This window comes from Micromonospora sp. DH14 (assembly GCF_029809455.1).
Classification (GTDB): domain Bacteria; phylum Actinomycetota; class Actinomycetes; order Mycobacteriales; family Micromonosporaceae; genus Micromonospora; species Micromonospora parva.
Genome location: NZ_JARVKT010000028.1, coordinates 1 through 57,671, shown reverse-complemented (window position 1 = coordinate 57,671; position 57,671 = coordinate 1). Strand labels below are relative to the sequence as shown.

At 71.3% G+C, this 57,671-nt stretch carries 50 protein-coding genes (1 of these 50 running past the window's edge); 23 read left to right on the top strand and 27 right to left on the bottom strand.

What is annotated here, in order from left to right; translation table 11 throughout:
* From QCZ28_RS27105 to QCZ28_RS27080, 6 genes are all read right to left on the bottom strand, one after another.
* Positions 1-1,754: the 5' portion of a substrate-binding domain-containing protein gene (locus QCZ28_RS27105; protein WP_030333272.1), read on the bottom strand. The gene continues 1 nt to the left of window position 1, outside the view; only the first 1,754 of its 1,755 coding nucleotides appear in the window; it begins with the start codon at positions 1,752-1,754; only part of the stop codon is in view: it crosses the left edge, with 2 bases visible at positions 1-2.
* 157 nt (positions 1,755-1,911) lie between these two features.
* On the bottom strand, positions 1,912-2,949 hold the full coding sequence (locus tag QCZ28_RS27100) for a lactonase family protein (protein ID WP_279519283.1): 1,038 nt from the start codon (positions 2,947-2,949) through the stop codon (positions 1,912-1,914).
* A gap of 87 nt (positions 2,950-3,036) precedes the next feature.
* A complete protein-coding gene (locus QCZ28_RS27095) occupies positions 3,037-3,639 on the bottom strand; it encodes an ATP/GTP-binding protein (protein WP_030333268.1) in 603 nt (200 codons plus the stop codon).
* Positions 3,620-4,006 (bottom strand): DUF742 domain-containing protein, encoded by a 387-nt coding sequence (locus QCZ28_RS27090; protein ID WP_279519282.1) that lies wholly within the window; start codon positions 4,004-4,006, stop codon positions 3,620-3,622. Before QCZ28_RS27090 ends, QCZ28_RS27095 begins: the two co-directional genes overlap by 20 nt.
* The gene (locus QCZ28_RS27085) at positions 3,996-4,418 is read right to left on the bottom strand and encodes a roadblock/LC7 domain-containing protein (RefSeq protein WP_030333266.1); all 423 of its coding nucleotides are present in this window, start codon (positions 4,416-4,418) and stop codon (positions 3,996-3,998) included. The genes QCZ28_RS27090 and QCZ28_RS27085 overlap by 11 nt, the downstream gene beginning before the upstream one ends.
* Complete coding sequence (locus tag QCZ28_RS27080) at positions 4,418-6,802, bottom strand: nitrate- and nitrite sensing domain-containing protein (RefSeq protein ID WP_279519281.1); 2,385 nt, start codon at positions 6,800-6,802, stop codon at positions 4,418-4,420. Before QCZ28_RS27080 ends, QCZ28_RS27085 begins: the two co-directional genes overlap by 1 nt.
* 317 nt (positions 6,803-7,119) lie before the next feature.
* Between QCZ28_RS27080 and QCZ28_RS27075 the strand changes: the two genes are divergently transcribed.
* The 6 genes from QCZ28_RS27075 (at position 7,120) to QCZ28_RS27050 (ending at position 10,594) form a co-directional block, all read left to right on the top strand.
* Positions 7,120-7,713: a hypothetical protein gene (locus QCZ28_RS27075; protein WP_279519280.1), complete on the top strand. Its 594-nt coding sequence runs from the start codon at positions 7,120-7,122 to the stop codon at positions 7,711-7,713.
* Positions 7,714-7,724: 11 nt separating this feature from the next.
* A complete protein-coding gene (locus QCZ28_RS27070) occupies positions 7,725-8,789 on the top strand; it encodes a hypothetical protein (RefSeq protein WP_279519279.1) in 1,065 nt (354 codons plus the stop codon).
* A 196-nt stretch (positions 8,790-8,985) separates the two neighbouring features.
* Entirely contained in the window at positions 8,986-9,234 is a 249-nt protein-coding gene (locus QCZ28_RS27065) for a hypothetical protein (protein ID WP_279519278.1), read from the top strand.
* Positions 9,176-9,763: a hypothetical protein gene (locus QCZ28_RS27060; RefSeq protein ID WP_279519277.1), complete on the top strand. Its 588-nt coding sequence runs from the start codon at positions 9,176-9,178 to the stop codon at positions 9,761-9,763. The genes QCZ28_RS27065 and QCZ28_RS27060 overlap by 59 nt, the downstream gene beginning before the upstream one ends.
* A gap of 16 nt (positions 9,764-9,779) precedes the next feature.
* Positions 9,780-10,088, top strand: coding sequence for a hypothetical protein (locus tag QCZ28_RS27055; RefSeq protein ID WP_279519276.1), 309 nt, complete (start codon positions 9,780-9,782; stop codon positions 10,086-10,088).
* A gap of 119 nt (positions 10,089-10,207) precedes the next feature.
* Positions 10,208-10,594: a hypothetical protein gene (locus QCZ28_RS27050; protein ID WP_279519275.1), complete on the top strand. Its 387-nt coding sequence runs from the start codon at positions 10,208-10,210 to the stop codon at positions 10,592-10,594.
* 120 nt (positions 10,595-10,714) lie between these two features.
* Here the strand turns inward: QCZ28_RS27050 and QCZ28_RS27045 are convergent, their stop codons facing one another.
* Positions 10,715-12,478, bottom strand: a complete 1,764-nt coding sequence (locus tag QCZ28_RS27045; protein WP_279519274.1) for a glycoside hydrolase family 6 protein — start codon at positions 12,476-12,478, stop codon at positions 10,715-10,717.
* 591 nt (positions 12,479-13,069) lie between these two features.
* Here QCZ28_RS27045 and QCZ28_RS27040 point away from each other — a divergent pair.
* Together QCZ28_RS27040 and QCZ28_RS27035 are read left to right on the top strand one after the other, a co-directional pair.
* Complete coding sequence (locus QCZ28_RS27040; protein ID WP_279519273.1) at positions 13,070-14,203, top strand: hypothetical protein; 1,134 nt, start codon at positions 13,070-13,072, stop codon at positions 14,201-14,203.
* A 1-nt stretch (position 14,204) separates the two neighbouring features.
* On the top strand, positions 14,205-14,903 hold the full coding sequence (locus QCZ28_RS27035) for a class F sortase (RefSeq protein ID WP_279519272.1): 699 nt from the start codon (positions 14,205-14,207) through the stop codon (positions 14,901-14,903).
* Between the two features lie 74 nt (positions 14,904-14,977).
* Here QCZ28_RS27035 and QCZ28_RS27030 read toward each other — a convergent pair whose 3' ends face one another.
* The gene (locus QCZ28_RS27030) at positions 14,978-20,047 is read right to left on the bottom strand and encodes an NAD-glutamate dehydrogenase (protein WP_279519271.1); all 5,070 of its coding nucleotides are present in this window, start codon (positions 20,045-20,047) and stop codon (positions 14,978-14,980) included.
* Between the two features lie 289 nt (positions 20,048-20,336).
* Between QCZ28_RS27030 and QCZ28_RS27025 the strand changes: the two genes are divergently transcribed.
* The gene (locus QCZ28_RS27025) at positions 20,337-22,301 is read left to right on the top strand and encodes a penicillin-binding transpeptidase domain-containing protein (protein WP_279519270.1); all 1,965 of its coding nucleotides are present in this window, start codon (positions 20,337-20,339) and stop codon (positions 22,299-22,301) included.
* Positions 22,302-22,448: 147 nt separating this feature from the next.
* On the opposite strand, the gene QCZ28_RS27020 is transcribed toward QCZ28_RS27025, so the two are convergent.
* The 7 genes from QCZ28_RS27020 to QCZ28_RS26990 all read right to left on the bottom strand — a co-directional run bounded on the left by QCZ28_RS27020 (position 22,449) and on the right by QCZ28_RS26990 (position 30,408).
* Complete coding sequence (locus QCZ28_RS27020; RefSeq protein ID WP_279519269.1) at positions 22,449-23,963, bottom strand: arginase family protein; 1,515 nt, start codon at positions 23,961-23,963, stop codon at positions 22,449-22,451.
* 66 nt (positions 23,964-24,029) lie between these two features.
* Entirely contained in the window at positions 24,030-24,953 is a 924-nt protein-coding gene (locus QCZ28_RS27015) for a tetratricopeptide repeat protein (protein ID WP_279519268.1), read from the bottom strand.
* A gap of 183 nt (positions 24,954-25,136) precedes the next feature.
* A complete protein-coding gene (locus QCZ28_RS27010) occupies positions 25,137-26,825 on the bottom strand; it encodes a methylmalonyl-CoA mutase family protein (protein WP_279519267.1) in 1,689 nt (562 codons plus the stop codon).
* Between the two features lie 200 nt (positions 26,826-27,025).
* On the bottom strand, positions 27,026-27,439 hold the full coding sequence (locus QCZ28_RS27005) for an Asp23/Gls24 family envelope stress response protein (protein WP_279519266.1): 414 nt from the start codon (positions 27,437-27,439) through the stop codon (positions 27,026-27,028).
* A 159-nt stretch (positions 27,440-27,598) separates the two neighbouring features.
* Entirely contained in the window at positions 27,599-28,018 is a 420-nt protein-coding gene (locus QCZ28_RS27000) for an Asp23/Gls24 family envelope stress response protein (protein WP_279519265.1), read from the bottom strand.
* 148 nt (positions 28,019-28,166) lie between these two features.
* Positions 28,167-29,168 carry a methylmalonyl Co-A mutase-associated GTPase MeaB gene (gene meaB, locus QCZ28_RS26995; protein ID WP_279519264.1) on the bottom strand — a complete coding sequence of 334 codons (1,002 nt, stop codon included), beginning with the start codon at positions 29,166-29,168 and terminating at the stop codon, positions 28,167-28,169.
* 55 nt (positions 29,169-29,223) lie between these two features.
* A complete protein-coding gene (locus QCZ28_RS26990; protein WP_279519263.1) occupies positions 29,224-30,408 on the bottom strand; it encodes an acetyl-CoA C-acetyltransferase in 1,185 nt (394 codons plus the stop codon).
* Between the two features lie 62 nt (positions 30,409-30,470).
* Here QCZ28_RS26990 and mce point away from each other — a divergent pair, with 62 nt between their 5' ends.
* From mce to QCZ28_RS26970, 4 genes are all read left to right on the top strand, one after another.
* Complete coding sequence (mce, locus tag QCZ28_RS26985; RefSeq protein ID WP_279519262.1) at positions 30,471-30,947, top strand: methylmalonyl-CoA epimerase; 477 nt, start codon at positions 30,471-30,473, stop codon at positions 30,945-30,947.
* 404 nt (positions 30,948-31,351) lie between these two features.
* Complete coding sequence (gene ccrA / locus QCZ28_RS26980; protein ID WP_030333233.1) at positions 31,352-32,707, top strand: crotonyl-CoA carboxylase/reductase; 1,356 nt, start codon at positions 31,352-31,354, stop codon at positions 32,705-32,707.
* A 277-nt stretch (positions 32,708-32,984) separates the two neighbouring features.
* Positions 32,985-34,247 (top strand): DivIVA domain-containing protein, encoded by a 1,263-nt coding sequence (locus QCZ28_RS26975; RefSeq protein ID WP_279519261.1) that lies wholly within the window; start codon positions 32,985-32,987, stop codon positions 34,245-34,247.
* A 177-nt stretch (positions 34,248-34,424) separates the two neighbouring features.
* The gene (locus QCZ28_RS26970; RefSeq protein WP_279519260.1) at positions 34,425-36,530 is read left to right on the top strand and encodes a hypothetical protein; all 2,106 of its coding nucleotides are present in this window, start codon (positions 34,425-34,427) and stop codon (positions 36,528-36,530) included.
* 68 nt (positions 36,531-36,598) lie between these two features.
* Here QCZ28_RS26970 and QCZ28_RS26965 read toward each other — a convergent pair whose 3' ends face one another.
* Positions 36,599-37,570 (bottom strand): hypothetical protein, encoded by a 972-nt coding sequence (locus tag QCZ28_RS26965; RefSeq protein ID WP_279519259.1) that lies wholly within the window; start codon positions 37,568-37,570, stop codon positions 36,599-36,601.
* 174 nt (positions 37,571-37,744) lie between these two features.
* Between QCZ28_RS26965 and QCZ28_RS26960 the strand changes: the two genes are divergently transcribed.
* From QCZ28_RS26960 to QCZ28_RS26955, 3 genes are all read left to right on the top strand, one after another.
* Positions 37,745-37,891 (top strand): hypothetical protein, encoded by a 147-nt coding sequence (locus tag QCZ28_RS26960; RefSeq protein ID WP_279519258.1) that lies wholly within the window; start codon positions 37,745-37,747, stop codon positions 37,889-37,891.
* The gene (locus tag QCZ28_RS34570; protein ID WP_347815135.1) at positions 37,882-37,965 is read left to right on the top strand and encodes a DUF397 domain-containing protein; all 84 of its coding nucleotides are present in this window, start codon (positions 37,882-37,884) and stop codon (positions 37,963-37,965) included. The genes QCZ28_RS26960 and QCZ28_RS34570 overlap by 10 nt, the downstream gene beginning before the upstream one ends.
* A 201-nt stretch (positions 37,966-38,166) precedes the next feature.
* Positions 38,167-39,246, top strand: coding sequence for an AI-2E family transporter (locus tag QCZ28_RS26955; RefSeq protein ID WP_279519298.1), 1,080 nt, complete (start codon positions 38,167-38,169; stop codon positions 39,244-39,246).
* A gap of 330 nt (positions 39,247-39,576) precedes the next feature.
* Here the strand turns inward: QCZ28_RS26955 and QCZ28_RS26950 are convergent, their stop codons facing one another.
* The 7 genes from QCZ28_RS26950 to QCZ28_RS26920 form a co-directional block, all read right to left on the bottom strand.
* Positions 39,577-40,386, bottom strand: a complete 810-nt coding sequence (locus QCZ28_RS26950) for an alpha/beta hydrolase (RefSeq protein WP_030333223.1) — start codon at positions 40,384-40,386, stop codon at positions 39,577-39,579.
* Positions 40,387-40,522: 136 nt separating this feature from the next.
* Positions 40,523-40,846 carry a hypothetical protein gene (locus QCZ28_RS26945; RefSeq protein ID WP_244236068.1) on the bottom strand — a complete coding sequence of 108 codons (324 nt, stop codon included), beginning with the start codon at positions 40,844-40,846 and terminating at the stop codon, positions 40,523-40,525.
* Positions 40,847-40,910: 64 nt separating this feature from the next.
* Positions 40,911-41,999, bottom strand: a complete 1,089-nt coding sequence (locus tag QCZ28_RS26940) for a hypothetical protein (protein ID WP_279519257.1) — start codon at positions 41,997-41,999, stop codon at positions 40,911-40,913.
* On the bottom strand, positions 41,996-42,490 hold the full coding sequence (locus QCZ28_RS26935; RefSeq protein WP_030333215.1) for a SigE family RNA polymerase sigma factor: 495 nt from the start codon (positions 42,488-42,490) through the stop codon (positions 41,996-41,998). Before QCZ28_RS26935 ends, QCZ28_RS26940 begins: the two co-directional genes overlap by 4 nt.
* A 40-nt stretch (positions 42,491-42,530) precedes the next feature.
* On the bottom strand, positions 42,531-44,321 hold the full coding sequence (locus QCZ28_RS26930; RefSeq protein ID WP_279519256.1) for a 3-hydroxybutyryl-CoA dehydrogenase: 1,791 nt from the start codon (positions 44,319-44,321) through the stop codon (positions 42,531-42,533).
* 150 nt (positions 44,322-44,471) lie between these two features.
* Positions 44,472-45,542, bottom strand: a complete 1,071-nt coding sequence (locus QCZ28_RS26925) for an alpha/beta hydrolase (RefSeq protein WP_279519255.1) — start codon at positions 45,540-45,542, stop codon at positions 44,472-44,474.
* An 80-nt stretch (positions 45,543-45,622) separates the two neighbouring features.
* Positions 45,623-46,039, bottom strand: a complete 417-nt coding sequence (locus QCZ28_RS26920; RefSeq protein WP_279519254.1) for an FHA domain-containing protein — start codon at positions 46,037-46,039, stop codon at positions 45,623-45,625.
* A gap of 257 nt (positions 46,040-46,296) precedes the next feature.
* Between QCZ28_RS26920 and QCZ28_RS26915 the strand changes: the two genes are divergently transcribed.
* Together QCZ28_RS26915 and QCZ28_RS26910 are read left to right on the top strand one after the other, a co-directional pair.
* On the top strand, positions 46,297-47,793 hold the full coding sequence (locus QCZ28_RS26915) for an aldehyde dehydrogenase family protein (RefSeq protein WP_279519253.1): 1,497 nt from the start codon (positions 46,297-46,299) through the stop codon (positions 47,791-47,793).
* A gap of 80 nt (positions 47,794-47,873) precedes the next feature.
* Positions 47,874-48,530 (top strand): class I SAM-dependent methyltransferase, encoded by a 657-nt coding sequence (locus tag QCZ28_RS26910; protein ID WP_279519252.1) that lies wholly within the window; start codon positions 47,874-47,876, stop codon positions 48,528-48,530.
* Between the two features lie 71 nt (positions 48,531-48,601).
* On the opposite strand, the gene nucS is transcribed toward QCZ28_RS26910, so the two are convergent.
* Complete coding sequence (gene nucS / locus QCZ28_RS26905) at positions 48,602-49,261, bottom strand: endonuclease NucS (RefSeq protein ID WP_112584054.1); 660 nt, start codon at positions 49,259-49,261, stop codon at positions 48,602-48,604.
* Between the two features lie 71 nt (positions 49,262-49,332).
* Here nucS and QCZ28_RS26900 point away from each other — a divergent pair, with 71 nt between their 5' ends.
* Both QCZ28_RS26900 and QCZ28_RS26895 read left to right on the top strand, forming a co-directional pair.
* Positions 49,333-49,950, top strand: a complete 618-nt coding sequence (locus QCZ28_RS26900) for a DUF4126 domain-containing protein (protein WP_279519251.1) — start codon at positions 49,333-49,335, stop codon at positions 49,948-49,950.
* A 170-nt stretch (positions 49,951-50,120) separates the two neighbouring features.
* Complete coding sequence (locus QCZ28_RS26895; protein WP_279519250.1) at positions 50,121-50,417, top strand: DUF1540 domain-containing protein; 297 nt, start codon at positions 50,121-50,123, stop codon at positions 50,415-50,417.
* Positions 50,418-50,479: 62 nt separating this feature from the next.
* On the opposite strand, the gene QCZ28_RS26890 is transcribed toward QCZ28_RS26895, so the two are convergent.
* Positions 50,480-52,486, bottom strand: coding sequence for a protein meaA (locus QCZ28_RS26890; protein WP_279519249.1), 2,007 nt, complete (start codon positions 52,484-52,486; stop codon positions 50,480-50,482).
* Positions 52,487-52,637: 151 nt separating this feature from the next.
* Here QCZ28_RS26890 and QCZ28_RS26885 point away from each other — a divergent pair, with 151 nt between their 5' ends.
* Positions 52,638-53,489, top strand: coding sequence for an ABC transporter ATP-binding protein (locus QCZ28_RS26885; protein ID WP_279519248.1), 852 nt, complete (start codon positions 52,638-52,640; stop codon positions 53,487-53,489).
* Entirely contained in the window at positions 53,486-54,331 is an 846-nt protein-coding gene (locus QCZ28_RS26880; protein WP_279519247.1) for an ABC transporter permease, read from the top strand. The genes QCZ28_RS26885 and QCZ28_RS26880 overlap by 4 nt, the downstream gene beginning before the upstream one ends.
* Positions 54,332-54,371: 40 nt before the next feature.
* Here the strand turns inward: QCZ28_RS26880 and QCZ28_RS26875 are convergent, their stop codons facing one another.
* Together QCZ28_RS26875 and murA are read right to left on the bottom strand one after the other, a co-directional pair.
* A complete protein-coding gene (locus QCZ28_RS26875) occupies positions 54,372-55,220 on the bottom strand; it encodes a 3-hydroxyacyl-CoA dehydrogenase family protein (RefSeq protein ID WP_279519246.1) in 849 nt (282 codons plus the stop codon).
* 90 nt (positions 55,221-55,310) lie between these two features.
* Complete coding sequence (gene murA, locus QCZ28_RS26870) at positions 55,311-56,753, bottom strand: UDP-N-acetylglucosamine 1-carboxyvinyltransferase (RefSeq protein WP_030333192.1); 1,443 nt, start codon at positions 56,751-56,753, stop codon at positions 55,311-55,313.
* On the opposite strand from murA, the gene QCZ28_RS26865 reads away from it, so the two are divergent.
* The gene (locus QCZ28_RS26865; RefSeq protein WP_279519245.1) at positions 56,752-57,324 is read left to right on the top strand and encodes a cob(I)yrinic acid a,c-diamide adenosyltransferase; all 573 of its coding nucleotides are present in this window, start codon (positions 56,752-56,754) and stop codon (positions 57,322-57,324) included. The genes murA and QCZ28_RS26865 overlap by 2 nt on opposite strands.
* The last annotated feature ends 347 nt before the right edge of the window (positions 57,325-57,671 follow it).

Here is a 57,671-nt window from a genome sequence, read left to right as displayed (position 1 = left end):
CAGCGCGGTGCTGGCGGACGCCGCGCGATGGCGCTGAGGAAGATGCTGCCGATCTCGCTCGGATCCTTGGTGACGAAGACGTCGCCACCGGTCACCTTGGTGATCGACTCCAGCTCCGCCTTGCTGACGCCCTCACCGATACCGATCATGATGACCTGGACCGGCCGCTCCGGGTCGGCGGCCTGCTTGAGCTTGCCGAGCAGCTGCTGCTGGTTGAGACCGTTGTCGTCCTCGTTCTTGCCGTCGGTGAACAGCACGATCGAGTTGACCCGGCCGGGCTGCCAGTTCTCCTGCACCGCCTGATACGCGGCAAACATCGTGTCGTAGAGGCCGGTGTCACCGCTGGAGGGCTTGATGGTCGCGAGCGCGCCCTCCAACTGGCCGCGCTGGCCGGAGAGCGGGCCGATCGGGACCAGCTCCCGGTAGTCCCGGTTGCCGACGAGCTGGGTGGAGAAGGTCCACAGACCGATCGACCAGGAGTCGTCGAAGAGGCTGAGGCCACGACGGGCCGCGTCGACAGTGACCTCCTCCCGGCTTCGGTTGTTGGCGGAGGGCACCGGCTCCTTCATCGAGCCGGAGACGTCGATGACGGCGAGCATCCGACCGGACTGGGTGGCGATCGACCAGCTGGAGACGACCCGCTGGATGGCGGCCGGGTCCAGGCCACCCGCCGCGGTGCCGCCGTTCGCCGGCGCGGTGGGCGCGCCGCCGGACGGGCTCGGCGCACCCTGCGGCGCCTTGAAACCCTCGCCCCAGTTGCCGTCCGGCGCACGCAGCGACTGCGCGGCGAGCCGGTTACGGAAGGTCGGGCTGGTGAGCAGTTCGAACAGCACCTTGGCCGCCGACGCCTTGCTCGGCTCGATGCCGGGCAGCACCGCGTACGGGTAGTCCAGCGGCATCGGCGCCGGCTCCATGTAGAGCGCGGCGAGCGGCACCGGCGGCTTCTTGCTGTTGTACGCGATCACGTCTTCTTCGGACAGGGCCGCCGCACCGAGACCACTGGCGATGGACGTGGAGTCGTTGGCAGTGGGGAAACGGGCCAGCAGGTCGTTGCGGAGCGAGGAGCGGCCGGTGGCCAGTGCGCGCAGCGCGCCGACGGTGTTGCGCTGGGCGTCGCCGCCGGCCGCGCTGGCGGCGGCGGTCAGCGAGAGCAGACCGGACAGGCCCGCCGCGTCACGGGTCGGCTCGACGATCCCGGTCCGCAGCGGCGTGCTGCTGTTGACCTGCTTGAGCAGGTCGGTCCAGTTGAACTTTTTGTCCGGCCAACCGAGCCGGGTGGCGATCGGCTCGGGCATCGCGACGACGATCGGGCTGCGCGCGATGGACGCGCCGTTGGTCGGAGCGAACGCCGTCGCGTCCTTCTTCAACCGCAGCAGCCAGGTCGAGGAGTCGGGCACCCAGACGTCCGGGCTGACGGCGGTGCCGCTGGCCTGCCCCACGCCGGCGAGCACCGCGCCGTGCTTGGCCGCCACCACGGCCGCCACGTCGACCGGGTCGGACGCGGAAACGTCGACTCGGATGCAGGTCGGGCCTACCGCCGCGCCGTCCTTCACCCACTGGGACGCCGCCGCGTCCACCGCTGGCGCGAGTTCGGAGGCGACCGCCACGGCGAGCCGGATCTCTCCCGAGCAGCTGGGCTGGATCAACTCCCGATAGCCGAACCACGCGCCCGTCGTGACGACGAGCACCCCGACCGTTGCGGCGGCGGCGGCTAGGTGGAGTTTCGAACGCATGCGATGGCGGCCTGCTGACACGGTGACCATCTTGCGTACTAGGTGCCGTCTCTGCCACATCCGTTCGGACTAAAGTTACGCAGGAGAAACAGTTGACCTCCGTTTTGCAACACAGAGTGACGTAGCAGCCTCGTGGCGTTGCCAAACGAGTGCGGCGCTCACGTCTCTAAACCATCGTTCAGGGCAAAACGCACGTCGGGCTCGGCACCGGAACGGGCTCGCCGACCGCCTCCGGGACGCCGGTGTCGGCGTCGCGCCGGAACACCCGCACCATGTCCGCCCGCTCGTCGGCGACGTAGAGGTGCTCCCCGATCAGGGCGAAGTGCCGGGGCCACTCGCCACCGGTGTCCACTTCGGCCACCAGCTCGGGCAACTCCCCGGCCAGGCTGAAGACCGCCACGGTCCCCACCCCACGGTTGGCGACGTGGAGGAAACGGCCGTCCGGGGTGACAGCGACCTCCGACGGCTGGACGTGACCGGCCCGCTCGCTCGCCTCGACCCGCCCGCGGTGGTGCAACGCGCCGTCGTCGGTCAGCTCATACGCGGTGACCGAGGCGTCCAGCTCACCGACGAGGTAGCAGCGCCGTCCGTCCGGGTGCCGGGCCAGGTGCCGGGGGCCGGTCCCGGGCGCGGTCCGCATCCGCGGCGCACGCGGCACCAGTCGTCCGGTCGCCGCGTCCAGGTCGTACCGGTAGACGGAGTCGGTGCCGAGATCCACGGCGAGGATCGGCCCCCGGCCCGGTCCCGGCGAGACCATGTGGGCGTGGGCGTGGTCCTGGCGCTCCGGGTCGGGGCCGTGCCCCTCGTGCACCACCAGGTCGGTGCGGTCGCCGGGCACGCCCCGCGGATCGAGCGGGAAGACCGCGATGCTGCCGCTGCCGTAGTTGGCCGCCAGCAGGTGACCGCCGCCCGGCAGCACCGCCAGGTGGCAGGGCTCGGCCCCGCCGGTCGACCGGCTGCCGAGCGGGTCCAGCGCGCCGTCCGCACCGACCTGCCAGGCGCTGACCTCCCCGTCGGTCAGCTCGTTGACCGCGTAGAGCACCGGCTGGGTGGGGTGCCGCGCCAGGAAGGACGGGGACGCGGTGACCGCCACCGTGCCGAGCGGGGTCAGCGCCCCGGTCGTGGGGTCGCGACGTGCGGCGACGATGCCGCTGCCCCGTCCACCGCTCTGCGCGGTGTAACAGCCGATGTGGACGACCTCACCCTGACCGCTCACGTACCACTCCTCCGCCGGCATCCTCCGTTGATCCAACCAGAGCCTGCCCGCGTTGCCCGCCCGTTAACCCGCTTTCCGGCCCGGTTCTCAGGCGGCCGGCACCGGCTCACCGCGCTGCCGGGCGACGTGCTCCACCAGAGAGATCAACACCATCTTCCCGGACTGCCGGTCCCGGGCGTCGCAGAGCACCATCGGCACCTCCGGGTCCAGGTCGAGCGCCCGGCGTACGGTCTCCAGGTTGAACCGGCGGGAGCCGTCGAAACAGTTCACGCCCACCACGAACGGGATGCCGCGCTGCTCGAAGTAGTCGATGGAGGGGAAGCAGTCGGCCAGTCGCCGGGTGTCGGCGAGCACCACCGCGCCGAGCGCGCCGAAGGCCAGCTCGTCCCAGAGGAACCAGAACCGGTCCTGACCCGGCGTGCCGAACAGGTAGACCTGCAGGTCGTCGTTGATGGTGATCCGGCCGAAGTCCATCGCCACCGTGGTGGTGGACTTGCCCTCCACGCCGGAGATGTCGTCGGTGCCGATCCCGGCCCCGGTCAGCACCTCCTCGGTCTGCAACGGACGGACCTCGCTCAGGGCGCTCACCAACGTCGTCTTGCCGGCCCCGAAGCCTCCCGCGATGAGGATCTTCAGTGCCAGCGGGATGGTGGTGCTGGTGCCCACCTGGTCACAGCGCACGGAGTCCACTGACCACCGCCTTGAGGATGTCGTCGTCGGGAAGGATGCCGGCTTTCGGCGGCTCGTGCACCGCGACCAGGCCCTCGGCGAGGAGATCACCGAGCAGTACCCGGACCACGCCGACAGCGAGGTCCAACTCGGCCGCCAGTTCGGCAACCGACACCGGCCGGCTGGCCAACGCGACGAGCCGTCGATGCTCGGGCAGCAGGTGCGCATGACCTGCCGGGTCGACGTCCGCCGCCACCACGAACGCGACCAGGTTGAAATTGTCGACGGCGGAGCGTACCCGGCCCCGGGTGAGCGTGTACGGGCGCATCACCGGGCCGGCGTCACCGTCCAGCCACTCGTGCTGCGGCCCGGGCGGCTCAGTCCGCATCTCCGGCGTCCGCTGCCGATCGGGCCGGTGCGGCGAGGCTCTCCCCCACCCGGATCACCAGCATCGCCATCTCGTACGCGACCAGCCCGATGTCCGCGTCGGCGTCGCTCACCACGGCCAGGCAGGCACCCTGCCCGGCGGTGGTGACGAAGAGGTACGCGGCCTCCATCTCCACCACTGTCTGTCGCACCGGACCGCCGTCCACGTGCCGGCTGGCGCCCCGGGCCAGGCTGGAGAAGCCGGCGGCGAGCGCACAGAGGTGCTCGGCGTCGGAGCGCTCCAACTCGGCCGAGCAGCCGAGCAGCAGGCCGTCGGCGGAGAGCACCACCGCCTCCCGGGCGGCCGGTACCCGTTGCACCAGTTCGTCGAGCAACCAGTCGAGGCCGGCGCTCTGCTTCGTCGAATGCCGCACTAGGCGTCCCTCTCAGTCGCGGTCGGTGGTTCGGGGCTGGTCGGCGGGTCGGTGGGTGCCGTCGGGATCGCGCTGCCGATCGGCGTCGCCGGGCCCGTTGACGGCGGCGGTGCCGTCGGGGTGACGGCGGTGGCACGGCCGCGCGCCGTGCCGGCCTGCAGCGCCGCCATCACCTGGCGGACCTCCTCGGGCGAGCGGGGTGACGGCGTGTCGCCGACTGTCGACCGGGGTTGGACGGCGGGGGTCCGACGGCGTACCCGGCGGGGCAGCCCGTCCAGCTCGTCGTCCGGCTCGTCGGAGGTCGCCGGCCCCTCGTCGGGCCCGCTGGCCGGCGCGGTGACCGGGGTCGGCGCGCCGGTGGGCGGGGCCGTGCTGCCGGGCGGGGCCGTCGGCGGGCGGGTACGGGGTCGGGTCACCGCGCCCCGGCGTGCCGTCCGCACCAGTCGCCGGCCCGGGTCGGCCGACGCGGCGGCGAGGGTGGCCGGGTCGGGGCCGGCCGGCGGTTCGGTGGTGACCAGGTCGCCGGGGAGCAGCACCACGGCGGTCACGCCACCCTCCCCCGACGGCCGCAACCGCACCCGTACGCCGTGCCGGGCCGCCAGCCGGGCCACCACGAACAGGCCGAGTCGGGCGCTCTGCGCCGGGTCGAACTCCGGCGAGCTGGCCAGCCGGGTGTTGGCGGTCTCCATCGCCGTTTCGGACATGCCCAGCCCCTGGTCGGTGATCTCCAGGGCGTACCCGTTGGCTACCTGCGCCCCGGTGACGGTGACCCGGGTGTCCGGCGGGGAGAAGGCGGTGGCGTTCTCGACCAGCTCGGCGAGGAGATGGATGACGTCGCCGACGGCCCGCCCCAGCACGCCGGCCGGCTGCACGTTGGTGATGTCGACCCGTTCGTACGCCTCGACCTCGGAGATCGCGCCACGGATCAGGTCGACCATCGCGACCGGGTTGCGCCAGCCGCGCCCGGGGGCGGAGCCAGCGAGGATGACCAGGTCCTCGGCGTGCCGGCGGAGCCGGGTGGCCAGGTGGTCGACCTGGAACAGCTCGGCCAGCTCGTCCGGGTCCTCGCTGCGCCGCTCCATCCGGTCCAGCAGGTGCAGCTGACGGTGCACCAGGCTCTGGCTGCGTCGGGCGATGTTGAGGAAGACCTCGTTGAGCCCGCGCCGCAGGGTGACCTCGTCAACGGCGGCCTGCACGGCGGTGCGCTGCACCTCGGTGAAGGCGCGCCCGACCTCGCCGATCTCGTCGTGGCCGTACTCCAGCGGCGGCGCCTCCCGGGCGACGTCGACCTGCTCGCCACGGCGCAGCCGGGTCACCACGTCGGGCAGCCGGTGCTCGGCCAGCTCCAGCGCGGCGGTGCGGACGCCGCTGAGCCGCCGGACCAGGGTGCGGCCGACCCGCAGCGCCACCAGCACCGAGACGACCACGGCGACGAGCCCGAGCACCCCGGCGGCGGCCAGCCGCACCAGGATGCGGACCGCCATCGGCACCGAACGGTCGGTGAGCGCGTCCGCCTCGGACAGCTCGAAGTCCCGCAGCTGCTGCTGCACCGCGTCCTGGCTGGCCTGCCAGGCCGCCGCGTCGACCGCCGGCCGGCCGGACCGGCTGGGTACGACCAGCGCGTCCTGCATGGCCCGCAGCCGGGTGAACGCCTCGCCCTCGGTCAGTCGTTGGTACGCGACCCGGCTGCTCTCGGGCAGGTCGGCGACGGCGCTCTCGGTGAGCCACCGCTGGTTGCCGATGGCCTGGACGAGCTGGGTGTGCTCCCCCTCGGCGAACCGTCCGGCGGTCAGCGCGCCGGCCAGCAGAGCGTCGCTCTGGCCGAGCAGTTCCCGGGAGCGACCCAGCGCGGTGAGCGCCAGGGCCTGCCGGTTGATTCCCGGGTCGGTCAGGGTCGCCATGCCGGCGAACGCCTGGAAGGCCGCGGAGACCATGCCGCTGTACAGGTTGAGCGCGCCGGCCCGGTCCACCTTGCGGTCGTCGATGAACGTCCGCCCGCTGGGTAACGCTGCCAGGGCGGTGATGAGCTTGTCGACCCGGGTTTCCAGCAGGTCGTCCGCCGCGTCGCGCAGGGGCTCGCCGTTCACCCGGCGGCGCAGCTCGGCGACCGCCCGGTCGGTGCGTCCGCGCTGCTCGGCGAGGGCGGGCAGTGCAGCGTCGCCGGCGAGCTGCACCACCGAGAGCCGGCGTTCCCGTTGCAGCTCGGTGACCACCGCCTCGCCGGGACGACCCAGGTCGTACAGGAGGGTGCGGGCGGAGAGCAGGTTCAGGGCGGGACCGAAGGTCAGGGAGGTCGCGAAGATCCACAACGCCAGGAGGGCGGTCACCGGCGCGACGACCAACGCGGTCAGCTTCGAGCGGATCGGCCAGTCGCGGGTTTTCATCAGACCTCGCCCGTACAGGGTGGCAGGAGGGGCGCCGGCACCGCCGGGCAACGCTCCGGCCGGCTGTGCGCCCGGCCGTTCGTCGGGCACCGGCGCGGGCGCCTTGGGCAGGATACGTAATCGAGGGCTGTTGCACTACCGCCTGTCGCGCCGACATCGACGCTCCGGGATGTGCGCAGACGTGGTCCGAATCCCACTTTTCTTGAACGAGTCAGATTCTGGCAGGTGGGGCAGCCGGGGCCTCGTCAGGAAAGTGTCCCGGATCGGGATTGGCGATCACTGCGCGGAGGGAATACCAGATGACGAAGGAGGAGCCCATGTCGTCCACGCAGATAGTCGTCATCGTGCTCGTCGTGCTGGTGATCGTCGCGGTGCTGGCCGTGGCCGCCCGCTCGCTCAACAACCGTCGCGCGCTCCGCAACCGGTTCGGCCCGGAGTACGACCGGGTGGTGGCGGAGCAGGACAGCCGGTCCGCCGCCGAGCGCGAACTGCGCGACCGGGAACGCCGGCATGCCGAGCTCACGCTCACCCCACTCACCCCGGAGTCCCGGGCCCGGTACGCCGCCGCCTGGGAGGAACTTCAGGTCCGTTTCATCGACTCCCCCGGCGAGACCGTGGGCGACGCGGACGAACTGGTCACCCGGCTCATCGAGGAGCAGGGCTACCCGACCGGTGACTTCTCCGACCAGATCGCCCACCTCTCCGTCGAGCACGCCCGCACCCTCACCAACTACCGGGACGCGCACGAGATCCACCTGCGCAACTCCCGGGGCGAGGCCAACACCGAGGAGCTGCGGCAGGCGGTCGTGCACTACCGCGCACTCTTCGCCGACCTGCTGGGCGAGGAGCCGGTCGGCCAGCAGACGCCCGAGCAGCGCCACCACCCGGACCACGACACCACGAGCCGCTGAGGAGGCCACCGATGCGCCAGGAAGAGCAGCAGGTGAGCAACGACCACCCGGAGGCCGTGCGGTCCGCGCCCGTGCCGGTACCCCCGGCCGGCGACCGGGCCGGCCGCTCCGACGTCCCTGAGGACGCCCTCGACGACCGGGGCACCTTCGAGGACCAGCGCACCGCCCACGACCGGACCAACGACACCGACCGGGCCGACGACACCGACCGGGACGGCGCGTACGACCCGGCCGACGACGAGCTGACCGACGACTCCGACCGCCGCCACCGACGCGACGACCGGTCCACCGACGAGGGCGGTTTCCACGAGCCGGGGCCGCTGCCGACCACGTTCGGCGCCACCACTGTCGCCGACGCGGTGGCCGCCTCCGCACTGGCCAGCCCGCGCCCGCAGGACCAGCCGGACCCCCGGGCCGAGCGGACCGCCCAGCCGGGCGACGGCGCCGAGGATGGCGAGCGGGAGGGTCTGCGCGCCGACCCGACCGCCGAGCTGCACCGCCGCGACTCGGACGTCGACGTCGACAGCACTGACGTCGACGACCGCAGCGACCTCGACGACCGGGCTGACGCGGACACGTCCGCGCGGACCGTCGTCCCGCCGGGGAGCACGAACGGCGACCCCGAGCGACGCGGCGATCTGACCGGCGACCGGGAGGCCGCCGCGGCGGGCGCGGCCGGCTACGGCAGCGCCACACCGGAGATGGTCGACCCCGACGCGGACGGCGAACCGGTCCCCGCCGACGACACCAGCCCCACGCTGGCGGCCGCCGGAACATCCCGACCCGCCGGGTCGACTGTCGCGGCCGGGCCGGCCACGCTCCTCGAACCGGACACCGCGCAGAGCTTCCGGGACCGTTGGCGGGACGTGCAGCTGCGTTTCGTCGACGACCCGAAGGCGGCTGCCGGCGAGGCGCAGTCGCTGGTGGAGGAGGCCATCCAGGCCCTCTCCTCGGCGCTGGCGGCGCAGAAGACCACGCTGGGCGGGTGGCAGGACGCCGGCTCGGCCGACACCGAGCAACTGCGCATGGCCGTCCGCAACTACCGGGACTTCCTGGACCGCGTCCTCGGTCGCTGACCCACCCCACCAACAGGCGGCGCCCCGGCCCTGACGGCCGGGGCGCCCTCTTGCGCGCGCTGATCGGCGCCCCGCGCCCCCAGACCGCCCGAGCGGGGTCGAACAGGACGGTTCCCACCTCCAGGCGTGAAACCGCCCAGGCGGGGTAATAGGGCGCGCGGCAAACAGCGCGGACGTCGGGACGAGGGGTGGCGGGATGGACGGCGACGGTCTCCGGCTCAACATGAACGGCCTGGACTACCTGATTCTGGCGCTGTACTTCGTCACCGTCCTCGGGGTCGGCTTCGCCGCCCGCCGGGCCATCCGGACCAGCGTCGACTTCTTCCTCTCCGGCCGCTCCCTGCCGGCCTGGGTGACCGGTCTCGCCTTCGTCTCGGCGAACCAACGTGAGCGGCTTCAACACCGTCTTCACCTACGACATCTGGCAGGCGTACATCCGCCGTGACCGGTCGGACGAGTACTACCTGCGGGTCGGCCGGTGGGCGACCGTCGGCGCGGTGGTGATCGGCATCGGCACCGCGTTCATCGCGGCCGGGTTCAGCAACATCATGAACTACATCCAGGCGCTCTTCTCGGTCTTCAACGCGCCGCTGTTCGCCACCTTCATCATCGGCATGTTCTGGAAGCGGATGACCGCCCTGGCCGGCTTCTGGTCGCTGCTACTGGGCACCCTGGTGTCGCTGAGCCTCTACCTGCTCTACAAGGGCGGTGTGGTCGATTTCAACTCCGACCTGGAGGAGAGCTTCTGGGGCGCCGGCCTGGCATTCGTCACCGCGGTGGTGGTCGCGGCGATCATCACCCCGCTCACCTCGCCCAAGCGCGACGAGGAGCTGCGGGGGCTGGTGTACGGCATGGGCGGCGTCGACCTGAAGGGCGACGTGCTCGCCGGGGACGCCGTCTGGTACCGCTCCCCGGTGCTGCTCGGTCTGATCGCGGTCGCGCTGGCCGCCCTCTTCTACATCCCGGTCTTCTGAGGAAAGGGGTCGGCAGATGAGCAACGACGGCCAGCCGGCACATGACCCGCTGATCGACGAGACGCAGGAGGAGCAGCGGCGTTCCGCCGCGGCCCGGCTGTTCGACATCCGCCGGGTGATCGGTGGTCTCTTCGTCGCGTACGGGATCATCGTGACGCTGATCGGCATCTTCGACAGCCGGGCCGAGATCGACAAGGCCGAGGGCGTCCGGATCAACCTCTGGGCCGGGCTGGCGATGCTCGTCTTCGGCCTGCTCATGCTGCTCTGGCAGTGGCTGCGCCCGGCGGATCCGCCGACCCCCAACGAGCACCAGCCCGGGGCCTGACCCGCCGACCCCCACCGAGCACCAGCCCGGCGCCTGACCGCCGGGCCGCCCGGCATGAGCGCGACACGAAGGGGTACGTGAGGAAATCAGGCACCGTGTCCGACACAGGAGGCAGCACGATGACCGATCGCGATCGCCAACCGCCGTTGGAGGACAGCCCCGAGGTGGCCTCGGCGGTGGATGATGACGCCACCGTGCCGCAGCTGCGGACCGGAGGTGGCCCCGACCGGGACACGCCGAGCTTCGCCGAGCCCCGCAGTCGACCAGACGATCTGGCACCGGACACCGACGATCTGCTCGGCGATCCGTACGCTGCCGGCACCGGGGCGACCGGGACGGGTACCGGCGCTGGCGGGGACAATATCCGCACCGGTGGCGAACAGCAGTGGGAGCCGGAGGACCTGGTGATGGCCCGCGGCCAGGACCTGACGCCGGAGAACCTGGACAGGGCCCGCCGTGACCTGGCTGAGCAGGGTCGGGCGGCGATCGAACGCACGGTGCCCTGACCGGGGCAGAGGGGGGTCCCCGACCCGACCTGTGACGGTCGGGCCGGGGACCCGGGGGGAACCTGCTGCCAACAGTGCCTCACCAACCACTGGCAGCGGGTTGGTGCGTGAGCTACCCGATCAGAGAGCCGGGTACGCGTTGCGCATGAGCTCCTGGAACTGGGCGGAGAACCACGCACCGGAGATCGGCGCGTTGGCCAGCGCCCCGGACGGGTTGTTGCCGTTGCGGGCGTTGCCGCCGTACGTCGGGTCGCACATCCGGTCGAAGCCCTTGCCCTCGTTGTTCGGGATCTCCTTGCTGGAGCCGTCCGACTCACCCGGCGGCTTCACCCAGACGTAGGCGTCGATCCCCGTCGCCGGGTTGGCCCGCGGCCGCTCACCAAGACCGGCACCGGCCTGGTTGCACCAGTTGCCGAGGTGCAGGCGTCGGTCGACCCGGCCACCGTTGACGTAGGTGTCGACGCTCGTCATGGCACCCGGTCCGGTGGGCCGCGCGGAGCCACCCCATCCGTTGCGGGAGGTGTCGATCAGCATGCCGATGTTCGAGTTGAAGCCCAACGAGACCAGCTTGGTCCGGAATGCCTGGGCGAACGACAGCTCGTCGACGTAGAAGTTCCAGTCGACCCACTTGGACTGCCGCACCGTCTGGCCGTTCACGTTGTCGGTGACCTTGAAGTACGGCTCCTGGAGCGCCGAGTAGTTCGCGGTGTTCGTGATGAACCCGTGCACGTTGTTGACCGTGCTGCCGGAGGCGACCGCGGCGGTCTTCAGGATCTCGGCGCTCGGGCCGAAGTTGGAGTCCCAGCCGAGCCAGCCGTGGTGACCGGCGTCGATGTAGTTGTAGACGTTGCCGATCGAGCCCAGCTTGGCGAGGGCGTAGCCGACACCGTTGACGTAGGCGCCGTTGGCCTTGACCGTGTCACACATGACCGTGCCGCCAGGCTGGCCGGAGGTGTTGGTCACCAGGTTCGGCAGCGAGTCGATCTCGATGATGTTGATGATCCGCAGGCTGCTGTACTTCGAGTCGCCCTGGATCGCGGCGATCGGGTCGATGTACTGGGCCTTGTACTTGGGCAGCTCGTCCGGGCCCAGCTCACCGTTGGAGGCGAGCGCCGAGCAGTCCCGGCCGGGCAGGTTGTAGATCACGAACTGGATGTAACCGGCGCCCTGGCGCAGCGCCTCGTCCAGGTGGTCCTTCACCCCGAAGGCACCGTTGGAGCTGCTGTCCGGCGTGCCGTTGATCGCGGCGATCCGGTCCAGCCAGACGGCGGTGGGGTTGTTGGAGACCCGGCTTCCGCCGGGCTCGGCGTCCGCCTTGGCCTTCCACTCCGGGTTCACGTAACCGCGCACCCCGACGTACGGGTTGTCGACCTTGGTGCCGGGCGGCGGGTTGGTGGGCGGGTCAGTCGGCGGGTTGGTCGGCGGGTCAGTCGGCGGGTTGGTCGGCGGGGTGGTGCCACCGTTGCAGACCACACCGTTCAGGGTGAACGAGGTCGGCTTCGGGTTGCTGCCGCTCCACGCGCCGTTGAAGCCGATGCTCGTCGACGCGCCGGTGGCCAGGGTGCCGTTGTAGGACAGGCTCCGGGCGGTGACCTGGCTGCCGGACTGGGTGAACGTGGCCGACCAGCCCTGCTGCACCCGCTGGCTGGAGTTGGCGAAGGTCCAGCCCAGCGTCCAGCCGTTCAGCGGGTCGCCGACGTTCTTGATGGTGACGTTCGCGGTGAAACCGCCGGGCCAGTCGTTGCTCGTGTACGCGATATCGCACTGCGTCGCGGCCTGCGCCGCGGTGACCGGAATCGTTACGAGCCCACCGGCGACCAGGGCACCCGCGCCGGCGAGCGCGAGGGCCCGGCGTGGGCCGGTTAGCCTTCTCCACACATTCATGCCACTGATCTCCTTGGGCGAGACCGGGCCCAGGTACGGCCCGGCGGGACGGCTCGATGGGCGTCCTGCACGGACGACCGTCGGCGCCAACGGGATTCTTCGGGGGCGCCCGACCCGGACGGGCGATGGTGGTGGTGCCCGACCGATGCGGCCGGTCGATCGGCGGCGGCATGTCGCCCGATGAACGGGTGCCCTCGACTGCCTGCCTGCACGGTGTGGCTCTCTGAACCGCGTTCGCCGATTCTTGCATGGGAGCGCTTCCATGGCAATGGCTCGATGCGTCGCCGGAGCCGTTTCGGACGATACCCCCGAGCACGCCCGGCCGGCACGGATCAGCCGTAGCCGCCGGTACGGGATGGCCGGGATGGGTCGGGCATGACGAGTTCCGAACGCCGCGGGTGCACCTACAGGGTCACGGGCCACCTGAGCCCACACTCGATGCCGCGAAAGCCGCGTACCACCCCTTCACCTCTTACCGGAACAAAGGTCAAAACGCGAATCTTTCACTTCATAAGTCATGAAACCGTCTAACGTCGGTCTTAGCTCGGTTGTCGCCGGGCTCAGGACAACAGGGATGGAGTGACGCAGGTCATGGCTAAGAAGATGCTCGGGAAGGTCGTTGCGGGTGCCGCGCTCGGCGGCGCGTCGCTCCTGGTGTTCGCACCGGGGATCGCGTTCGCCGACGGCCACGACGACGGCAAGGTCTACGCCAAGCCGCACGTCGTGAAGGCCGGCGACGAGGTCAAGCTCCTCGAGATCTGCCCGGATCGGCAGGAGCACGCGTACGTGTGGTCCAAGGTCACCGGCAAGGTCAAGCTCAAGCCGGCGCGCGAGGACCGGGGTGAGGACCGCGACTGGCGCGAGGAGGAGAACTCCTCCGACCACGACAAGGGCAAGGACGAGCACGGCAAGGACGAGAACGGCAAGGACCACGAGGGCAAGGACGACAAGGGCAAGGACGACAAGGGCAAGGACGAGAACGGCAAGGACGACAAGGGCAAGGACGACAAGGGCAAGGACGAGAACGGCAAGGACGACAAGGGCAAGGACGACAAGGGCGGCCAGGGTGCCGGCGCTGCCGCCGACGCCTACGGCGACGAGAACGGCAAGGACTGGAAGGGCGAGGAGCACGGCCAGGACGCCGAAGACAGCCGTGACAAGAAGGACTGGGAGTCCAAGGACGAGCACGGCTCGGAATACGGCTCCGACAAGGGCTGGGAGTCCAAGGACGAGCACGGCTCCGAGTACGGCTCCGACAAGGGCTGGGAGTCCAAGGACGAGCACGGCTCCGAGTACGGCTCCGACAAGGGCTGGGAGTCCAAGGACGAGCACGGCTCGGAATACGGCTCGGAATACGGCTCGGACAAGGACTGGGAGTCCAAGGACGAGCACGGCTCCGAGTACGGCTCGGACGAGCGCGGCGGTTACGGCAAGGACGAGCGCGGCTCGGACGAGCGTGACTGGAAGAAGGAGCGCGAGTTCGTCTACTACGGCGAAGCCACTGTCGACAAGGACGCCAAGCCGGGTCGCTACGAGCTCAAGGGCTCCTGCGGCGAGGGCGAGCTGGTCGTGCTGCCGCACGGCGGGGTCGACGGCGGTGACGGCGGCGTCAGCACCGGCACCGACCGGGGTCTGGCCACTGGCGGGGCGGGCCTGCTCGGCGCTGCCGCGCTGGGCGGGATCGTGCTGATGCGTCGTCGGCGGACCGATGGTTCGCTCGTCTGACGTGACGACGACACCGGCCGGCGGCCGTCGCGGGAAACCGTGGCGTGCCGCCGGCACGGCCGTCGTCGTCACCATGGCCATGATCGGCGCCGGCATGATCGGCGCCAGTCTGAAGGACACACCCGCCCCCCGACCGCCGCAGCCGTTGGCCCAGGCCGCCCCGCAGACCACCGGGCCGGCGAGCACCGCCGACGACGCCCCGCCGGTCGACGGGCAGCCGATCGGGGACGTGCCGGCAGGGCTGGCCCGGTCGGCGCCGACCAGCATCGAGATCCCCCGGATCGGTGTCGACGCGACTATCATGTCGTTGGGCACCAACCCGGACGGCACCGTCCAGGTCCCGCCGTTGGACAAGGCCGACCAGGCCGGGTGGTACGAGCCGGGCGCGAGCCCGGGCGAGACGGGTAACGCTGTCATCGTCGGGCACGTGGACTCGGCGGTGCTCGGCCCGGCCGTCTTCTTCGACCTCGGCGCTCTCACCCCCGGCGACACCATCACCGTGCGCCGCGCCGACGGCGTGCCGGCCACCTTCACCGTCGACTCGGTGACGTCGTACCCGAAGACGGCCTTCCCCACCGAGCTGGTGTACGGACCGAGCGACCGGCCCGGCCTGCGGGTGGTCACCTGCGGCGGCCAGTTCGACCAGGCCGCGAAGAGCTACCCCGACAACATCGTCGTCTTCGCCACCCTGGCGGCGTGACCCACGACGAAACGAAACGCGGTCCGGCCGGTCGGGGGTTCCCGACCGGCCGGACCGCGTCCGGCGTACCTGACTCAGGCGGCTGCGGAGGTCCGCACCAGGGTGCGGATCTGACGCAGCAGCACCGACAGCGCGGCGAGGTCCGCCCGCGACTCGTCGAACTCCCCCATCGCCCGTCGAGCCCGGTGGATGGACGTGGCGTTCGACTGCTCCCACTGCTGCACCCGCTCGTGCGGCGGCAGGTCACCCGGGGTGGAGTCGAGCACCTCGGCGGTGAGCGCGGCCAACGCGGCGTACAGGTCGTACCGCAGCGCCATCCGGGCCAGCGTCTGCCAACGGTCCTCCCGCGGCAGCAGGGAGATCTTCGACAGCAGCGAGTCCACCCGGAACAGGTCGGACAGCACGAAGTAGACCGAGGCCACCTCGCTGACGTCCCGCCCGCTGGCGTTCGCGGTCTCCACCACGTCCATCAGGCCGAAGCTGTACATCAGCCGGGTCGCCCGCTCCGCCAGCTCGCGGGGCAGCCCACGCTCGGTCATCGAGTCCATGTGGGCGGCGATGCCCTGGCGCTCGTTGCCGTAGAACAGCTCCTCCAGCCCGGGCAGCAGCCGGGTGACCCCGTCCCGCAGTCGGGCGATCTCGGCCGGCACGTCGATCGGCGAGCGCCGGTTGGAGACCAGCCACCGCACCGCCCGGTCGAGCAGCCGGCGGGTGTCCAGGTAGACGCTGGTCTGCAGCTCCGGCGCCACCTTGTTGTCCAGCGCCTCGACCGCGTCCCACAGGTCGCGCAGGCCGAACACCTCGCTGACCACCACGTACGCCCGGATCACGTCCGCCGCGCTGGCCGCCGTCTCCTCGACCACCCGGAAGATGAACGAGATGCCACCCCGGTTGATCGCCTCGTTGACCAGCACTGTGGTGACGATGTCCCGGCGCAGCCGGTGCCGGCCCATCCGGTCGGCGAACCGTTCGCGCATCGGCGTCGGGAAGTAGTTGACCAGGACGTCGGTCGTCCACTCCTCATCGGCCAGACCCTCGGTGAGGATCTCCCGCTCCAGGACGATCTTCACGTACGCGAGCAGCACCGCGAACTCCGGCGCGGTCAGCCCGGACTCGCTGCGGACCGCCAGTTCCTCGTCCGGCGGCAGCGCCTCCAGGGCCCGGTCCAACCCGCCCGACCGCTCCAACTCGTTGATCATCCGACGGTGCACCGGGAGCAGCGAGGAGGCCTGGGCCTGGGCGTTGTTGATCGCCCGCGCCTGGTCGTAGTTGTCCCGCAGCACCAGCTCGGCGACCTCGTCGGTCATCCCGGCCAGCAGTTCGTCCCGCTCGGCAGTGGTCAACTCGCCGTCGGCCACCGCCGTGTTGAGCAGGATCTTGATGTTCACCTCGTGGTCGGAGGTGTCCACCCCGGCCGCGTTGTCGATGAAGTCCGTGTAGATCCGGCCACCGGTCAACGCGTACTCGATCCGGCCGAGCTGGGTCCAGCCCAGGTTGCCGCCCTCGCCCGCCACCCGGCAGCGCAGGTTGCGCCCGTCCACCCGGATCGCGTCGTTGGACTTGTCGCCCACCTCGGCGTTGGTCTGGCTGGAGGCCTTGACGTAGGTGCCGATGCCGCCGTTCCAGAACAGGTCCACCGGGGCGGTGAGGATCGCCTTCATCAGGTCCTGCGGCGACATCTGCGTGACGTCGTCGTCCAGGCCGATCACCGCCCGGACCTGCGGCGTGATCGGGATGGACTTCGCGGTACGCGGGAAGATGCCACCCCCCTCCGAGATCAGCTCGGTGTTGTAGTCCTCCCAGGACGACCGGGGCAGGTCGAACAGCCGCCGACGCTCCGCGTACGAGGTGGCGGCGTCCGGGGCCGGGTCGAGGAAGATGTGCCGGTGGTCGAAGGCGGCCACCAGCCGGATGTGCTCGGAGAGCAGCATCCCGTTACCGAACACGTCACCGGACATGTCGCCGACGCCGACCACGGTGAAGCCCTGGGTCTGAGTGTCCAGGCCCAGCTCCCGGAAGTGCCGCTTGACCGACTCCCAGGCGCCCCGGGCGGTGATGCCCATCTTCTTGTGGTCGTAGCCGGCGGAGCCGCCGGACGCGAACGCGTCGCCCATCCAGAAGTTGTGGTTCTTGGAGATCTCGTTGGCGATGTCCGAGAACGTGGCGGTGCCCTTGTCGGCCGCCACCACCAGGTACGGGTCGTCCTCGTCGTGCCGGACCACGTCCTCGGGCGGCACGATCTGCCCGCTGACGATGTTGTCGGTGACGTCCAGCATCGCGCCGACGAACTCCTGGTAGCAGGCGACCGCCTCGTCCCGGTCACCCGGCTTCTGCTTCAACACGAAGCCGCCCTTGGCACCCACCGGCACGATCACCGTGTTCTTCACCATCTGCGCCTTGACCAGGCCCAGCACCTCGGTCCGGAAGTCCTCCCGACGGTCGGACCAGCGCAACCCGCCCCGGGCCACCGGCCCGAACCGCAGGTGCACACCCTCGAACCGGGGCGAGTAGACGAAGATCTCGAACTTCGGTCGCGGCGCGGGCAGGTCCGGAATGGCCTGCGGGTCGAGCTTGAACGCCACGTACGCCTTCGGCCGCCCGTCGGCGCGCTTCTGGTAGAAGCTGGTCCGCAGGGTCGCCTCGATCAGCGTCAGGTACGAGCGCAGGATCCGATCCTGGTCGAGGCTCGCCACGTCGTCCAGCGCGCCCCGGATCGTCTCCACCAGCTCACCGCTGCGCTGCCGGCGCTGCTCGGTGGTCTGCTCCCCCGGCGCGAACCGGGTCTCGAAGAGCTCCACCAGCAACGCGGCGAGCTTCGGGTACGCGATGAAGGTCTGCTCCATGTAGTCCTGCGAGAAGACCGTGCCGGCCTGCCGCAGGTACTTCGCGTACGCCCGTAGCACCACCACCTGCCGCCAGGTCAGCCCGCCGCGCAGCACCAGCTCGTTGAACCGGTCCACCTCGGCCTCACCGCGCCAGGCCGCCGCGAAGGCGTTCTCCACGTGCGGGCGCACCTCGGCCAGTTCCTGATGCCCCTCGGGCAGCATGAGCCCGAAGTCGTACAGGTAGACCCGACCGTCGATCCGGTCCACCTCGTACGGGTGCTCGTCGACCACCCGCACACCGAGCGAGTGCAGCACCGGGAGCACGGCGGAGAGCATCATCGGCTCGCCGTACCGGTAGACCTTGAACCGGACGTCCATCGCCTCGGCCAGGTCCGCACCCGGCACCCGGGTGCCCGGTCGGGGCGCCAACTGCTTGCGGAACAGGTGCATCTCCAGCTGACCGGGCTCCTCCAGCAGCTCCAGCTTCGCCAGGTCCTTCATCGCCTCGTACGGCGTGTGCCCGTCCTTGTAGCCCTCCGGGAACGCGTCGGCGTACCGGGTGAACAGGTGCTTGGCCTGTTCGTCGCCGAGCTTGCGCTCCAGCACCAACCGGTAGTCGTCGTCCCACAGTCGGGTGGCGTCGGCCAACTCCTCGGCCAGCAGGTCGGCGTCGATGTCGCCGGGCGGCCGGGTCGGGTCGGTACGGACGATGAAGTGCACCCGGGCCAGCATCGACTCGGTGACCCGGGTGGTGTAGTCCACCCCGACACCGTTCAGCTCGCGCAGCAGGATGTCCTGCATGCGCAGCCGGTTCTGGGTGGTGAACCGGTCGCGGGGCAGGTAGATCAGGCAGGAGATGAACCGCCCGTACGCGTCGCGACGCAGGAACACCCGCAGCTGCCGGCGACCGGCCATCCGCAGCACGCCGATCACCGCGTGGTACAGATCGTCGGTCTTGATCTGGAACAGCTCGTCGCGTGGGTACGTCTCCAGGATCTGGATCAGATCCTTGCCCGAGTGGCTGCGCTGGCTCAGGCCGGAGCGGTCCAGCACCTCGGCCACCTTGCGGCGCACCACCGGCAGCTCACGGACGCTGGTCCGGTAGGCGGCGGTGGAGAACAGGCCCAGGAAACGCCGCTCACCGATCACGTCGCCGGCGGAGTTGAAGATCTTGAAACCGATGTAGTCCAGGTACGCCGAGCGGTGCACGGTGGCGCGGGAGTTGGCCTTGGTGATGATGAGCAGACGCTTCTCCAGCACCTTCTCGTGCGCCTCGGGCGTCATCGAGGACAGCGACCGCGCCTCCGGCGAATCGGAGCGCAGGATGCCCAGACCGGTGCCGAGCACCGCCTCCAACGCCTTGCTGTCGGCATCGCCGCCGTCGGCGTCCACCAGCCGGTACTCGCGGTAGCCGAGGAAGGTGAAGTGGTCGTGGGCGAGCCACCGCAGCAGCTCCACCGAGTCGGTGATGTCCTTCTCCGGCACCGGTGGGCGGTTGTCGGAGGTACGGGCCGAGGCCAGCTCGTCGGCGAGCGCGAGGGCCCGCTGACGCATCTTCGGCCAGTCCTCCACCGCCTCCCGCACGTCGGTGAGCACCCGCTGCAACTCACGGCGCAACCGGTCCCGCTCGGCCGCGTCCCGGACCGGGTCGATCTCGATCCGCATCCAGCTCTCGATGATGTCGCCGGCGATCGCGTCGTCCGGCTCCACATCGGCGGAGACCTCGGTGAGCCGACCGAGCGGCTCGCGCCGTACCACCACCAGCGGGTGCACCAGCAGGTGCACGTCGAGATGGTACGAGTTGAGCAGCGCCGTCACCGAGTCGACCAGGAACGGCATGTCGTCCGTGACGATCTCGACGACCGTGTGGTGCTGGTCCGCGTGCGGTTCGTGGATCCGTAGCTTCAACTCGCCGGGCACCCGCTGCTGGGCGAGGTCCCGGTGCGCCCGGGCCGCGTCGAGCATTTCCTCCGCCGTGAAGCCGACCAGCTCCTCGTCCGGGGCGAACCGCCAGAAACGGCCGACAAGTGTCGCCGCGTCGTGATCGTCCCCCGCGAGCGCGACGGCCTGGGCCACCAGGCGCTCCGCGTTGGGAACGGGTTCGTCGAGCTCCGCGTCCTCCACGTCGTCGGCCAACGCCTCGGTCGGCAGGCCCAGATCGTAGATGGTGTCGATGCTCGACCCGGTCAGCCCGGTGACGCCCGTGTCGAGCCGGCCGTAGCCGTCCCCGTCGGTCGCCGAATCGAAGCTGTCATCGTCCCGGCCGGAGTCATCCTGCCGGAGGTCGGGTTCCGGTTTGATCGCCGGACGCCGGTCCATCGGTGCCACTCCCCTCGACCCACCGCGTTGTGGGTCACTCTGCCGCCCAGCCTAGGCCCTGCCGTTCTGCGCCTTCGTCGGCGGACCACTGGCCAGACGTCCGGATCGGGACTTCGTCCTTTCACCCGTTGCGGGTCCGAGGTTGGCCGGCTGCGGGATACCCCGCCACGCGATGTTCATCACACGGGTGCGACCCATCTTTGAGCGCGGTCGAACACCTGGGGGACGTTGGGGACGTCGTTCACGTACTACCGTGCGAGGGCAGTCCGAGATCGGAAGGACCAGCTTCATGACCTTGTCGTACCCCCGGCCCCACCGGCCGAACCCCGCTCGCCGCCTGGCCGCCGCGGTCAGCACGGCGCTGCTCGCGGCGGGCGTCCTGGTCGGTTGCTCGGGTGACGACGGGCCGCAGCGCACCGTTGACGCCTTCCTCGCGGGCTGGCGCAAGGGCGACCTCCAGTCGGTCGGCATGATCGACCCGCTGGGCTCGAAGCTGCCGTCGGCCGACGTGGCTCGCGAGATCAAGGACCTCTCCGGCGAGCTGGCGGCCACCCCGCCCACCCTGACGCGACGCGGCGAGCCGAAGATCACGAAGGACATCGCCACCACGACCGTGCAGGTGGAGTGGACCCTGCCCGGCCAGACCCGCTGGGCGTACGACCGGGAGGTGCGGCTCGCCCACGGCGGCGACGACCAGTGGCAGGTGATCTGGGAGCCGACCGTGGTGCACGAGCAGCTCGCCAAGGGTGACCGGTTGGCGCTGCGCCGCGACACCGGTGCCCGCGCCGCCGTGCTGGACAACGCCGGGCAGCCGCTCGTGACCCCGCGCCCGGTGGTCCGGGTGGGTGTGCAGCCCAACGGGGTCGCCGACATCAAGAAGCTCGTCAAGGACCTCGACGCGGCCTTCAAGGCCATCCGTCCGGCGCTGGTCCCCGGCGTCGACCTGGCCGACCTGCCCAAACGGGTGGCCGAGGCGGAGCCGGGTGCCTTCGTCGAGGTGGTGTCGCTCCGCGAGGAGGCGTACCGGCAGATCAAGCCCCGGATCTACGACCTGCCCGGCACCAAGTTCATCTCCGACAAGATCGACCTGGCGCCCACCCGCGAGTTCGCCCGTGCGCTGCTCGGCACCGTCGACCCGGCGCAGGCCGACGACATCGCCGCGCACCCCGACCGGTACGTCGTCGGCGACCTGGTGGGGCACGGCGGGCTGCAGGGCCGCTACGACGAGCGACTGCGCGGCGGCCCCGGGCTGACAGTGGTGGTCGAGCGTCCGGCTGAGGGCGGCAAACTCGAACCCACCGGCACCGAACTGTTCCGCCGGGAGCCGCAGCCCGGGCAGGCGCTGAAGACCACGTTGGACGTCGCCGTCCAGAACGCGGCCGACGGGGCGCTGCGCGGCGAAGCACGCCGGTCCGCAATGGTGGCGCTCCGGGTCAGCGACGGTGCCGTGCTCGCCGCGGCGAACGGCCCCGGCCCGGCCGGGGAGAACCTGGCCTTCAACGCCCAGGTGCCGCCGGGTTCCACGTTCAAGATGGTCAGCACGCTGGGCCTGCTGGACCGGGGCGCGGTCACCCTGGACGGGCCGGTGGCCTGCCCGAAGACCTTCACCGTGGACGGTCGGTCCTTCAAGAACTCCGACAACTTCGAGCTGGGCTCGGTGCCGTTCCGCACCGACTTCGCCAAGTCCTGCAACACGGCCTTCGCCGCGCTGGCGCCGAAGCTCGGCGGCGACGGGCTGGCCGCCGCCGGCCGCACGCTGGGCCTGGAGGATCAGTGGGACCTCGGCACGGACGCCTTCACCGGTAAGGTCTCCACGGGCGGCAGCCCGGCCGAGCAGGCCGCGGCGTCGTTCGGGCAGGGCACCACGCTGGTCAGCCCGCTGGCCATGGCCGGCGCCACCGCCGCCGTCGCCCGCGGCCGCTTCGAGCAGCCGAAGCTGCTGATCGACCCGGCGCCGGCCAAGCCGGCTCCGGCGGGTGAGCAGCTCAAGCCAGAGTCCGTCGCGGCGCTGCGCACGATGATGCGCGAGGTGGTCACCACCGGCACCGGCAGCGCGCTCAAGGATGTGCCGGGCGAGGTGTACGGCAAGACCGGCACCGCCGAGTACGACGACAACCCGGCCCACACCCACGCCTGGTTCGTCGGCTGGCGGGGTGACGTGGCGTTCGCCGTCTTCGTGGAGAAGGGCGGGGCCAGCACCGCATCGGCCGTCCCGATCGCCGAGCGCTTCCTCCGCGCCCTGCCGGCCAGCTGACCCGCCACCCCGCGCCCCGGCGCCGGCCCTGCGTTCCGCGCGGGGCGTGATCCACTCGGTTTTCGTGAAACTGCGGTGTCCACGCCACCCGGACACCGCAGTTTCTTTGATACCGAGTGGATCACACCTCGGTCACCGAGGATCGGGTCAGGCGGTGTCGGCTTTGTGCCTATCAGCCGGATTATCGGCCGGCGGGGAGGGACGTCGGAGCAGACCCGGGCCGGCCGACGCGGGCGGGCCGACCGGTTCGCGCTCGACCAGAGGTGCGATCCGGGCGGCAATGCCCGACGGCTCGGAGTGGGCCGGCCCGAGCGTGCCGGGCGACTGCGCCTCAGCCGCGACGTCATCAGGCACCGCACTCACCGAAGGCCCGCCGGGGATGCCGCCGTCAGCAGACCCGACACCGGTAGATCCGTCGCCAGGAGACCGGACACCGGAGGACCCGGGGCCGGAGGGCCCGCCACCCGCACGGTCACCGCCGGGCGGGCCGCCACCGCCACCGTCATCGCCGGAAGCGCCGCCATCAGCCACCTCAACGCCGACCGGTGGCGCCGCGCCCCCGAGAACACCTGGCGGCCCGTCGAACGACTCGGCACGATCACGCCCGGCAACCCGCTCAAGCCCGGCAAGCCCTCCAGCGAGCCCGTCGAGCCGTTCGGCACGCTCGGTGGCGGTCGCGGCGCGGCCGTTGCCGCGCCGGGGCGAGGGCGTCGGCCGGGCCGACAGCAGTCGGGGCGGCACAGCTTCCGGCGCTGTCACCGGTGCCAGACCGGCGACGACGGTGTTGACGATCTCGGCCGCGTACGAGCCGTCCGGGTCGTAGTCGGGGTCGAAGACGGTCAGCTCCACGCCGAGGCAGTGCGGGGTGTCGACCAGGCCGGCGAGCAGGATCTCCAGTTCGGCGAAGGCGATCCCACCCGGGTCGGGGGCGTCCACGGCGGGCATCACCGCCGGGTCGAGCACGTCCACGTCGATGTGCACCCAGTAGCCTGCGCAGTCGGCGAGCTGCTCGTGCGCCCACTGGGCCGTCCGGGCGGCGCCTTCGGCTCGCAGCGCCGGCACCGGTCGGGTGGTGATCCCGGCGGCCTGGAGGTCGAGCCGGTACTCGTCCTGGGCGCGGATACCGAGCACCACCACGTCGATGTCGCGGAAGTAGGGCCGACGACCCTCCAGCGCGGCCAGGTCCGCCTGCCCCCGCCCGGTGACCAGGGCCAGGTCCTCACCGGCGGCGGCACCGACGTAGGAAGCGTTGCCGGGGTGCCGGAAGTCGGAGTGCCCGTCGACGAAGACCAGCCCGATCCGCCCACCGACGGCCTCACCCAGGCGGTGCATGGCCAGGGCCGAGCCGAGCAGCACGGAGCAGTCGCCGCCCAGCACCACCGGGAACTCGCCCCGGTCGATGATCGAGCCGATGCGTTCGGCGAGGGCCAGCGAGTAGTCGGCGATCTCGCGGGCGTGACACACCCCGTCGCCGGGCCGCCAGTCGCCCGGGTCGTACCGGGCGGGGGTGACGCAGCCGGCGTCGCGGGCCCGGAGCCGGGCCAGCAGGTCGTGGTCGCGCAGCGCCCCGGGCGCCTTGGCGCAACCCGGGACCGACGTGGGCGTCGGCGGCCGTAGACCGAGATTTGTCGGCGCGTCGAGGACGGCGATCCGGCGCATCATGAGCTCCCGTCCTCGGTGGTCGGGCGGGCCGGCCGGAACGCCGGCCCGCGCTGGCGTGCTACGAACTCAGAACAGGGCGCTGGCGAGGGCCCGACGCGCCGAGGCGACCGCCGGATCGTCCGGGCCGGCGATCGAGAAGAGCGAGACCAGGTGCTGGCGGGCCGTCTCACGATCCTCGCCGGCGGTGCGCCGGACCAGGGCGACGAGCCGCGCGTACGCCTGCTCGGCCAGGCCGCTGAGCACCTCGATGTCGGCGGCCAGCAGCTGGGCGGCGACATCGTCGGGGGCGCTCTCGGCGGCGGCCAGCGCGGCGGACGGGTCGGCGCCGGCCACCCGACGGGCCACCCCGACCTGGGCCAGCCCCGCGGTGGCGGCGGCGTCCGCCGGGGCGTCGGCGAGGATCTTGCGGTACGCCTGCTCGGCGGCGTCCAGATCGCCGCTCATCAACGCGTCGTCGGCCTCGTCGAGGCGCGGGTCCTCCGGCTCGGCGACGGTCACGCCGCCAGCCTTGAGCACGGCCTGGATCCACTGCCGCAACTGCGGCTCGGGCACCACTCCGGAGAAGGCGTCGACCGGCTGACCACCGACGACCGCGTAGACCATGGGAATGCCCTGCACCCGGAACATCTGGGCGATTCGGGGATTTTCCTGCACGTCGACCCGGGCCAGCACCCAGGCGCCGCCACCCTCGGCGTTCAGCCGCTCCAGGACCGGGGCGAACTCGTCGCTCTCCGGGAAGCCGGCCGCGCCGAAGAACACGACGACGGGCGTGGCCATCGAGCGTTCGAGCACGTCGGACTGGATGGTCGCCTCGGTGACGTCCACGATGGCGGTGTCACCGCCAGCGGCGGGCGCACCGGGTGTGCCGTTGGACGGGCCGCCCTGCGGGGGCGTGCCGGGGCGGGTACCTGCTGGTGCGGGGCCACGCAGCGTGCTGAGGTCGACCGCGCCGCGGGTGAAGATCGACGAGGTGATCCGTGGGTCGCTCATGGTTACCTAGTCTCGCACGTGAGCCCCCGATCTCAGCTCACCCGCAACCCCGACGTTGCAACTCTCACGCCCCGCCCCCACCCCCCGCGATCTTGCATATTCTGTCGCCGATACGCCGCATTTACGCCCTATGGCGGCACCAAATCTGCAAGATCGACGCGGGTGGGGTGAGGGTGGGTGGGGTCAGAAGCGGGCTGGCTCTCGGTAGGTGCCCCATTCGGCGCGGAGGGCGTCGCAGATCTCGCCCAACGTCGCCTCGGCGCGGACCGCGTCGAGCATGGCGGGGATCATGTTCTCGTCGGTGCGGCTCGCCTCGATCATCCGGGTGACCGCCGCGCGCACCGCATCCTCGTCCCGCGCGGTCTTGCGCTCGGCGAGCACCCGACGCTGCTCCAGCTCCACCTCGTGCGAGATTCGCAGGATCTCCAGCTCCTTGGCGACGGTGCCGGTGTGGCAGTTGACCCCGACGATCTTCTTGTCGCCCTTTTCGAGGGCCTGCTGGTAGACGAAGGCCGACTCGGCGATGTGCCCGGTGAACCAGCCGTCCTCGATGCCGCGCAGGATGCCCGAGGTCATCGGACCGATCTGATGTGGCCCGTCCCCGCCGAGCTGCCGGATCCGGGCGAAGATCTCCTCCGCCTCGGCCTCGATCTTGTCGGTCAGCGCCTCGACGTACCAGGAGCCGCCGAGCGGGTCGGCAACGTTGACCACACCGGTCTCCTCCATCAGCACCTGCTGGGTACGCAGGGCGATCTCGGCGGACTCGTCGGTGGGCAGTGCCAGGGTCTCGTCCAACGCGTTGGTGTGCAGCGAGTTCGTGCCGCCGAGCACCGCCGCGAGCGCCTCGACGGCGGTGCGTACCACGTTGTTGACCGGCTGCTGGGCGGTCAGCGACACCCCGGCGGTCTGCGTGTGGAAGCGCAGCCACAGGGCCTTCTCGCTGGTCGCGCCGTACACGTCGCGCAGCCAGCGGGCCCAGATCCGGCGGGCGGCCCGGAACTTGGCGATCTCCTCGAAGAAGTCGAGGTGCGAGTCGAAGAAGAAGCTCAGCCCCGGGGCGAAGACGTTCACGTCCAGCCCTCGCGACAGACCCAGCTCGACGTAGCCGAAGCCGTCCGCCAGGGTGTACGCCAACTCCTGCGCGGCGGTCGAGCCGGCCTCGCGGATGTGGTAGCCGGAGACCGACAGCGGCTTGTAGCGCGGGATCTCCCGGGCGCAGTACTCCATCAGGTCGCCGATCAGGCGCAGGTGCGGCTCCGGGTCGAAGAGCCACTCCTTCTGCGCGATGTACTCCTTGAAGATGTCCGTCTGCAGGGTGCCGTCCAGCTTGGACAGGTCGGCGCCCTGCCGCTCGGCGGCGACCAGGTACATGCAGAACACCGGCACGGCCGGGCCGGAGATGGTCATCGAGGTGGTGACGCCGGACAGGTCGATGCCGTCGAAGAGCGTCTGCATGTCGGTGGCGGTGTCGATGGCCACGCCGCAGTGGCCAACCTCGCCGAGCGCCTGCGGGTCGTCCGAGTCGCGGCCCATCAGCGTCGGCATGTCGAACGCGACCGACAGGCCGCCGCCACCGGCGCCGAGGATCATCTTGTACCGCTCGTTGGTCTGCTGGGCGTTGCCGAAGCCGGCGAACTGCCGGATCGTCCAGGTCCGCCCGCGGTAACCGGTCGGATACAGACCCCGGGTGTACGGGTACTCGCCCGGCCAGCCGATCCGTTCGAAGCCCGGGTACGCGCTGCCCTCGGGCGGACCGTAGACGGGCTCCACCGGCATCCCGGAGAGCGTGGTGAAGTCCGCGTCCCGCTTGCGCGCGGCGTCGTACCGGGCCTGCCAGCGCGCCCGGCCGGCGTCGATCTCGTCGGCGTCCATGAGCAGGGCTCCTCCTCGGGTCCTCGACTGCACATCGAGTGTAGAGCCCTCACCTGAACGATCGCTAAGTCACGCCCTACCGGCCGGTAACGGCGAGCACCGCGTCGATCATGGAGTTGTGGTGGTGCATAAATGCCGCAGCCGAGGCCAAAATGGCCACCACGACTGCATGATCGACGGGCAAGCTGGGCCAGGACCGCTCACGCCGGGGGCGTGGTGTGGGTTTCGCTGGTCGCCAGGTCGTCGACCCGGATGTTGACCTCATCGACCCGCAGCCCGAAGGCCGCGACCGCCTGGGTCACCTGAGCGCGCACCTGACCACTGACCTCTGCCACCCGTCGACCGGCCTCAATCACCAACACCAGATTGACCACTGCGGCGTCCCCGGTGACGTGGGCCGAGCAACCCCGTCGGGCATCGCCCAACTGCTCCAGCCCGACTCGGTCGAAAACCGCGTTGAAGAACCGGGCGACGTCCCCGCCCAGCTCGACCACGCCGGGCACCTCACGGGCCGCCGCGACGGCGATCTTCTCGATCACCTCGTCGGCGACCTGCGTCGTCCCACCAGCCGGCATCGAAGCCCGGGTCAGCTCCCGCGTTGCCTCCAGGTCCACAGTCGCTCCCTGCTCCTTGCACCGCCGCGTCGGGGCACGTCCGGCCCGCACTGAAGGTGGGGCGGTGCGAGCCTACTCGCACGACGCGGTGCCGGATCGTCCCGCGTGGACAAGCCAACGGGTCATCCGGCAGCCGTCCGACCGTCGGGCACCTACGCCTCAGGCTCCCGCGGCCGTCCCCGGCTGGTTCAGCTCGATGTCGTCGACCGTGACGTTGACCTGGGTGACCGTCAGACCGTACTTCTCCACCGCCTCGATCACCGCGGCCCGCACGGCCTCGGTCACGTCGGTCACGACGTGCCCGGCGTCGATCACCAGGACCACGTTGATGACGACGGAGCCGCCCTTCACGTCGGCCGACACGCCCCGCCGAGCGTCGCCCACCTGGTCCAGGCCGACCTTGTCCAGCACGCTGTTGAAGAACCGGGACACGTCACCACCGAGATCGGCGACACCGGGCACGGTACGAGCGGCCGCCCCGGCGATCTTCTCCACGACCTCGTCGGAAACCGACGTGGCACCCCGGGCCGCGCCCGTCGCGGGCGACACCGCACCGGCGTTCTCCACCGCGTCCGTCATGATCACATCTCCCCTGGTCCCGGTGCGATGTGGACCGACCGTCCCGTCAGCCCGCCGCGCGACGGCCGACCGCCGGCCACGCGCCGCGAGCCTACTAAAACCGAAGCGATCTTCGCGTCCGGGCGCTCGGTGCCGGCACGCCTGCCGGTCAGCGGGCGAGCTGGGCGAGCAACTCGTCCGCCGCCGTGTACGGGTCGGTCGCGCCCTCGGCCACCCGGGCGGCGAGAGTGGACAACTGCGTACCGTCGCGAAGGGACCCGATCCGGGCGCGGAGGGTGCCGAGCGCGATCGCCTCGATCTCGGCGGCGGCCCGCGCCTCCTGGCGGCGGCGCAGCTCGCCGTGCTCGACCAGCCAGCCCCGGTGCTTGTCGATGGCGGCGGCGATGTCGTCGATGCCCTCGCCGCGCGCGGCGACCGACCGGACCACCTGCGGCCGCCACTGCCCCGGGCCGCGCTCACCGAGAGCGATCATGCCCTGGATGTCCCGGACGGTGGCGTCGACGCCGTCCCGGTCCGCCTTGTTGACCACGAACACGTCGGCGATCTCCAGGATGCCGGCCTTGACCGCCTGGATCGCGTCACCCATCCCCGGTGCGAGCAGCACCAGCGTCGTGTCGGCCAGCGAGGCGACCTCCACCTCGGCCTGCCCGACGCCGACGGTCTCCACCAGCACCACGTCGCAGCCGGCGCCCTCCAGCACCCGGACCGCCTGCGGCGTCGCCGCGGCCAGCCCGCCGAGGTGCCCGCGGCTGGACATCGACCGGATGTAGACGCCCGGATCGGTGGCGTGGTCCTGCATCCGCACCCGGTCACCGAGGATCGCCCCACCCGTGAACGGGCTGGACGGGTCGACCGCCAGCACACCGACCCGGTGCCCCTGCGCCCGCAGCGCCCGGACCAGCTCGTTCGTGGTGGTCGACTTGCCCACCCCGGGTGAGCCGGTCAGTCCGACCACCTGGGCCTGCCCGGCATACGGCGCCAGCGCCGCGGCGATCGCCGGCAGCAGCTCGTCGCCGTTCTCCACCAGGGTGATCAGGCGGGCCACCGCGCGGGGGTCACCCGCGCGGGCCCGCTCGACAAGCAGCGGTACGTCCCGACTACGGCGCACCGACGTGCTGCCCGCCGCCGGGACGGGCTCGGCCTCGCTCACCGCACCACCTTCGTTCGCGACTGCGGGGCTCGCAAAACCGGCTCACTCCTCGCGCTCACTGGCCCGGCACGTGGATGATCAGCGCGTCGCCCTGCCCACCGCCGCCGCAGAGCGCCGCCGCGCCGGTGCCACCGCCGCGCCGCTTCAGCTCCAGGGCGAGGGTGAGGACGAGACGCGCGCCGGACATGCCGATCGGGTGGCCGAGCGCGATCGCGCCGCCGTTGACGTTGACCTTGTCCGGGCTGACCCCGAGGTCCCGGGTGGACTGGATGCCGACCTGGGCGAACGCCTCGTTGATCTCGATGAGGTCCAGGTCCGCGACGCTCAGGCCGCCCTTCTTCAGGGCGTGGTTGATCGCGTTGGACGGCTGCGAGTGCAGGGAGTTGTCCGGGCCCGCCACGTTGCCGTGCGCGCCGATCTCGGCCAGCCAGGTCAGCCCCAGCTCCTTCGCCTTGGCCTTGCTCATGACGAGCACCGCGGCGGCGCCGTCGGAGATCGGCGACGAGCTGCCCGCGGTGATGGTGCCGTCCTTCGCGAAGGCGGGACGCAGCTTGGCCAGCGACTCGACGGTGGTGTCCGGGCGGATGCCCTCGTCCTCGCTGATCACCAGCGGGTCACCCTTGCGCTGCGGGATGACCACCGGGGCGATCTCGTCGGCGAAGTGGCCGTTCTTCTGCGCGGCGGCGGCCCGCTGGTGGCTGGCGGCGGCGAAGGCGTCCTGCTCCGCGCGGGAGATGCCGTGCTTGACGCCGAGCCGCTCGGTCGACTCGCCCATCGAGCAGCAGTCCCAGGCGTCGCTGAGCCCGTCGTGCGCCATGTGGTCCTTGACCACCACGTCGCCGTACTTGTAACCGGTGCGCTGGCCCACCAGCAGGTGCGGGGCGTTGGTCATCGACTCCATGCCGCCGGCCACCACGATGTCGAACTCGCCGGCCCGGATCAGCTGGTCGGCCAGGGCGATCGCGTCCAGGCCGGAGAGGCAGACCTTGTTGATGGTCAGCGCCGGCACCGACATCGGTACGCCGGCCTCGACCGCCGCCTGCCGGGCCGGAATCTGACCGGCGCCGGCCTGCAACACCTGCCCCATGATCACGTACTGGACCTGGTCCGGGCTGACGCCGGCCCGCTCCAGCGCCGCCTTGATGGCGATCCCGCCGAGCTTGGTGGCGGGAAGGTCCTTGAGGTTGCCCAGCAGCCGGCCCATCGGGGTCCGCGCGCCGCTGACGATCACCGAAGCCATGCCTGCCTCCGAGGGGGGTGCCGAGCTGTACGCCTTAACGATTGTTCGGCCAGACTAGCGCCATGGCAGAGAACTCCCCCGTCGAGCCCGGTGCGGACTACGTCACAGACATCGGGCTTCGCAAGATTGACCACGTCGGGATCGCCGTGGCGGACCTGGACGCCGCGATCGACTTCTACCAGCGGACGTTCGGGATGCGCTGCGTACACGTGGAGACCAACGCCGAGCAGGGCGTCCGGGAAGCGATGCTGGCCGTCGGGCCGACCACCGAGGGCGGCTGCGTGCAGTTGCTCGCCCCGCTCACCCCGGAGTCGACCATCGCGAAGTTCCTGGACCGCAACGGGCCGGGCGTGCAGCAGGTCGCGTACACCGTGGTGGACATCGACGCGGCCTGCGCTGCGCTGCGTGAGCGCGGCATGCGCCTCCTCTACGACGCCCCGAGGCGTGGCACGGCGGACAGCCGGATCAACTTCGTCCACCCGAAGGACGCCGGCGGCGTCCTCGTGGAACTGGTGGAACCCGCCCGCACCCCGCACTGACCCCGCACCCCGCACCCCGCACCAAGATCCGCACCCCGCACCCCGCACCAAGATCCGCACAACTTCGGGGATGCTGCTGCCTCCATCGCGTCGGAGGCAGCAACATCCCCGAAGTTGCTGCCTCCGCGGGGCCGGGGTGCGGGTGAGTGGGGGGTGGGGTGGCGCAGATCGGGTTGGCGCGCACGTCAGTGCGCGGTTTGCCGGGCGGTTGGACACCTTCACGCATCGGCGGATGCAGTTTTTCACAGAGGACTTCCCGGCCTAGCTACCGTTCAGTAACGTCCGGCCCCACAGGAGCGCGACCGGTGCCGGATGTGTCGAATGCCGACATGGCGGTCGTGCCCACCGGCGCCGACGATGGCAGCACCCGGGCCCGTGCGGGTGCGGACGAACCGGAGGTCACCGTGCAGGACATCCTCGAAGCGATCATGGCGGCGGAGGAATCGAACGATCCGGACCGCGAACTCGCCGGCGTCGCCGGACTGCCCGTACCGGAGAGCTACCGGGGCGTGGTCGTCCGCGCCGAGGAAGCCCGGATGTTCGACGGCATGGCCACCCGGGACAAGGACCCGCGCAAGGCACTGCACGTGCAGGAGGTGCCGACACCGCAGCTGGCGCCGGGCGAGGCGCTGATCGCGGTGATGGCCAGCGCGATCAACTACAACACGGTGTGGACCAGCATCTTCGAGCCGGTGTCCACCTTCAGGTTTCTGGAGCGCTACGGCCGGGTCTCCGAGCTGACCCGCCGGCACGACCTGCCGTACCACGTGGTCGGCTCGGACGCGGCCGGCGTGGTGCTGCGCACCGGCCCCGGGGTGACCCGCTGGGCGCCCGGCGACGAGGTGGTCGCGCACTGCCTCTCCGTCGAGTTGGAGGACGCGGCCGGCCACGACGACACCATGCTCGACCCGCAGCAGCGGATCTGGGGCTTCGAGACCAACTTCGGCGGGCTCGCCGAGCTGGCCATCGTCAAGGCCAACCAGCTGATGCCCAAGCCCCGGCACCTGAGCTGGGAGGAGGCCGCCAGCCCCGGGTTGGTCAACTCCACCGCGTACCGGCAGCTCGTCTCGCACCACGGCGCCAACATGAAGCAGGGCGACGTGGTGCTGATCTGGGGCGCCTCCGGCGGCCTCGGCGGGTACGCCACGCAGATGGCGCTCAACGGCGGCGCGATCCCGGTCTGCGTGGTGTCCTCACCGGAGAAGGCCGAGCTGTGCCGCCGGATGGGCGCGGACCTCGTCATCGACCGGGCCGCTGAGGGCTTCCGCTTCTGGAAGGACGAGGAGACCCAGGACCCGGACGAGTGGCGGCGCTTCGGCGAGCGGATCCGCGAGCTGACCGGCGGCGAGGACCCGGACATCGTGTTCGAGCACCCGGGACGGGAGACGTTCGGCGCCAGCGTCTATGTTGCCCGACGCGGCGGGACCATCGTCACCTGCGCCTCCACGAGCGGCTTTCAGCACCAGTACGACAACCGCTACCTGTGGATGCACCTCAAGCGGATCGTCGGCAGCCACTTCGCCAACTACCACGAGGCGTGGCAGGCCAACCGCCTGGTGGCGCTCGGCAAGGTGCACCCGACGGTGTCCCGCACCTACCCGTTGGAGCAGACCGGCCAGGCCGCGTACGAGGTGCACCGCAACGCCCACCAGGGCAAGGTCGGCGTGCGCTGCCTCGCGCCCGCCGACGGGCTGGGCGTACGCGACGGGGAGCTGCGGGCCCGGCACGAGGACGCGATCAACCGGTTCCGCGGTCACTGACCGGCCGGACGGGGGAACGCGGGATGACCATTGCGATGATCGCTCATTGTTCTTCCGCCCTCATTAGCGGATAACCCACCCGGATCGAACAAAGGGCCTCGGGGTAACCCCGGGGCCCTTTTCCGCGTCACGCTGCGTGGCGTCCGACAGGCCGGGACCTGCCAAGATCGCCGATTGGTCCGACCTCGTCGACACCAGGAGTTGACCATGTAAAGAGGGCACGAAAGCTTCCCACCGCTCTTGCGAAGCACCCTGGGGCGTCTGCCAGTATGTCCCAATGCCCCAGCAGCAGTCCTCCCCTCTCGCGTTCTTCGATAACGCGAACTCGCAGCCAGATTTCACCGTTGGCCTGCGCGGATACAACACTCATCAGGTCGACGACTTCCTCGGCCGGATGACCGCCGCGCTGACCCAGTCCGAGCAGGCCCGTGCCGAGGCCGAGCAGCGGATGAACGACGCCCAGCGTCGGCTCCGCCAGGCCGAGCAGCGCATGAGTGCGCTGGAGCAGAAGCTCACCGACACGAACAAGCAGCTCGAAGAGAACAGCCGGCCCACCCTCTCCGGGCTCGGCACCCGCGTCGAGCAGATCCTGCGGCTCGCCGAGGAGCAGGCCAACGACCACCGCAACGAGGCCAAGCGCGAGTCGGAGGGCATCCTCTCCGCCGCCCGCCTCGAGGCCCGCGAGATCACCGACAAGGCCCGCGCCGAGGCCGCTGCCATGAAGGCGAGCGCCGAGCGCGAGGCGGGCAACCTGCGCACGGCCGCCGAGCGCGAGGCCGCCGAGGTCCGGGTGCAGGCCCGCCGCGAGGCTGACACGCTGCGCGCCGACGCCGACCGTGAGACCAAGCAGCTGCGTACCGTCACCGCGCACGAGGTGGCCGAGCTGAAGTCGACTGTCGAGCGGGAGGTCGCGACCCTGCGGGCCACCGCCGAGCGGGAGATCACCCAGCAGCGGGCGAAGGCCGCCCGCGAAGCTGAGGAGAAGCGCGCCGAGGCGACCAAGCTGCTCACCGACGCGCGGGACAAGCGCGACAAGGACCTGCAGGCCCTGGAGCTTCAGCTGGCCGAGCGGCGGGAGAAGGCCGAGCGCGAGGAGTCCGAGCGCCACGCCGCCCAGGTCGCGCAGACCCAGAAGATGGTCAGCGAGGCCGAGCAGCGGGCCCGGGCCGCGCAGGAGCGGGCCAAGGAGATCGAGCAGCGCGCCGAGGCGCGGCGGATCGAGTCGGAGCGCAACGCCGCCGAGACGATCGACAAGGCCAAGGCCCACTCGGAGAAGACCCTCAACGAGGCGAAGGCCGAGTCGCAGCGTCTGCTCACCGAGGCTCGCACCGAGGCGGAGCTGACCACGCAGGCCGCCCGCCGCGAGGTCGAGGACCTCACCCGGCAGAAGGACGCTGTCACCTCTCAGCTGGGTCAGATGCTCTCCGGGCTCGCCGGCATCGTTCCGGGAATGCCGGCGCAGGCCGCTCCGGCTGCCAAGCCGGACGCCAAGAAGAACGACGGCGGTCAGGAGCGGGTGCCCGCGGAGACCGCCGGCTGACGCGAGGCGTCAGGTCGGGGCATCGACGGCGCGGGGTGACACCGGGTAACCGGTGCCACCTCGCGCCGTATGCGTTTCCCTACCCGTGGTATCCGTCAGCCGCGACGGAGTGAAGTAGCTCCCACAAGGCCCGTCCGTATCGCCCCAGCAGGGCCCGTTGCGTGTGAGGATGGGGGCATGTCGCACGGCGAGGAACTGTTCGCCCTTGGCGGGGACGTGACGACGGAGCCCAGCTTCGAGTCCGCTCTGCGGGGGTACGAGAAGAAACAGGTCGACCGTTATGTCGCGCGTGCTGAGCACGAGATAGCGACCCTCGCCTCGGAACGGGAACAGGCGTACACACAGATCCACAAGCTCGCCGGCCAGGTCGAGGTTCTCCAGCGTGACCTGACCCAGGTGCGCAAGCAGATGAACGTGGTCGACCGGGCGTCGTTCCGCCATCTCGGCCCGCGGGTCGAGTCGATTCTCACTCTCGCGGAGGAGCAGGCCGAGCAGATCCTCGCCGACGCCAGCGGGGAGATCGAGGCCCGTCGCGCCGCGGCCGAGCACATCATCGAGGAGGCCCGCGAGCAGGCCGCGCGGGCGCTGAAGGACTTCGAGATCGCTCTCGCCGCCCGGCGCGCGGAGGAGGAGCGGCACAGCGCCGCCCGGCGGGCCGAGGCGGAGGAGACCCTGCGGTCGGCCAAGGACGAGTCGGCGCAGTTGCGCAAGGCGGCGCAGGACGCCCTGGCGAAGGCCCAGCAGGAGGCCACCCAGCTGCGGGATTCCGCCAAGGAGATCCACACCCGGGCCCAGCAGGAAGCCACCAAGCTGCGCGAGACGGCCCGCGAGACGCTGGCCAACGCCCGGCAGGAGGCCAGCGATCTGCGCGATGCGGCCAAGGAGGTGCATGCCAAGGCCCTCCAGGAGGCCAAACGGCTCACCGACACCGCGACCGAGGCCGGGCGGGCCACCCACGCCAAGGCGCAGCAGGAGGCCAAGCAGATCATCGACGACGCGTCGATGGCCGGGCGGGCCACCCGCGCCAAGGCGCAGCAGGAGGCCGAGCGGCTGACGACGCAGGCCACCGAGTCGGCGAAGCGCAGCCGCGCCGAGACCGAGGCGTACGTGCAGCGGATGCGCACCGAGACCGAGGCGTACGTGCAGCAGACCCGGGCGCAGACCCAGCAGGAACTGGGCGCATGGCGGGCCGGGGTGGAACAGGAGGTCAACTCCCGTCGGGAGGCGGCCGACCGGGAGCTGGCGCAGCGACGGTCCGCAGCCGAGCAGGAGTTCGCCAAGCGCCGCGACGAGTTGGACAAGCAGCACGCGGCACGCCAGCAGGAGCTGGAAGCCGCGTTCACCAGCCGTCAGCAGGAGCTGGAGAGCGGCTTCACCACCCGCCGCGACGAGTTGGAGACGGAGTACTCCACCCGCAAGAACGAGCTGGAGACCGAGTACACCGCCCGCAAGAACGAGATCGAACAGGGTGCGGCCGGCATCCGTCAGGCGGCCGAGCAGGACGCGGCGGCGCTGCGCCAGCGGTCCGAGGCGGAGGCCACCGAGCTGCTGAGCCGGGCCGAGACCGAGGCCGGCGACAAGCGCCGCAAAGCCGACGAGCATGTCGCGGCGTCCCGGCGGCAGTTCGAGGAGTACGCGGCCACCACGCAGCAGCACCTGGCCACCACCCAGCAGCACCTGGCGGCGACGCAGCAGGAGGCGGCGGCGGGCCGGCAGCAGTTGGCCCAGGTGATGTTGGAGATCGCCCAGGCCCAGCAGCAGCTCGCGGATCTGCGGCAGGAGACCTGGAAGGCCCGGCAGGAGTCCGACGAGCTCCAGCGTCAGATGTCCGAGCTGCGGTTGCAGAGTGTCGCCGGCCCGATCGACGGGCCGACCGCACCGGACGCGGCGCCCGACGCGAGCGCGGACCTGTCCGGTGGTGGGGACGACGGCGTGAGCGTTTCCGCCGGCACCGGCGCCCGGTCCGGTCCGGGCGAGTCGGGTACGGGCACCGGACTGAAGGCGGAGCCCGCCGAGACCCGGCAGCCGGTGAACGCGAGTGCGGACGAGTCGGGGCAGCCCACGACGCGGCCGGTGGCCGAGCCGGTGACCACCGTGGACGGTGGGACGGCGAGCGCCGGGGTGGACGGGGAGCCGACCGTGGCCGCCGTGCCGGGCGAGGGTGGCCGGGGCGCCAAGCCCACCAAGATCACTAGCACCGGCGAGAACGGCAAGCGACCCAGCAAGCCGACCACCGACGAGCGCAGCGCCAAGCCCAGCAAGGTCACCCTCGACAAGGACTGACCGGGCCCCATCCAGGTTTCGAGATCTTGGACACTTTCCGTCAGGTGTTAACGGAAAGTGTCCAAGATTCATGTTGCTGGGTGGCGCAGCGGTGGGGTGGGGGTCCAGCCGGCCGCTACGAGAGCGCGGCGGACGGTGTCGGCGACCTCGTCCGGGCGGGCGCGGACCAGCCAGGCCGGGAAGCGCAGGATCCGGTCGCCGCTGGTCCAGACGTCGTTCTGCCGATGCATGTCCGCCGCCCACTGTCGGGCGTCCATGTGGTGCGCCCCGTCGACCTCCACCTGCACCCGCCACTCCCTCCAGTACGCGTCCAGCCAGCGGTTGCGGCCGGCCGCGTCGACCCGGTGTTCCTGAAGATCGGGTGCGGGCAGCCGGTGCCGGCGGCACAGCCGCAGAAAATCGATCTCGGAGAGCGCCTGTGCGCCGCCCGCGAGGTCGCCGGCCGTCTGCCCGATCAGGTGCCGGCGCGGCGCCCGGGGCAGCACGTCGAGCACCGCCCGCAACTCCCCGGGCAGTACCCGGCGTTGCTGACAACCGGCGGCCAGCACCGCCTGCGCCTCGTCCACGCCGGCCGCCCAGCCTGCCGCGTCCACCAGGGCCCGCGCCGTCGTGGTACGCGGCGGACGGGCGAGTTGACGGTGTGATTCGGGCAGCACCGTCGTGCGGTGCACCAGCACCGCGGGCATGTCGATCGGCAGGCGACGCAGTGTGGTCCGCGCCGCACGGCGGGCGGCCGGCACCAGCACGTGCAGTGGTTCGCGGCGCAGCCCTCGTACCCCGGCCTCGGCGGCGGCGGTCACCCCGGCCAGCATCGCCCCCGGTCCGGCGGCCAGCACCGCGACCCACAGTTGCTGGTCGCGGGTCAGGCGGCCGTTGCCGGTCAGCAGGATCCCCCGGCAGATCGACCGCCACCGGCCGGTGCGGATCCGGCCCCGTACCGCCCCCTCGCTGAGCAGCCCGGCGACCTGTGCGGTGGTCAGCACGCCAGCCTGCTCGAAGGCGAGCCAGTCGAGGGCGTCGGCGTCGTCGGCGGGCAGCATCCGAACAGCCTTCACCGCCGGGACGCCGCGTCACCACCAGATCTTGGACAGTTTCCGTCAGGACGTGACGGAAACTGTCCAAGATCTACGAGCCTGGTCGACATCCGGGGTGTCGTCGGCCTTTCCGGACCGTTCAATTCGGCCGGGGGCGCTGACGGTGGTTGGGTGGGGCACATGGAGCACCGGATTGACGGTCGCGTGGTCGGTGGCGACCATGAGGTGGCTACGCTGCTGGCGCGTGGGGAGATGATCAGAAATGGTGCGTTGTCCCGCCGCCAGTCGATCGAACTGATGAAGGAAGTCGTGACCTCATGGACCTGACCGGCCCGGTGCTGGTGTTCACGCCTGCCGCGTGGCGGGCGTTCGTGGCCGTCGCGCGTCGTCCGACGGCCTGAGCCGGGAGGTCCCTGGTGCCACAGCACGACCCGGCTGGCGACGACCCGGACACGACCGCCGATCCCCCGCCAGCGCAAACACCGGAGCCAGCGCAAACACCGCAGCCAGCGCAAACACCGCAGCCGGCGGAGACGGCACAGCGGACGACAACTCCGCAGCCGGTGCAGACGCCACCGCCGGTGCCGGTTCCCGCCCCGGGGATCGACCCGGACGAGCCGCCCGCGGTCCCGTCCGGAAAGTTCGGCACGCCGGGGCGGCCACTGCGCCGCAGCAGTTTCCTGATCGGCTTCACCGGCGCGCTGGGCGTGCTGCTGGCCTACACCCTCTATCTGGGGATTCGCAATGCCGGCGGCATCCTGGTGCTGGTGGTGATCGCGCTCTTCCTCGCTGTCGGTCTCAACCCGGCGGTGGTCCGGCTGGGCCGCTGGGGTGTGCCGCACGGCCTGGCGGTGGCCGCGGTGGCGTTGACAGTGGTGTTGCTGCTCTGCGGCGGCGTGGTGGCGTTGGTTCCGCCGATCGTCACCCAGTCGGGGCAGTTCATCGACCAGATCCCGAGCCTGCTCGACGAGCTGCGCCGCAACCCGACGGTCAATGACCTGGTGGAGCGGTACGACGTGGTGGAGCGGGTGCAGAACGCCGCCAACGCCCAGACGGTCGGGCGGGCGCTCGGCGGCGTGCTGGGCGGCGCACAACTGATCTTCGGCACGGTGTTCCGGACGCTGACCGTGCTGGTGCTGACGATCTACTTTCTGGCCTATTTCGACCGGCTGCGCTCGCTGGGCTACTCGTTGGTGCCCCGGTCCCGGCGGGAGCGGGTGCAGCTGATCGGCGACGAGATCCTGGCAAAGGTCGGCTCGTACATGGTCGGCGCGCTGAGCATCGCGGTGCTGGCCGGGGCGAGCACCTTCGTCTTCGCGCTGGTCGTCGACCTGCCGTACCCGTTCGCGCTGGCCGTGGTCGTCGCGGTGACCGACCTGATCCCGCAGATCGGCGCCACCCTCGGCGCGGTGATCGTGAGCCTGGTCGGCTTCGCCGCGGACCTGCCCACCGGCATCGCCTGCGCGATCTTCTTCCTTATCTACCAGCAGGTGGAGAACTACCTCATCTACCCGAAGGTGATGCGGCGCTCGGTGGAGGTCAACGAGGTGGCCGCCCTGCTGGCCGCGCTGCTCGGGGTGTCGCTGCTGGGCGTGGTGGGCGCGCTGATCGCCATCCCCACGGTGGCCGCCCTGCAACTGATCCTGCGCGAGGTGGTGCTGCCCCGCCAGGAACGCCGCTGAGGTCACACCCCGCGCCGGCCCGCACCGCGCCGCCGCGCCCCGCACCGGCCGACACCGCACCGCCGCGCCCCGCACCGGCCGACACCGCACCGCCGCGCCCCGCACCGCCGCGCCCCGCGCCGCCGCGCCCCGCGCCGCGCCGCGCCGCGCCGCGCCGCGCCGCGCCGCCAAGATCGTGCTCGATCCCGGAGGTAGTGGCCTCGCCATCTTCTGACGCCACTACAAGCAGGATCGAGCACGATCTTGGTGCGGGCACGCGAGGATGCGCGGACCGGGACCGAGGGGCGGGACCGGGACCGGGGCGGGGGACGGACGCGGTAGACGCCCGGGTCAGTCGGCCTGACCGGCGGCCGGGCCGGGGACGGGCGTGTCGGCGAAGGCAGCCACCGTCCGGTCGGCGTACGCGCTGACGTCGCCGGCCTCCATCGGGCCGTCCCAGGTCGTCGGCAGCGGCACCTCGACGGCCGGGTTGACCCGCCGGACGATCTCGTCGAGGACCGTCTCCGCGTCGCCCACCCAGAGGTGCTTGGCACCCGGCACTCCGACCACCTCGGCCTGCGGCACGGCGGCGAACCGCTCCCCCGCCTCGGTGGGGCGCAGGTAGTCGTCGAACTCCGGCACCAGCGCCACCAGTGGCCGACCCGAGCTGGCCCAGGTGGCCAGGTCCTCCGGGGCGGAGAAGCGCAGCGGCGGGGAGAGCAGGATCGCCCCGGCGATCGCCGGGTCGCAGCCGTACTTCAGCGCCAGGTCGGTGCCGAACGACCAACCGACGAGCCAGATGTTGGGCAGCTCGGCGAACTCCGCGTACTCGATGGCGGCGGCCACGTCGTACCGCTCACCCACCGCGCCGTCGAAGGCTCCCTCGCTGGTGCCGCGCACGCTGCTGGTGCCCCGGGTGTTGAACCGCAGCACCGCCAGGTCGGCCAGCGCGGGCAGCCGCCAGGCCGCCTTGCGGAACACGTGGCTGTCCATCATCCCGCCGTGGGTGGGCAGCGGGTGCAGGCAGACCAGGGTGGCCACCGGCGGCCGGTCGGCCGGCAGGGCCAGCTCACCGACCAGCCGCAGACCGTCGGCGGTGTGCAGCTCGATGTCCTCCCGGCGGCCGGGAAGGATCGACGACGCGCGGATCGCTGTGCTCACCGCCCAAGTCTGTCGCGAAGTCGCCGCCGCCGCCCGCCCAGGCGGGAAGAGGGTGACCCAGGTCGCTCGGGGCCGCACGCGCGAGCCGCCCCCGGTGGGCCAGCTCAGTACCGCGAGGCGCCCCCGGTGGGCCAGCTCAGTAGCGCGGGGTGCCCCGGCCGCGCTGCACCGCCGGGCCGCGCCGGTCCCGGGCCCGCCAGCAGCCACTGTGCCAGTGCCGCCGGTCGGTCAGGTCACCCAGGCCGTCTGCCGGCCAGGCCACCAGGTGTGCCACCCCGGGTCGGATCTCCTGGTCACAACCGGGGCAACGGTACGTCTTGACCGACGCGCCGGCGCCGATGCCGCGTACCTGCCAGGCACCGTCGGTCCATTGCTGTACCGAGGCGACGCCCTGCCGGACCCGGTCGGCGTCCAGGTTGGCGTTCTCGTCCCGGCGAGGGCGGTTGCGACGGGGGCTCACAGTCACCAAGCGTACGTTCCGTCGGACGGACCAGGCCTCGGGGCGGTACGTCCGACGGCTGCGTTCACTTCCAGCTCTCCGCCCGCGTCGGGTCCTCGACGACCCGCGCCCCCGCCAGCACGGTCGTCGCGTCCGCCTCGGTGAAGCCGCTCGACGCGCCCGGCTCGACGCCGATCGGCCGCCGGCCCTCCCACTGCCAGTCGAAGTTGGCACTCACCATCGTCTTGGGGATGCCGAGCAAATCCAGGGTCGTACCGTCCGGCGAGAGATACGCGGGCCGGCCAGCGACAGTCCGATTCCCCGCGGTACGGGTGCCGGCCCCGCTCGCGTAGCGGTAGTTCACGAACATGACCTGGTTCGTCGCCCGCCCGAGGACGAAGTTCGAGGTGACCAGCCTCGGGTACGAGCTGACGTCGACCGAGCAGTTGTTGATCGGCCCGCCTTCGGGCAGGGCGTCGAGCCGCAGCGGCACGGCACACGTGCGGGCCTCGTTCCAGCGCAGCGCCTTGACCGCCTGCTCCAGCCCGGCACGGTCCCCCCGCAGGATGACGGCACGGGCGTACAGACCTGGGGCGGGTTGCCACGACTTGACCATTGCACTTGCGCCGCCGCTCGCCGGGTGGATCGTGCCGTCGAAGCTCTGTGGCCCCGGTCCGACCGCGTCGACCTCGACATTGTCGAATGAGACGCTTGTGGACAACTCCGCCTTACTGCTCGCCTCGACATACACCGGCTGATCGTCCCGCACGCTGAGCCGTACCGACTCGGTGTGGCCCCGACTGACCGACCAGCCCAGATAGCGGGCCCGGGCCGGATCGAGGCCGAAGTGCAGCACATCCGGATCACTGCCGACCAGCGCCGGGTCTGCGGCGGCACCGGGCACCCCGTCGGCGCGGGGCGGCACCGGAGGGACCACGATCGGCGTGGTGGCGGTCCAGGGCAGCCGGTCGGACAAACCGTCGAGGCCCGTCCCGGTCACTGCGACGACGCCGAGGACCCCGATCAGGGACAACGCGGTCCCCGCCGCGACCCGGCGGTGCAGTTGCCGGCGGCGGCCCCGAGCACGGGACGCCCGCAGCAGCCGGCCGGTGTCCACGTCGCCCTCGGCACGCTCCCGCAGGGTCTGGACGATCTGTTCGTCGAGGTCTGTCACGGTCGGCTCCCGTTGCTGGCCGGGGCACCGCAGCGCTCCCGGAGGTTGGCGAGCGCCCGCATCGCGTGGGTACGGACGGTGACCGGCGAGCAGTTCAGGATCTGCGCGATCGTCGCGTCGTCGAGGTCCTCGTAGTAGCGCAGCACCAGGACCGCCCGCTGACGGTCGGGCAGGCCCAGGATCAGCCGCCACATCTCGTCCCGGTCGGCCGCTTCGCCGCCCAGGTCGCCCCGGTGCGCCCGCTCGGCGAAGGTGTCGACGACCAGCTCCCGGCTGGACCGTCGCCGCCACCAGGAGATGTTGGCGTTGACCAGCATCCGGCGCACGTACACGTCCGGCCGGTCGGCGCGGGCGATCCTGCGCCACTGCACGTACGCCTGGGACAGTACGTCCTGGGCAAGGTCCTCAGCCCGGTGCTCGTCACCGGTCAGCAGCCGGGCGAGCCGGACCAGCGCCGGACCCCGGCTGCTGACGTACTCCTCGAAGGTCACACCCTGCAGACGCGGTCAGCGCCCACGGGCGTTGACCCGGTCAGCGGTGTGAGTGGTCGCGGAAGCCGCGGCGGGTCTTGCGGCCCAGGTAGCCGGCGGTGACCAGGTGCTCCAGCAGTGGCGCGGGCGCGAAGCCCGGCTCGCGCAGTTCCAGGTACAGCTCGCGTTGGATGGCCAGGGAGACGTCCAGCCCTACCACGTCGAGCAGCTCGAACGGGCCCATCGGGTAACCGCAGCCCAGCTTCATGGCGTGGTCGATGTCGTCCGCGGTGGAGTAGCTGGCCTCCAGCATCTTCACCGCGTCGTTCAGGTACGGGAAGAGCAGCGCGTTGACGATGAACCCGGACCGGTCGCCGCAGACCACGCCGGTCTTGCCGAGGGCGGCGCAGACGGCGCGGGCGGTGGCGGTGGCCTCCGGGGAGGTGCGGATGGTGCGGACGACCTCGACCAGCGGCATGACCGGCGCCGGGTTGAAGAAGTGCAGCCCCACCACGTCGGCCGGCCGCTGGGTGGCCATCGCCACGTCGATCACCGGCAGCGACGAGGTGGTGGTGGCCAGCACGACGCCCGGCTTGCAGATCTCGTCGAGGCTGGCGAAGAGGGCCTTCTTGACGCTCAACTCCTCGACGACCGCCTCGACCACCAGGTCGACGTCGGCGAGGTGGTCGAGCGTGGCGGACCAGCTGATCCGGCCCAGCGCGGCGTCCCGGTCGGCCTCGGCGAGCTTGCCGCGCACCACGCCCTTGTTCAGCGAGGTCTTCACCGCCTCGCAGACCTTCGCGGACTTCTCCGCGCCGCGGGTGACCGAGACGACCTCGTAGCCGGCCTTCGCGAACACCTCGATGATGCCGGTGGCCATCGTCCCGGAACCCACCACGCCGACCTTCGCGATGGCGCGAGCCCCGTCGGCGAGCGCGGCCTCCGTGGCCGGCGGCGTCGCCTCATCCGGTACGACCACCGGGGAGCCGGGCCGCTCGTAGGTGTAGAAGCCCCGGCCGGACTTCCGGCCGAGCAGTCCCGCCGTCACCATCTGCTTGAGCAGCGGCACCGGGGCGTGCCGGCGGTCCCGCCCGCCGCGCCGGTACATGGTGTCGAGGATCTCGTACGCGGTGTCCAGACCGATCAGGTCCATCAGCGCCAGCGGGCCCATCGGCAGGCCGCAGCCGAGTTTCATCGCGGCGTCGATGTCCTCCCGGGTCGCGTAGTGCGACTCGAACATGCCGACGGCGTGGTTGAGGTAGCCGAAGAGCAGCGCGTTGGCGATGAAGCCGGCCCGGTCGTTGATGGTGACGTCGACCTTGCCGAGCCGGGCGCAGAGCGCCTCCACGTCGGCGACCACCTCGGGCGCGGTGACGACGGTGCGGACCACCTCGACCAGCTTCATCACCGGGGCCGGGTTGAAGAAGTGGATGCCGATGACCTGGTTGGGTCGGCTGGTGGCCACCGAGATTTCGGTGACGCTCAGCGACGAGGTGTTGGTGGCGAGGATCGTGTCGGGGCGGCAGACCCGGTCCAGCTCAGCGAAGATCCGCTGCTTGAGGTCCAGGTGCTCGGGCACCGCCTCGATGACCAGGTCGACGGAGTGCAGCGCGTCCAGCCCGACCGCGAAGTGCACCCGCTCGTGCAGGGCGTCGCGGTCCGCCTCGGCGAGCTTGCCCTTGGCGACCGCCCGGTCGGTGGAGCCCTTCAGGGTGGCCCGGCCGCGTTCCAGGGCGGGTGCGGAGATCTCCACGGCCACCACGTCGATGCCGTTGCGGGCGAAGACCTCGACGATGCCGGCACCCATGGTGCCCAGCCCGACCACGCCTACGGTGCTGAACTCGCGCGCCACGACCGGCCTCCCCAGAGACTCCGCACGGCCACTGAACGGCCGCTAAGGTTATGCGCGCGAGTCTGCCACGTGACGGTGAGTTGTCGAGACGCCGTGGCATATTTCACCCACGGCACGGCGCTGCTTTCCGGCCCACCGTCGGGCCGTCGGTCAGGCGGTCGACCCGCTGGTCAGGGCCAACAACTCGGCGACGAACTCCGCCGGGCGCTCCAGGTGCGGGCTGTGCCCGCAGGCGGGCAGCACCACCTCGTGGTACGCCCCGCCGGCCGCCGCGTACCGGTCGAGCACCGCCCGGGTCTGGCCGACCATCGGCTGCGGCGGGCAGGCGTCCGCGCCGGGCCAGCCGGGCACGAGGTCCAGCGAACCGAGGTACGCCAGGTCGAACAGCGAGGTGTCCGAGACGATGACGTCGGCGTCGCCGCGTACCCAGGTGACCGGCGGTTTCTCGGCGACGGCCACCAGGTCGTCGGCGAGCCGGAACCAGGTCGGCGCGAGCGCGTTGAGCACGCCGCGCTCCCCCGGCGCGGTGCCCGGCCAGTTCTCCGACGGCACCGCCGTGCCCGGGTAGTTGTCGTCCCCGGTCGCTGTGGAGAGCACGGTGTCCAGCAGCAGTTCCTCGTCCGCGCCGAGCGAGGCGGGATCGGCCACATAGGTGCTTCGCAGTACAGCGCGCGGGCTGGCCGGCGCGTCGGTGCTCCGGTCACCGGCGGCGAGTCGGGCCACGAAGTCCCGGTTCGCCGTGCCCGCGCCGGTGCCGGCGAAGTCGGGGGTGGTCGGCGTGCCGGTCAGGTCACGGGTGCCACCGAAGCCGTACGGGGAGACCGGAGCGGCGAGCAGCAACGCCCCCACCCGGTGCGGGTGGTCGACCAGCAGGCTCATCGCCACCCCGCCGCCGAGGGAGTGCCCGACCACCACCGGGCGCGCGTCGGCGGCGAAGAGCGTGGGGTCGGCCAGCAGGGCGGCGACGTCGTCGGCGAAGTCCCGCAGGCCCCGGGTGGCGTCCACCGGGGCGGTCGCGGAGTCGCCGTACCCCCGCAGGTCGGGGGCGACCACCCGCAGCGTCGGTGGTAGCCGGCGGACCAGCGGCTCCCAGAACAGCGCGGACGAGCAGTTGCCGTGGATCAGCAGCACCGGTGCGCCGTCCGGCGGGCCGGCCACCCGTACCGCCTGGGTGATGCCGTTCGCCGTCACGATCCGCTGCTCGGTTTCCATCCGCGGCATGCTGCCACGGGTGTTCCCGCCGGTCCAGGTGTCGGACCGCCATCCAGCGCGGCCGCCCGGTGTGGCTGACCGCCAGACGGTCAGCGGCGGGTGCCCGGCGGTGCGGCCAGGGGCAGCGGCAGAGTCGGCCGGACGTCGCGCCGGGACGGGCCGAAGCTGAGCCCCACCGGGTCGGTGAGCGCCACCCCGGGGTCGAACAGGCGCAGTTCGGTACGGCCCAGCCGGATCACGTCACCGTCGGAGAGTCGTTCCACCTCGGTGATCCGCCGGTCGTTGAGCCAGGTGCCATTTGTCGAGCCGAGGTCCCGCAGGGACGGCCCTTCCGGTGCCAGCCACACCTCGGCGTGGCGACGGCTCAGGTGCGGGTCGTTGATGACCACCTGGCCGCTCGGCGCCCGGCCGATCACCTGTATCTCGGCTCGCATACGAAAACTCGCGCCGCGCATCGGCCCACCCGCGACCGTCAACAGCGGCATCAGTTCCGGATGTTCCTCCATGGACAGTCAGCCCTCCACCCCACACCGTCACTCCGCGCGTCAGCTTGCCATCAGACGGTAGTCGTCAATACCGACCGGCCGGTCAGCCTCTCGTCACCTCCCGGACACCTGCCGTTCGACGATTCGGGCGGGCCGCACTCGCCACCACCACGCTGACCTGCACTGATCAACGATCGGTCGGGTTGGTGTGACGCCGGCCCCCCGGCCCCGAATCGGCGACCCTACCGGTGAGTAATCCTCGGGTCTAGACTTCCGCCATGACGGCAGTGCATATCCCGGGCGTTCCGGTCATCGAAGCGGGTCAGTTGGTCTCCACCAGCCCGGCGACCGGCGTCGAGGCCGGTCGCTTCCCGGTCGCCACCGAGGCCGACGTGCGGCAGGCCGTCGCCCGCACCCGCGCCGCCGGCGACTGGTGGGCCAGCCTGGGCTTCACCGGCCGCCGTCAGCGGATGCTGCGCTGGCGTGCCCTGCTCGCCACGCGCATCGAGCAGTTGGCCGAGTTGGTGCACGTCGAGGGCGGAAAGCCGGTCGCCGACGCCATCGTCGAGATCGTCACCGCGATCGAGCACATCGACTGGGCCGCCCGTAACGCCGGTCGCGTGCTCGGCCCACGCCGGGTGCGGTCCCGACTGATCCTCGCCGAGTTCTCCGGGCACCTCGAATACCAGCCGTACGGGGTGGTCGGCGTGATCGGGCCGTGGAACTATCCGGTCTTCACGCCCATCGGCTCCGCCGCGTACGCCCTCGCCGCCGGCAACGGCGTGGTGCTCAAGCCGAGCGAGTACACCCCGGCCGTCGGCCAGTGGCTGGTGGACAGCTTCGCCGAGGTGGTGCCGGAACATCCGGTGTTCACCGCCGTGCACGGGCAGGGCGACGTGGGCGCCGCGCTGTGCCGCTCCGGCGTCGACAAGCTGGCCTTCACCGGCTCCACCGCCACCGCCCGCAAGGTGATGGCCGCCTGCGCCGAGTCGCTGACCCCGGTGCTCATCGAGGGCGGCGGCAAGGACGCCATGATCGTCGACAGCGACGCCGACCTGGACGCCGCCGCCGAGGCGTGCGTCTGGGGCGGCATGACCAACGCGGGGCAGACCTGCATCGGCATCGAGCGGGTGTACGCCGTCGACGCCGTCTTCGACACCTTCGTCGACAAGGTGGTGGCCCGCGCCGGTCGGCTGACGGTCGGGCCGCAGGGCACCGACATCGGCCCGATCACCATGCCCCAGCAGATCGACGTGATCCGTCGGCACATCGACGCCGCGATCACGTCCGGTGGGCGCGCCGTGCTCGGCGGCCCGGGCGCTGTTCAGCCGCCGTACGTCCACCCCACAGTGCTGGTGGACGTCCCGGAGGACTCGGCCGCGATCCGCGAGGAGACCTTCGGCCCGACGCTGACCATCAGCCGGGTCCGCGACGCCGACGAGGCCGTCAACCGCGCCAACGCCCTGTCGTACGGCCTCGGTGGTTCGGTCTTCGGCCGGCGGCGCGCGGTGGCCATCGCCCGGCGGCTGCGCTCCGGGATGGCGTCGATCAACTCCACGCTGACCTTCGCCGGCATGTCCACCCTGCCGTTCGGCGGTGTCGGTGACTCCGGTTTCGGCCGGATCCACGGTGAGGACGGCCTGCGTGAGTTCGGTCGGGCCAAGGCGATCACCCGACGCCGCGCCCGGTCGCTGCTGCCGTCGATGACCTTCGACCGCACCCCCACCGACGTGGCCCGACTCGTCAAGGCCATCAAGGTCATGTACGGGAGGTAAGTGTCGGATAGCCGATCTTCAAGAAGGATCGGCGTATCCACATGTTTATACGCCGTGGTCGCGGCGGTACATTGCGTTAAATGGGCCCCAATCGATTGCGCTACCGCCTTGTCGACAGTGACCAGTCGTGGAGCGCCCGACGGCGTCGGCACCGCTCGGACTGGCTGGCGCGCACCTTCCCGGACATCGGCGACATGCACGTCGTCGATCTCGGTGGCCGGCTCGGCACCTGGCACCGCGCCACCGTCCGGCCGGCCCACGTGACAGTCGTCAACCTGGAGTCGCCGCCCACCGCCGTCCCGGACTGGGCCCACGTCGAGCAGGCCGACGCCTGCGACCTGCCCCCGCACCTGGCCAAGGGCAGCTACGACCTGGTCTTCTCGAACTCCGTGCTGGAGCATGTGGGCGGGCACGAACGCCGGATCCGCTTCGCCGCCGCCGCCCGCTCCCTTGCCGACCGGCACTGGGTGCAGACCCCCTACCGCTACTTCCCCATCGAGCCACACTGGATCGCGCCGGGCATGCAGTTCCTGCCGGTCCGGCTACGCACCGCGTTCGCCCGCCGCTGGCCGTTGGGGCACAAGCCCACCCGCAGCCACGACGCCGCCATCCACCAGGTGCTCTGGACCGAGTTGTTGGACCGCTCGCAGATGCGGCACTACTTCCCCGACTCCACCATGCTGGTGGAGCGGGTGTTCGGCCTGCCGAAGTCGCTGATCGCGGTGCGCACCGGGTAGGGCCTGTTTCGTAGGGGCGGTCGAGCCGCAGGCCGGCCAGTTCCTACGAAACAGGCCCTAAGGCGCCGGGGTCAGAAGAGGGTCAGCTCGTCCTTCACGATGCCGCGCAGCTTGTCGTAGTCCACCACCACACAGCGGATGCCCCGGTCGGTGGCGAGCACCCGGGCCTGCGGCTTGATCTCCTGAGCGGCGAAGACCCCGACGACCGGGCTGAGCAGCGGGTCGCGGTTCATCAACTCGAGATAGCGGGTCAGCTGCTCCACCCCGTCGATGTCGCCACGCCGCTTGACCTCGACGGCCACCGAGCCGGAGTTGGCGTCCCGGCAGAGCAGGTCCACCGGGCCGATCGCCGTCATGTACTCGCGGCGGACCAGGGTGAACCCCTCACCCAGGGCACCCGGGTTGGCGGCCAGCAACTCCTGCAGGTGCGCCTCCACCCCGTCCTTGCGAAGACCCGGGTCCACCCCCAACTCGTACGAGGTGTCCTGGAAGATCTCCTCCAGGGTGATCCGCAGCTCCTCGCCGGCCTTGTTGACGACCCGCCACACCCCGGGGGCCTCCTCCAGCCGGCAGGGCGGGCTCATCCAGTTCAACGGCTTGTACGCCCGGTCGTCGGCGTGAATGGACACCGACCCGTCCGCCTTCACCATCAGCAACCGGGTGGCCAGCGGCAGGTGAGCCGAGAGCCGTCCGACGTAGTCCACCGAGCACTTCGCAATGACCAACCGCACCCGACGAGGGTAGCCGAGCACCCACCGGTCGCCAGCGAGCGGCACTGGCGCGTCGATGCGATGCTGAGATCGTGTTCGAAGTCCTCACCGGCACCGGTCTCGCCGCCTCGGCGGGGCTGAACGCCTACATACCCCTGCTCATCCTCGGCCTGCTCGGCCGCTACACCGACCTGATCGACCTGCCCAGCGGCTGGACCTGGCTCGGCAACGGCTGGGTCATCGTCATCATGGCCGTCCTGCTCGCCGTGGAGGTGGTGGCGGACAAGGTGCCAGTGGTCGACCACATCAACGACGTGGTGCAGACAGTGGTCCGACCCACCGCCGGTGGTCTGGCCTTCGGTGCCGGCTCCTCGTCGGAGACGGTGACGGTCAGCGACCCGGGCAGCTTCTTCTCGTCCCACCAGTGGGTGCCGGTCGTCACGGGCGTACTGCTGGCGTTGGGCGTGCACCTGCTCAAGTCGGCGGCCCGGCCCGTCGTCAACGCGGCCACCGCCGGTTTCGGCGCCCCGGTGGCCAGCACCGCCGAGGACGCCACCAGCGTGGTGGTCTCCCTGGCGGCGATCATCCTGCCGGTGCTGGTGCTCGTCTTCCTGGTCGGCCTGGCCTTCTTCATCTTCTGGTTCGTCCGCCGCCGTGGCGAACGACGCCGTGAACGGGAGGCCGCCCGCGCCGCCGGCTTCCGCGTCTGACGCTTGATCGACTCGGGTTTCTGCAAACCGGGCCATCCCCCGCAGCGGGACACCCCGCGTTCCGGAAACCCGAGTCGATCACGCTGGGCGGCGATCGGCGGCCCGCTATACCGGGGTCCCGGGCACCGACAAAAGCCTAGAATCGGGGCAAGAGCCTAGAGGAGGTCGGCATGACCGCAGCGTTGGAGATGCCCCGAGTCCAGGAATGCGTGGTGGCCGCGTGCGCGTACAACCAGTCGGGTGACTGCCACGCCTTCGCGATCACCATCGGCAGCATGGATCACGCCCACTGCCACACCTTCGTCGAGTCGCCCGTCCGCGGCGGCGTGGACAGCCTGATCGCGCAGGTCGGCGCCTGCCAGCGCTCCGACTGCCGGCACAACGAGCAGTTGGAGTGCCACGCGTCGTCGATCAGGGTCGGCCCGGACAACGACATGGCCGACTGCATGACCTACGCCGGCCGCTGACCCGCGCCGGCCGGCGACCTGCCGGCCGCTGACCCGCGCCGACCCGCCGGGGTGACGAGTGATCAGGGCAGGTCGTTGGCGCGACGGATGACCGTCACCAGGTCGTCGATGATGCCGGTGAGGGCGAAGTCCTTCGGGGTGAAGACCCGGGCGACCCCGGCCGCCCGGAGGGTGTCCGCGTCACCGGCCGGGATGATGCCGCCCACCACCACCGGCAGGTCCGCCCGACCGGCGGCGCGCAGCCCGTCGAGCACCGCGGGCACGGCGGCCAGGTGCGACCCGGAGAGCACGGATAGCCCGACCAGGTCGACGTCCTCCTCCACCGCGGCGGCCACGATCTGCCCCGCGGTCAACCGGATGCCCTGGTAGACCACCTCGAAGCCGGCGTCGCGGGCGCGTACCGCGATCTGTTCCGCGCCGTTGGAGTGCCCGTCCAGGCCGGGTTTGCCGACCAGCAGCCGCAGCCGGCCGCTGCCCAGCTCCCGGGCGGTGGCGGTGACCCGCTCGCGGACCGCGGCGAGACCCGGCTCCCCGCCGCCGCCGGTCGCGCCGGCCAGGCCGGTCGGTGCCCGGTACTCGCCGAAGACCTGGCGCAGCGCGCCGGCCCACTCGCCGGTGGTCACCCCGGCCCGCACGCACTCCAGTGTCGCCGGCATCAGGTTGGCGGTGGTCGCGGCGTCCGCGCGGAGCCGGGTCAGCGCCGCGTCGACCACTGCCGCGTCCCGGTCGGCCCGCCACCGGCGTACGCCGTCCGCGGCGGCCTCCTCGACGGCGGGATCGACCTGTTCGACGGCGCCCGCACCGGCGGCGGTCAGCGGGGAGGGCTCGGTCTCGGTGTACCGGTTGACCCCGACCACCACATCGGCACCGGACTCCATCCGGCGACGACGGTCGGCCAGCGAGGCGACCAGCGCGCTCTTGAGGTAGCCGGTCTCCACGGCGGCGACGACACCGCCCAGCTCCAGCACCTTGTCCAACTCGGTCCGCGCCCCGGTGACGATGTCGTCGACCAGCGCGGTCATCACGTGCGACCCGGCGAAGAGGTCGGGATATTCGAGCAGGTCCGACTCGTACGCCAGGACCTGCTGCATCCGCAGCGACCACTGCTGGTCCCAGGGGCGGGGCAGGCCGAGCGCCTCGTTCCAGGCGGGCAGTTGGACCGCCCGGGCCCGGGCGTCGCGGGACATCGTCACGCCGAGCATCTCCAGCACGATGCGCTGGATGTTGTTCTCCGGTTGCGCCTCGGTGAGGCCGAGCGAGTTGACCTGCACGCCGTAGCGGAACCGCCGCTGTCGGGCGTCGGTGACCCCGTACCGGTCCCGGGTGATCTCGTCCCAGAGCACGCCGAACGCGCGCATCTTGGCGATCTCCTCGACGAAGCGCACCCCTGCGTTGACGAAGAACGAGATCCGCTGGACCACGTCGCCCATCCGTTCGGCGGGCACCTGGCCGGAGTCGCGCACGGCGTCGAGCACGGCGACCGCGGTGGCCAGCGCGAAGCCGACCTCCTGCACGGGCGTGGCGCCGGCCTCCTGCAGGTGGTACGAGCAGATGTTGACCGGGTTCCACCGGGGCATCTCCCGCAGCGTGTACGCCACCACGTCGGCGGTGAGCCGCAGCGACGCCGCCGGCGGAAAGATGTAGGTGCCCCGGGACAGGTACTCCTTGATGATGTCGTTCTGGGTGGTGCCGGCGCAGCGGGTCAGGTCCGCGCCCTGCTCCAGCCCGACGGTGCCGTACAGGGCGAGCAGCCACATCGCCGGGGCGTTGATGGTCATCGAGGTGTTCGTGTCGGCGAGCGGGAGACCGTCGAAGAGCGCCCGCATGTCGCCGAGGTGGGCCACCGGCACACCGACCCGTCCGACCTCACCGGCGGCGAGTTCGTGATCCGGGTCGTACCCGGTCTGGGTGGGCAGGTCGAAGGCGACCGAGAGCCCGGTCTGCCCCTTCGCCAGGTTGCGGCGGAAGAGGGCGTTGGTCGCCGCTGCCGACGAGTGGCCGGCGTAGGTGCGCATCACCCACGGGCGGTCCCGCTCGGGCAGCCGCCCCGGGAATGCCGTCTCATCCATGGCCGGAGTCTAAGTTACCGTTCAGTAAAAAGGGTTGTGGAAAACCACACAGGTCCATGTCGGGGACGTCCGGGTGTCAAGTTCCCGCAGTGGCGCGGACCGCCACACCCCGGGCACCATGCGGGCCGGGTCAGGACGCACACTGGACGGCATGGATGACGAGCTGGCCATCTCCGTCCGAGGGCTGCGCAAGGCGTACGGCGACAACGTGGCGGTGGCGGGCGTGGATCTCGACGTGCACCGCGGCGAGGTGTTCGCGTTGCTCGGCCCGAACGGCGCCGGCAAGACCACCACCGTGGAGATCCTGGAGGGTTACCGACACCGGGATGCCGGCGAGGTCTCCGTGCTCGGCGCGGACCCGGCGCACCCGGACATCGACTGGCGCTCCCGGGTCGGCATCGTGCTGCAGGGCACCGGCGAGTTCGACGAGCTGACAGTGGCCGAGGTGGTCCGGCACTTCTCCGGCTTCTATCCCGACGCCGACGACCCGGCGAAGGTGATCGAGCGGGTCGGGCTGGCCGGCAAGGCGAGGGCCCGCACGCACACCCTCTCCGGCGGGCAGAAGCGTCGCCTGGACGTGGCCCTGGGCATCATCGGCCGACCGGAGCTGCTCTTCCTCGACGAGCCGACCACCGGCTTCGACCCGGAGGCCCGCCGCGAGTTCTGGGAGCTGATCCGCGACCTCGCTGCGGCCGGCACCACCATCGTGCTCACCACCCACTACCTGGACGAGGCCGAGGCCCTCGCCGACCGGGTCGGCGTGATCGCCGGTGGTCGGCTGGTCGAGGTCGCCGCTCCCAACCGGCTGGGCAATCGGCAGGAGGCCCTCGCCACGGTTTCCTGGCGTACCCCGGAAGGGGCGGTGCAGAGCGCGCAGACCGCGACGCCGACGGCCTTCGTGGCCGACCTCGCCGCGCGCCACGGCGGTGAGGTCCCCGGTCTCACGGTGACCCGGCCGACCCTGGAGGACGTCTACCTCACGATGATCGGACACTCGCGATGACGACCACGACGAAGCCGGCGACGCCGGTCACCGCGACCCGCGGCCGACGGCCGGGCGCCGGCGCGCTCGCCCTGCGCCAGGGCCGACTGGAGATCACCCAGTTCCTGCGCAGCCGGGAGTCCGTCGTCTTCACGCTGGGGTTCCCGGTCATCATGATCCTGATCTTCGCGTCGATCTTCGACGGGACGATCGGCGGCGGGGTGAAGTTCACCCAGTACTTCATCACCGGCATGATCGCGACCGGCCTGATGACGGTGAGCTTCCAGAACCTCGGCATCTGGATCCCCGTCGAACGGGACCGGGGCGTGCTCAAGCGCTACCGGGGCACGCCGATGCCGAAGTGGGTCTGGTTCGCCGGCAAGGTGATCATGGTGGTGGTGATCGGCATCGCCGAGACGGCGCTGCTGCTGGCCTTCGCGGTGGCGCTGTTCGACCTCGACCTGCCGGGCACCGCCGGGAAGTGGCTCACCTTCGGCTGGGTCGCCGTGCTCGGGGTGACCGCGTGCACCCTGTGCGGCATCGCCATCTCGTCGCTGGCCCGCACCGCCCGCAGCGGCTCGGCGGTGGTCACCCCGGTCTCCCTGATCCTTCAGTTCATCTCCGGGGTGTTCTTCGTCTTCACCGACCTGCCCACCTGGATGCAGCAGGTGGCGGCGCTGTTCCCGCTCAAGTGGATGTGCCAGGGGCTGCGGGCGGTCTTCCTGCCGGAGAGCTTCGGCGCCCAGGAGCCGGGCGGCTCGTTCGAGCTGGGCCGGGTCGCGCTGGTGCTGGCCCTGTGGTGCGTGATCGGTGTGGTGCTCTGCCTGACCACCTTCCGCTGGACCACCAAGCGCGACGGCTGAGCGGCCGGCCGGGGCGGTTGACCGCCCCGGCCGCCACACCTCAGTACGTGTAGAAGCCCTTGCCGGTCTTGCGGCCCAGGTCACCGGCGGTAACCATCCGCTGGAGCAGCTCCGGCGGGAAGAACTTCTCGTCGGCCGTGTCGGTGTAGATGTTCCTCGAGGCGTGCAGCAGCACGTCCACGCCGGTCAGGTCGGTGGTGGCCAGCGGGCCCATGGCGTGCCCGAAGCCCAGCCGGCAGGCGGTGTCCAGGTCCTCCGCCGACACCACGCCAGACTCGACCAGCTTCACCGCCTCCATCACCAGGGCGGAGATCAGCCGGGTGGTGACGAAACCGGCGATGTCCCGGTTGACCACCACGACCGTCTTGCCGATCTCCTCGGCGAAGGCCCGCGCGGTGTCCAGCGTGGCGTCGGTGGTCTTGTAGCCGCGCACCAGCTCGCAGAGCTGCATCATCGGCACCGGGGAGAAGAAGTGGGTGCCGACGACCGCCTCGGGCCGCTCGGTCACCGCGGCGATCTGGGTGACCGGGATGGCCGAGGTGTTGGTGGCGAGCACCGCGTCCGACTTGCAGATCTTGTCTAGGGCGCGGAACACCTCGTGCTTGATCTCCAGGCGCTCGAAGACCGCCTCGACCACGATGTCCGCGTCCGCCGCCGCCTCCAGGTCGGTGGTCGGGGTGATCCGCGCGAGGGTCGCCTCGACCTCGGACGCCTCGATCCTGCCCTTCTCGGCGAACTTCTCCAGTGACTTCCGAATGCCGCCCACACCCCGGGTGGTGGCCGCGTCGTCCAGGTCGCGCAGCGTCACCTGCCAGCCCGCCTGCGCCGCCACCTGGGCGATGCCGGAACCCATCAACCCGGCCCCGACGACCGCGAGTCGACCCGCCATCTGCTTCTCCCTCGCTGCGATTGAGTGCCTGCCTGCACCCTAGTCGGCGAGCCTGAACGATGGCTAAGTGGCGGTCGGGACGGGTCGACCTCAGATCTCCAGCGCCGGCTCCTCCGGCGTGGTGCCCCGCTCGACAGCCACCCCGAGCGCGCGCAGGTCGGCCACGAAGTCCGGGTAGCCCCGGTCGACGTGGTGCACGTGGGAGACCTCGGTGACCCCGTCCGCGCAGAGCCCGGCGATGATCAGCCCCGCGCCGGCACGGATGTCGGTGGCCCGCACCGGGGCGCCGGAGAGCCGGTCCCGTCCCCGGACCACGGCGTGGTGCCCGTCGGTCTTGATGTCCGCGCCGAGCCGCATCATCTCGTTGGCGAACATGAACCGGCCGTCGAAGATGTTCTCGGTGATCAGCGACGCGCCGTCACTCACGGCCGCCAGCCCGATCGCCATCGGCAGCAGGTCGGTGGCGAAGCCGGGGTACGGCAGCGTCACCACGTCCACCGCCCGGGGCCGCTCGTCCATCCGCACCCGGAAGCCGTCCCCCCGCGTCTCCACCAGCCCGCCGGCGGCGACCACCTTGTCCAGCGCGACCTCCAGGAAGGCCGGGTCCAGCCCGGTCACCGTCACGTCGCCCCGGGTCATCGCCGCGCCGAACGCCCAGGTGCCGGCGACGATCCGGTCCCCCACCGTGGCGTGGCGCACCGGGCGCAGACCGGGCACACCGGTGATCCGCAACGTGGACGTGCCCGCGCCGGCGATGCGCGCGCCCATCTGGTTGAGCATCGTGCAGATGTCGACGATCTCCGGCTCCCGCGCCGCGTTGTCGATCATCGTGGTGCCCTGGGCCAACACCGCCGCCATCACCAGGTTCTCGGTGGCGCCGACGCTGGGAAAGTCCAGCATGATGTCCGCGCCACGCAGCCCGTGCGGGGCGGACGCGATGACGAACCCGTGCTCACCGGAGATCTCCGCGCCCATCCGGGTCAGCCCGGAGATGTGCATGTCCAACCCCCGCGACCCGATCGCGTCGCCGCCGGGATGGGCCACCCGCACGTACCCCCGGCGCGCCAGCAGCGGGCCGAGCACGCAGATCGACGCGCGCAACCGGCGGACCAGGTCGTAGTCGGCCTCCGCGCCCGGCTGCTCGGGTACGTCGATCGTCACCGACCGGGACCGGGCCACGCCGCCACGAGCGACCATCGGGTCGACCGGGTCGTCCGCGTCGAACTGGACGTCGCAGCCCAGCCGACGCAGCACCTCCCCCATGATCGCGATGTCGGTGATCCGGGGGACGTTGGTGATCACGCTGCGGCCGGGGGCGAGCAGCGCCGCCGCCATCAGCTTCAACGCCGAGTTCTTGGCACCGACCACGTGCACGGTGCCGGCCAGTCGGGCGTCACCGCGGACCCGGATGACGTCGACGTCGTTGACCGCCGGATCGCCGGCGTCGCCGGGGCCCACCACCACCGGCCAGCCGGCGGTGCTGTCCGGCCGCGCCGGGATCGTCAGGTCGGGTATCCGTAGGCTGTGCGTCATGGCCGTCCACCTCACGCGCATCTACACCAAGGCCGGCGATGCCGGCATGACCAGGCTGAGCAACAACGAGCAGGTGCCGAAGACCGATCCGCGGATCGCCGCGTACGCGGATGTCGACGAGTGCAACGCGGCGATCGGCGTCGCGCTCGCGCTCGGCAACCTCGACGAGGAGCTTCGCGGCGTGCTGGGGTCGGTGCAGAACGACCTGTTCGACGTCGGCGCCGACCTGTCCACCCCGGTCGAGCCGGAGCCGAAGTACCCGCCGCTGCGGGTGACCGAGGAGTACGTCGAGCGCCTGGAGGGCTGGTGCGACGAGTACAACGCACGCCTGAGCAAGCTCGACTCCTTCATCCTCCCCGGCGGCACCGCAGGCGCGGCGCTGCTGCACGTGGCGCGGACCGTCGCCCGGCGTGCCGAACGGGCGGCGTGGGCGCTGGTCGCCCACGATCCGGACCGAACCAGCACGCTCCCGGCAAAGTATCTCAACCGGCTCTCCGATCTGCTCTTTATCCTGTCAAGAACGGCAAATCCGGCAGGAGATGTGCTATGGGTGCCGGGCGGCAAGCGCTGAACGTCGGCGCTCCGCACCACGTCGAGGTCTGAGTTCCCACTCTGCCCGCCACCACGCGTCGCCAAGCCCGACTCGTCCTCCGGCGACCCCCCGCCACGGCCAGGGCGTGTCACCACCTAGATCGACTCGGGTTCCATGAAGTCGGGCCATCCTGGCCACCAGGACGCCACGGTTTCAAGAAACCCGAGTCGATCACCGCGCCCGGCCACCAAACAGGCGAGACTCGACTTTCTCAGGCAACGGCAGGTGATTGAAAACCACGCCAGAACGGCGGACAGTGCCCACGAAGGGGTTTCCGGGGCAGCCCGCCCGGCGCAGGGATCAAGCCTGACCGCCCTGCGCCGGGC

Coding starts and splice junctions, on each gene's coding strand:
- QCZ28_RS27090 (WP_279519282.1), bottom strand. CDS start 4,006: ATGCGGACTGAGCCGCCCGGGCCGCAGCACGAGTGGCTGGACGGTGAC.
- QCZ28_RS27080 (WP_279519281.1), bottom strand. CDS start 6,802: ATGAAAACCCGCGACTGGCCGATCCGCTCGAAGCTGACCGCGTTGGTC.
- QCZ28_RS27075 (WP_279519280.1), top strand. CDS start 7,120: ATGTCGTCCACGCAGATAGTCGTCATCGTGCTCGTCGTGCTGGTGATC.
- QCZ28_RS27070 (WP_279519279.1), top strand. CDS start 7,725: ATGCGCCAGGAAGAGCAGCAGGTGAGCAACGACCACCCGGAGGCCGTG.
- QCZ28_RS27065 (WP_279519278.1), top strand. CDS start 8,986: ATGGACGGCGACGGTCTCCGGCTCAACATGAACGGCCTGGACTACCTG.
- QCZ28_RS27055 (WP_279519276.1), top strand. CDS start 9,780: ATGAGCAACGACGGCCAGCCGGCACATGACCCGCTGATCGACGAGACG.
- QCZ28_RS27050 (WP_279519275.1), top strand. CDS start 10,208: ATGACCGATCGCGATCGCCAACCGCCGTTGGAGGACAGCCCCGAGGTG.
- QCZ28_RS27045 (WP_279519274.1), bottom strand. CDS start 12,478: ATGAATGTGTGGAGAAGGCTAACCGGCCCACGCCGGGCCCTCGCGCTC.
- QCZ28_RS27040 (WP_279519273.1), top strand. CDS start 13,070: ATGGCTAAGAAGATGCTCGGGAAGGTCGTTGCGGGTGCCGCGCTCGGC.
- QCZ28_RS27030 (WP_279519271.1), bottom strand. CDS start 20,047: ATGGACCGGCGTCCGGCGATCAAACCGGAACCCGACCTCCGGCAGGAT.
- QCZ28_RS27025 (WP_279519270.1), top strand. CDS start 20,337: ATGACCTTGTCGTACCCCCGGCCCCACCGGCCGAACCCCGCTCGCCGC.
- QCZ28_RS27020 (WP_279519269.1), bottom strand. CDS start 23,963: ATGATGCGCCGGATCGCCGTCCTCGACGCGCCGACAAATCTCGGTCTA.
- QCZ28_RS27015 (WP_279519268.1), bottom strand. CDS start 24,953: ATGAGCGACCCACGGATCACCTCGTCGATCTTCACCCGCGGCGCGGTC.
- QCZ28_RS27010 (WP_279519267.1), bottom strand. CDS start 26,825: ATGGACGCCGACGAGATCGACGCCGGCCGGGCGCGCTGGCAGGCCCGG.
- QCZ28_RS27000 (WP_279519265.1), bottom strand. CDS start 28,018: ATGACGGACGCGGTGGAGAACGCCGGTGCGGTGTCGCCCGCGACGGGC.
- QCZ28_RS26990 (WP_279519263.1), bottom strand. CDS start 30,408: ATGGCTTCGGTGATCGTCAGCGGCGCGCGGACCCCGATGGGCCGGCTG.
- mce (WP_279519262.1), top strand. CDS start 30,471: ATGGCAGAGAACTCCCCCGTCGAGCCCGGTGCGGACTACGTCACAGAC.
- QCZ28_RS26975 (WP_279519261.1), top strand. CDS start 32,985: ATGCCCCAGCAGCAGTCCTCCCCTCTCGCGTTCTTCGATAACGCGAAC.
- QCZ28_RS26970 (WP_279519260.1), top strand. CDS start 34,425: ATGTCGCACGGCGAGGAACTGTTCGCCCTTGGCGGGGACGTGACGACG.
- QCZ28_RS26965 (WP_279519259.1), bottom strand. CDS start 37,570: ATGCTGCCCGCCGACGACGCCGACGCCCTCGACTGGCTCGCCTTCGAG.
- QCZ28_RS26960 (WP_279519258.1), top strand. CDS start 37,745: ATGGAGCACCGGATTGACGGTCGCGTGGTCGGTGGCGACCATGAGGTG.
- QCZ28_RS34570 (WP_347815135.1), top strand. CDS start 37,882: ATGGACCTGACCGGCCCGGTGCTGGTGTTCACGCCTGCCGCGTGGCGG.
- QCZ28_RS26925 (WP_279519255.1), bottom strand. CDS start 45,542: ATGCCGCGGATGGAAACCGAGCAGCGGATCGTGACGGCGAACGGCATC.
- QCZ28_RS26920 (WP_279519254.1), bottom strand. CDS start 46,039: ATGGAGGAACATCCGGAACTGATGCCGCTGTTGACGGTCGCGGGTGGG.
- QCZ28_RS26915 (WP_279519253.1), top strand. CDS start 46,297: ATGACGGCAGTGCATATCCCGGGCGTTCCGGTCATCGAAGCGGGTCAG.
- QCZ28_RS26910 (WP_279519252.1), top strand. CDS start 47,874: ATGGGCCCCAATCGATTGCGCTACCGCCTTGTCGACAGTGACCAGTCG.
- QCZ28_RS26895 (WP_279519250.1), top strand. CDS start 50,121: ATGACCGCAGCGTTGGAGATGCCCCGAGTCCAGGAATGCGTGGTGGCC.
- QCZ28_RS26890 (WP_279519249.1), bottom strand. CDS start 52,486: ATGGATGAGACGGCATTCCCGGGGCGGCTGCCCGAGCGGGACCGCCCG.
- QCZ28_RS26885 (WP_279519248.1), top strand. CDS start 52,638: ATGGATGACGAGCTGGCCATCTCCGTCCGAGGGCTGCGCAAGGCGTAC.
- QCZ28_RS26880 (WP_279519247.1), top strand. CDS start 53,486: ATGACGACCACGACGAAGCCGGCGACGCCGGTCACCGCGACCCGCGGC.
- QCZ28_RS26875 (WP_279519246.1), bottom strand. CDS start 55,220: ATGGCGGGTCGACTCGCGGTCGTCGGGGCCGGGTTGATGGGTTCCGGC.
- QCZ28_RS26865 (WP_279519245.1), top strand. CDS start 56,752: ATGGCCGTCCACCTCACGCGCATCTACACCAAGGCCGGCGATGCCGGC.
- murA (WP_030333192.1), bottom strand. CDS start 56,753: ATGACGCACAGCCTACGGATACCCGACCTGACGATCCCGGCGCGGCCG.